Annotated in this window: 56 protein-coding genes, 1 tRNA gene and 1 other RNA gene (1 of these 58 running past the window's edge); 7 read left to right on the plus strand and 51 right to left on the minus strand. The window is 31.2% G+C overall.

Features of this window, described 5'->3' with window-relative positions:
- The 3 genes from DY123_RS06350 to murB form a co-directional block, all read right to left on the minus strand.
- Positions 1 to 1017: transposase (locus DY123_RS06350; protein ID WP_181401248.1), on the minus strand; the 1017-nt coding region annotated here is incomplete at its 3' end.
- Positions 1018 to 1238: 221 nt separating this feature from the next.
- A complete protein-coding gene (locus tag DY123_RS06355) occupies positions 1239 to 3209 on the minus strand; it encodes a cation:proton antiporter (RefSeq protein ID WP_140934569.1) in 1971 nt (656 codons plus the stop codon).
- Between the two features lie 14 nt (positions 3210 to 3223).
- Positions 3224 to 4102, minus strand: a complete 879-nt coding sequence (gene murB / locus DY123_RS06360; protein WP_140924388.1) for a UDP-N-acetylmuramate dehydrogenase — start codon at positions 4100 to 4102, stop codon at positions 3224 to 3226.
- 105 nt (positions 4103 to 4207) lie between these two features.
- Here murB and DY123_RS06365 point away from each other — a divergent pair, with 105 nt between their 5' ends.
- Positions 4208 to 4744, plus strand: a complete 537-nt coding sequence (locus DY123_RS06365; protein WP_140924390.1) for a 3'-5' exonuclease — start codon at positions 4208 to 4210, stop codon at positions 4742 to 4744.
- Between the two features lie 23 nt (positions 4745 to 4767).
- Here DY123_RS06365 and DY123_RS06370 read toward each other — a convergent pair whose 3' ends face one another.
- The 12 genes from DY123_RS06370 to gap form a co-directional block, all read right to left on the minus strand.
- Positions 4768 to 5277 (minus strand): GNAT family N-acetyltransferase, encoded by a 510-nt coding sequence (locus DY123_RS06370; RefSeq protein WP_140924392.1) that lies wholly within the window; start codon positions 5275 to 5277, stop codon positions 4768 to 4770.
- On the minus strand, positions 5277 to 5744 hold the full coding sequence (gene tsaE / locus DY123_RS06375; RefSeq protein WP_105964915.1) for a tRNA (adenosine(37)-N6)-threonylcarbamoyltransferase complex ATPase subunit type 1 TsaE: 468 nt from the start codon (positions 5742 to 5744) through the stop codon (positions 5277 to 5279). The genes DY123_RS06370 and tsaE overlap by 1 nt, the downstream gene beginning before the upstream one ends.
- Before the next feature lie 12 nt (positions 5745 to 5756).
- Positions 5757 to 6728 carry a phosphate acetyltransferase gene (pta, locus tag DY123_RS06380; RefSeq protein ID WP_140936464.1) on the minus strand — a complete coding sequence of 324 codons (972 nt, stop codon included), beginning with the start codon at positions 6726 to 6728 and terminating at the stop codon, positions 5757 to 5759.
- 19 nt (positions 6729 to 6747) lie between these two features.
- The gene (locus DY123_RS06385) at positions 6748 to 7437 is read right to left on the minus strand and encodes a uracil-DNA glycosylase (protein WP_105964917.1); all 690 of its coding nucleotides are present in this window, start codon (positions 7435 to 7437) and stop codon (positions 6748 to 6750) included.
- 93 nt (positions 7438 to 7530) lie between these two features.
- Positions 7531 to 8004, minus strand: a complete 474-nt coding sequence (gene smpB / locus DY123_RS06390) for an SsrA-binding protein SmpB (protein ID WP_105964918.1) — start codon at positions 8002 to 8004, stop codon at positions 7531 to 7533.
- 28 nt (positions 8005 to 8032) lie between these two features.
- Complete coding sequence (gene rnr, locus DY123_RS06395; RefSeq protein ID WP_140924396.1) at positions 8033 to 10360, minus strand: ribonuclease R; 2328 nt, start codon at positions 10358 to 10360, stop codon at positions 8033 to 8035.
- 141 nt (positions 10361 to 10501) lie between these two features.
- Positions 10502 to 10741, minus strand: coding sequence for a preprotein translocase subunit SecG (secG, locus tag DY123_RS06400; RefSeq protein WP_105957082.1), 240 nt, complete (start codon positions 10739 to 10741; stop codon positions 10502 to 10504).
- Between the two features lie 102 nt (positions 10742 to 10843).
- Positions 10844 to 12370: a ClC family H(+)/Cl(-) exchange transporter gene (locus DY123_RS06405; protein ID WP_225426768.1), complete on the minus strand. Its 1527-nt coding sequence runs from the start codon at positions 12368 to 12370 to the stop codon at positions 10844 to 10846.
- 106 nt (positions 12371 to 12476) lie between these two features.
- Positions 12477 to 13796, minus strand: a complete 1320-nt coding sequence (eno, locus tag DY123_RS06410) for a phosphopyruvate hydratase (RefSeq protein ID WP_105957080.1) — start codon at positions 13794 to 13796, stop codon at positions 12477 to 12479.
- A gap of 103 nt (positions 13797 to 13899) precedes the next feature.
- A complete protein-coding gene (tpiA, locus tag DY123_RS06415) occupies positions 13900 to 14655 on the minus strand; it encodes a triose-phosphate isomerase (protein ID WP_108983013.1) in 756 nt (251 codons plus the stop codon).
- A gap of 151 nt (positions 14656 to 14806) precedes the next feature.
- Positions 14807 to 16021: a phosphoglycerate kinase gene (locus DY123_RS06420; protein ID WP_140924398.1), complete on the minus strand. Its 1215-nt coding sequence runs from the start codon at positions 16019 to 16021 to the stop codon at positions 14807 to 14809.
- 158 nt (positions 16022 to 16179) lie between these two features.
- Positions 16180 to 17190 (minus strand): type I glyceraldehyde-3-phosphate dehydrogenase, encoded by a 1011-nt coding sequence (gap, locus tag DY123_RS06425; RefSeq protein ID WP_105964923.1) that lies wholly within the window; start codon positions 17188 to 17190, stop codon positions 16180 to 16182.
- A 254-nt stretch (positions 17191 to 17444) separates the two neighbouring features.
- On the opposite strand from gap, the gene DY123_RS06430 reads away from it, so the two are divergent.
- Positions 17445 to 17516 (plus strand) — tRNA-Arg (locus DY123_RS06430).
- 93 nt (positions 17517 to 17609) lie between these two features.
- Positions 17610 to 18203, plus strand: coding sequence for an ATP-dependent Clp endopeptidase proteolytic subunit ClpP (gene clpP / locus DY123_RS06435; RefSeq protein ID WP_105964924.1), 594 nt, complete (start codon positions 17610 to 17612; stop codon positions 18201 to 18203).
- Positions 18204 to 18257: 54 nt separating this feature from the next.
- On the opposite strand, the gene whiA is transcribed toward clpP, so the two are convergent.
- The 16 genes from whiA to DY123_RS06515 all read right to left on the minus strand — a co-directional run bounded on the left by whiA (position 18258) and on the right by DY123_RS06515 (position 37820).
- On the minus strand, positions 18258 to 19211 hold the full coding sequence (gene whiA / locus DY123_RS06440; protein WP_108982933.1) for a DNA-binding protein WhiA: 954 nt from the start codon (positions 19209 to 19211) through the stop codon (positions 18258 to 18260).
- 2 nt (positions 19212 to 19213) lie between these two features.
- Positions 19214 to 20212, minus strand: coding sequence for a gluconeogenesis morphogenetic factor MgfK (gene mgfK, locus DY123_RS06445; RefSeq protein ID WP_140924400.1), 999 nt, complete (start codon positions 20210 to 20212; stop codon positions 19214 to 19216).
- A 121-nt stretch (positions 20213 to 20333) separates the two neighbouring features.
- Positions 20334 to 23189, minus strand: coding sequence for an excinuclease ABC subunit UvrA (gene uvrA, locus DY123_RS06450; protein ID WP_140924402.1), 2856 nt, complete (start codon positions 23187 to 23189; stop codon positions 20334 to 20336).
- A 15-nt stretch (positions 23190 to 23204) separates the two neighbouring features.
- A complete protein-coding gene (uvrB, locus tag DY123_RS06455; RefSeq protein ID WP_140936466.1) occupies positions 23205 to 25214 on the minus strand; it encodes an excinuclease ABC subunit UvrB in 2010 nt (669 codons plus the stop codon).
- Between the two features lie 169 nt (positions 25215 to 25383).
- Entirely contained in the window at positions 25384 to 26310 is a 927-nt protein-coding gene (trxB, locus tag DY123_RS06460; RefSeq protein ID WP_181398812.1) for a thioredoxin-disulfide reductase, read from the minus strand.
- Between the two features lie 80 nt (positions 26311 to 26390).
- Entirely contained in the window at positions 26391 to 27266 is an 876-nt protein-coding gene (gene galU, locus DY123_RS06465) for a UTP--glucose-1-phosphate uridylyltransferase GalU (protein ID WP_108982937.1), read from the minus strand.
- Between the two features lie 23 nt (positions 27267 to 27289).
- The gene (locus DY123_RS06470; protein ID WP_140924406.1) at positions 27290 to 28306 is read right to left on the minus strand and encodes an NAD(P)H-dependent glycerol-3-phosphate dehydrogenase; all 1017 of its coding nucleotides are present in this window, start codon (positions 28304 to 28306) and stop codon (positions 27290 to 27292) included.
- 23 nt (positions 28307 to 28329) lie between these two features.
- On the minus strand, positions 28330 to 29175 hold the full coding sequence (gene lgt, locus DY123_RS06475) for a prolipoprotein diacylglyceryl transferase (protein WP_108982939.1): 846 nt from the start codon (positions 29173 to 29175) through the stop codon (positions 28330 to 28332).
- Between the two features lie 7 nt (positions 29176 to 29182).
- The gene (gene hprK, locus DY123_RS06480) at positions 29183 to 30121 is read right to left on the minus strand and encodes an HPr(Ser) kinase/phosphatase (protein ID WP_108982940.1); all 939 of its coding nucleotides are present in this window, start codon (positions 30119 to 30121) and stop codon (positions 29183 to 29185) included.
- Between the two features lie 117 nt (positions 30122 to 30238).
- Positions 30239 to 30586, minus strand: a complete 348-nt coding sequence (locus tag DY123_RS06485; protein WP_105964933.1) for a phage holin family protein — start codon at positions 30584 to 30586, stop codon at positions 30239 to 30241.
- Positions 30587 to 30598: 12 nt separating this feature from the next.
- Complete coding sequence (locus DY123_RS06490; protein WP_108982941.1) at positions 30599 to 30898, minus strand: PspC domain-containing protein; 300 nt, start codon at positions 30896 to 30898, stop codon at positions 30599 to 30601.
- A gap of 75 nt (positions 30899 to 30973) precedes the next feature.
- Positions 30974 to 32113: a PDZ domain-containing protein gene (locus DY123_RS06495; RefSeq protein WP_140924408.1), complete on the minus strand. Its 1140-nt coding sequence runs from the start codon at positions 32111 to 32113 to the stop codon at positions 30974 to 30976.
- 16 nt (positions 32114 to 32129) lie between these two features.
- Positions 32130 to 33246 (minus strand): peptide chain release factor 2 gene (prfB, locus tag DY123_RS06500; protein ID WP_108982943.1). Its coding sequence is split into 2 segments (ribosomal slippage): positions 32130 to 33173 and positions 33175 to 33246, totalling 1116 coding nucleotides; the frame shifts between segments, so codons are not numbered across the junction.
- Positions 33247 to 33311: 65 nt separating this feature from the next.
- Positions 33312 to 35675 carry a preprotein translocase subunit SecA gene (secA, locus tag DY123_RS06505; protein ID WP_105964937.1) on the minus strand — a complete coding sequence of 788 codons (2364 nt, stop codon included), beginning with the start codon at positions 35673 to 35675 and terminating at the stop codon, positions 33312 to 33314.
- Between the two features lie 139 nt (positions 35676 to 35814).
- Entirely contained in the window at positions 35815 to 36495 is a 681-nt protein-coding gene (locus DY123_RS06510) for a ComF family protein (protein WP_108982944.1), read from the minus strand.
- Entirely contained in the window at positions 36492 to 37820 is a 1329-nt protein-coding gene (locus DY123_RS06515; RefSeq protein WP_140924410.1) for an ATP-dependent helicase ComFA, read from the minus strand. The genes DY123_RS06510 and DY123_RS06515 overlap by 4 nt, the downstream gene beginning before the upstream one ends.
- A gap of 51 nt (positions 37821 to 37871) precedes the next feature.
- On the opposite strand from DY123_RS06515, the gene DY123_RS06520 reads away from it, so the two are divergent.
- Positions 37872 to 38531 carry a YigZ family protein gene (locus DY123_RS06520; protein ID WP_140924411.1) on the plus strand — a complete coding sequence of 220 codons (660 nt, stop codon included), beginning with the start codon at positions 37872 to 37874 and terminating at the stop codon, positions 38529 to 38531.
- A 23-nt stretch (positions 38532 to 38554) separates the two neighbouring features.
- On the opposite strand, the gene DY123_RS06525 is transcribed toward DY123_RS06520, so the two are convergent.
- The 4 genes from DY123_RS06525 to DY123_RS06540 all read right to left on the minus strand — a co-directional run bounded on the left by DY123_RS06525 (position 38555) and on the right by DY123_RS06540 (position 42521).
- The gene (locus DY123_RS06525; protein ID WP_108982947.1) at positions 38555 to 39652 is read right to left on the minus strand and encodes a glycosyltransferase family 4 protein; all 1098 of its coding nucleotides are present in this window, start codon (positions 39650 to 39652) and stop codon (positions 38555 to 38557) included.
- 127 nt (positions 39653 to 39779) lie between these two features.
- A complete protein-coding gene (gene groL / locus DY123_RS06530) occupies positions 39780 to 41402 on the minus strand; it encodes a chaperonin GroEL (RefSeq protein WP_140924413.1) in 1623 nt (540 codons plus the stop codon).
- 38 nt (positions 41403 to 41440) lie between these two features.
- A complete protein-coding gene (gene groES / locus DY123_RS06535; protein WP_108982949.1) occupies positions 41441 to 41725 on the minus strand; it encodes a co-chaperone GroES in 285 nt (94 codons plus the stop codon).
- Between the two features lie 166 nt (positions 41726 to 41891).
- Positions 41892 to 42521, minus strand: coding sequence for a redox-sensing transcriptional repressor Rex (locus tag DY123_RS06540; RefSeq protein ID WP_105964943.1), 630 nt, complete (start codon positions 42519 to 42521; stop codon positions 41892 to 41894).
- 168 nt (positions 42522 to 42689) lie between these two features.
- Between DY123_RS06540 and DY123_RS06545 the strand changes: the two genes are divergently transcribed.
- Positions 42690 to 44624, plus strand: a complete 1935-nt coding sequence (locus DY123_RS06545) for an ABC transporter ATP-binding protein (RefSeq protein ID WP_225426769.1) — start codon at positions 42690 to 42692, stop codon at positions 44622 to 44624.
- Between the two features lie 36 nt (positions 44625 to 44660).
- Here the strand turns inward: DY123_RS06545 and tsaD are convergent, their stop codons facing one another.
- The 16 genes from tsaD to DY123_RS06625 all read right to left on the minus strand — a co-directional run bounded on the left by tsaD (position 44661) and on the right by DY123_RS06625 (position 55622).
- Positions 44661 to 45668 (minus strand): tRNA (adenosine(37)-N6)-threonylcarbamoyltransferase complex transferase subunit TsaD, encoded by a 1008-nt coding sequence (gene tsaD / locus DY123_RS06550; RefSeq protein ID WP_105964998.1) that lies wholly within the window; start codon positions 45666 to 45668, stop codon positions 44661 to 44663.
- Positions 45669 to 45707: 39 nt separating this feature from the next.
- Positions 45708 to 46307 carry a ribosomal protein S18-alanine N-acetyltransferase gene (gene rimI / locus DY123_RS06555; RefSeq protein WP_105964944.1) on the minus strand — a complete coding sequence of 200 codons (600 nt, stop codon included), beginning with the start codon at positions 46305 to 46307 and terminating at the stop codon, positions 45708 to 45710.
- A complete protein-coding gene (gene tsaB, locus DY123_RS06560) occupies positions 46288 to 47013 on the minus strand; it encodes a tRNA (adenosine(37)-N6)-threonylcarbamoyltransferase complex dimerization subunit type 1 TsaB (protein ID WP_140924415.1) in 726 nt (241 codons plus the stop codon). The genes rimI and tsaB overlap by 20 nt, the downstream gene beginning before the upstream one ends.
- A gap of 106 nt (positions 47014 to 47119) precedes the next feature.
- The gene (locus DY123_RS06565) at positions 47120 to 47869 is read right to left on the minus strand and encodes an acyl-[acyl-carrier-protein] thioesterase (protein WP_140924417.1); all 750 of its coding nucleotides are present in this window, start codon (positions 47867 to 47869) and stop codon (positions 47120 to 47122) included.
- A gap of 9 nt (positions 47870 to 47878) precedes the next feature.
- Positions 47879 to 48763 (minus strand): 16S rRNA (cytidine(1402)-2'-O)-methyltransferase, encoded by an 885-nt coding sequence (gene rsmI, locus DY123_RS06570; RefSeq protein WP_404799060.1) that lies wholly within the window; start codon positions 48761 to 48763, stop codon positions 47879 to 47881.
- An 11-nt stretch (positions 48764 to 48774) separates the two neighbouring features.
- A complete protein-coding gene (locus DY123_RS06575) occupies positions 48775 to 49110 on the minus strand; it encodes a DNA replication initiation control protein YabA (RefSeq protein WP_105964947.1) in 336 nt (111 codons plus the stop codon).
- 28 nt (positions 49111 to 49138) lie between these two features.
- Positions 49139 to 50146, minus strand: coding sequence for a DNA polymerase III subunit delta' (gene holB, locus DY123_RS06580; protein WP_140924419.1), 1008 nt, complete (start codon positions 50144 to 50146; stop codon positions 49139 to 49141).
- 13 nt (positions 50147 to 50159) lie between these two features.
- Positions 50160 to 50486 (minus strand): cyclic-di-AMP receptor, encoded by a 327-nt coding sequence (locus DY123_RS06585; RefSeq protein WP_108982803.1) that lies wholly within the window; start codon positions 50484 to 50486, stop codon positions 50160 to 50162.
- A 25-nt stretch (positions 50487 to 50511) separates the two neighbouring features.
- Positions 50512 to 51153 carry a dTMP kinase gene (gene tmk, locus DY123_RS06590; RefSeq protein WP_108982804.1) on the minus strand — a complete coding sequence of 214 codons (642 nt, stop codon included), beginning with the start codon at positions 51151 to 51153 and terminating at the stop codon, positions 50512 to 50514.
- Between the two features lie 109 nt (positions 51154 to 51262).
- Positions 51263 to 51511 carry a YaaL family protein gene (locus DY123_RS06595; RefSeq protein ID WP_105988134.1) on the minus strand — a complete coding sequence of 83 codons (249 nt, stop codon included), beginning with the start codon at positions 51509 to 51511 and terminating at the stop codon, positions 51263 to 51265.
- An 11-nt stretch (positions 51512 to 51522) separates the two neighbouring features.
- A complete protein-coding gene (gene recR / locus DY123_RS06600; protein ID WP_105964951.1) occupies positions 51523 to 52122 on the minus strand; it encodes a recombination mediator RecR in 600 nt (199 codons plus the stop codon).
- A gap of 20 nt (positions 52123 to 52142) precedes the next feature.
- Entirely contained in the window at positions 52143 to 52454 is a 312-nt protein-coding gene (locus DY123_RS06605) for a YbaB/EbfC family nucleoid-associated protein (protein ID WP_105957047.1), read from the minus strand.
- Positions 52455 to 52469: 15 nt separating this feature from the next.
- On the minus strand, positions 52470 to 54260 hold the full coding sequence (dnaX, locus tag DY123_RS06610) for a DNA polymerase III subunit gamma/tau (RefSeq protein ID WP_140924421.1): 1791 nt from the start codon (positions 54258 to 54260) through the stop codon (positions 52470 to 52472).
- A 137-nt stretch (positions 54261 to 54397) separates the two neighbouring features.
- Positions 54398 to 54493, minus strand: an RNA gene (gene ffs / locus DY123_RS06615) — signal recognition particle sRNA small type.
- 28 nt (positions 54494 to 54521) lie between these two features.
- A complete protein-coding gene (gene tadA, locus DY123_RS06620) occupies positions 54522 to 55010 on the minus strand; it encodes a tRNA adenosine(34) deaminase TadA (RefSeq protein ID WP_140924422.1) in 489 nt (162 codons plus the stop codon).
- 6 nt (positions 55011 to 55016) lie between these two features.
- Positions 55017 to 55622, minus strand: a complete 606-nt coding sequence (locus DY123_RS06625) for a class I SAM-dependent methyltransferase (protein WP_181398811.1) — start codon at positions 55620 to 55622, stop codon at positions 55017 to 55019.
- A 198-nt stretch (positions 55623 to 55820) separates the two neighbouring features.
- Here DY123_RS06625 and DY123_RS06630 point away from each other — a divergent pair, with 198 nt between their 5' ends.
- Complete coding sequence (locus DY123_RS06630; protein ID WP_105964955.1) at positions 55821 to 56048, plus strand: redoxin NrdH; 228 nt, start codon at positions 55821 to 55823, stop codon at positions 56046 to 56048.
- Positions 56049 to 56154: 106 nt separating this feature from the next.
- A protein-coding gene (gene nrdE / locus DY123_RS06635; RefSeq protein WP_140936465.1) for a class 1b ribonucleoside-diphosphate reductase subunit alpha crosses the window boundary here: on the plus strand, positions 56155 to 57671 show its 5' portion. It continues 649 nt past the right edge of the window; only the first 1517 of its 2166 coding nucleotides appear in the window; it begins with the start codon at positions 56155 to 56157; its stop codon lies off the right edge, out of view.

Consider the following 57671-nt stretch of genomic DNA (forward strand, 5'->3'; position numbering starts at 1 on the left):
ACGGTCATCACTTTTCCATTTACGACTTTGTTCTTTTAACATTGTTCCATAGGGAATTAAAGGAATGTGATTAGTTAGTTTATCTTCCATAAAACGATAGTTACTTTCAGATCCATAACCAGCATCGGCAACAATATATTTACCCAAACTATTATTCTCAATTTGTTTATTTAAGAATGGAATTAAAGTACGAGTATCAGTGGGATTTTGATAAATATCAAAATTAGTTATGAATTGTCCACTAGTAGCAATTTGTAGATTATAAGCAGGTTTAAGTTTTCCATTTAACATAGGATCTTCCTTAATACGCATAAAGGTAACATCATGATCAGTCTTAGAATAACTATTACGATTAGCAAATATTTTATTACCTTTTTTGATATTCCATTTGTTTACATTTACGAAAACGAAGTTTCTTTTAATGGATTTTAACTTACGACGATTTTGTTTATTGGGATTAGGTGATACTTTTTTATTCTGTTTAATTTGATAATTTAAATCAGCTAAACAATTCTCTAAATGAATAATAATTTCATCTAACTCACTTGTTGAAATGTCAGAGTTATCTGGAAGTTTACCTAAATATTTAACATCATTCATGTCATGTAGTAATTTTATAATCGCTTCGCGATTTAATTTATCGAATCTGATTATATTTTTACGCCAAACAAAAGAGTACTTATTAGCATTAGCCAATATTTTAGTTCCATCAATAAACGTTATATCATCAATGTGCTTATTTTTTCTTAAAATATTAACTATACTCGACATACATTTACTAATTAAATCTTCTGCTTCATCGGAAACCCTAAAACGACAAACTGTTCGATATGATGGAAAAGAACTATGTGTTAACCAACGTGCAGGTAGATTTTCTTCAGCTAGTGCACTTATTTGTCTACTACTGAAAATGCCTTTAGAGTAGGCAAATAAGGTTAATTTCAAAAGGCGACCGCAGGTCGTACTTTCTTGGTCGACCAAATATATATTTTCCTTTAAAATCAATTGTTTCAACAATTTGATCTATAATTTTAACTTGATGATTATCTTGGGGTTGCCAATTATTAATATTTAAAATATAATTACTCATTGAGATTTCCTTTCGTTGGGGGAATTTATTGAAACGATATCGGTTGTGTCGATATCGTTTTTATTATACATAAATAATGCTCGTTGGAAAACTTACATTCCAACGAGCATTATTTTTTCAGAGACTTATGTCACAGCCCCTTTATATTTTATGAATCTAATTCAAGATTTTCAAGATAATTAATTTCTTGTCTTAAATCAGATGCTGTTTTCCAATCGATCTTTTCATCATTAAGTAATTCTTGAATAGCTATTCTTTGAGCACCTAATGCTCTAACTCTAATTTTACGATACCTTGCATCATAATTAATTGGGCTTGTTTTCAATGCTTCATTATAGTTTAAATATTCATCAATTATCGTTTCAACAACATCTTCATCATATTTATTATAAAGTTGTTTTAAGTTTTCAATTGTATAACTATTTATTTTAATTAGTATTTTACGCATTTGTTTATTAATCTCTTCATCATTATTTTGCTTGAAGAGCCATAGCTTTAAAGTTTGGTATGATGATACCAATTCTAATTTAGCATTAGATTGATTAGACTGATTCAAATTTTTAATTTCACGATGATTAATTTCATAATTAACTGCATTAATCATTTTTTTAGAAATTTGTCCTTGAGCCATTAATTTCTTAATTGCTACTTTTTCATATTTGATTGCTGCAAGACGAATATCTTTTTCCATTTTACTAATATGTGTCATGGAAAATTGCTTAATAATCATCTGATACTGATCAATAATTACATTACTAATATGCTTATCTTCTGCACTATGTTTTTTAATACTATCAATAGCAAAATTCAACATATAAATACGAGTTTTACCCTCATTCCAATAGTTATTGTTATTGTACTCAATAACTTGATTATTATCACTAGGAATCAAAGGTAATATTATAACTGCAGCAAGTAAACTTAAAATAATTACGATTGATGCAATAAATAAAATCAAAGCACGATCTGGAAATGGTATTCCTTGATTAGTTACAAATGGTATGGATAACACACCAGCCATTGTGATTGCACCTCTAACCCCTGATAGTCCTGCAATAACGGCAGTTTTAATATCAATTGGAGCAAATCTATGTTCAGAAATAAAAGTAGTAAAAGCTTCATATATCATAATCCAAGCAATTCTAATAATTAATAAAACTAACCAAGTTATAATTGCATATCCAATAGATATCCAAGTATTAAACTGCATGCTTTTAACTACAGTTCCCATTGCAAACGGAACTTCAATTCCTAATATTATAAACACGATTCCATTCAATAGATAAATAATAACATCCCAAGTATGTTCACTCATTATATCTAATTCAGCAGAAGAAGCATTGGACTTTGATGATTTTAAGTGATAAATAATTCCTGCAGTTACAACAGCAATTACTCCTGAAGCATGAAATACTTCTTCAGCTAACATATATATTAGAAATGGCGATGCTATTTGAGAAACAATGTTAAATGGAACATTCGTTAAACCTTTTTCGTATAAAAACTTACGAATAAATAAAATAAATAGCATTGTTATAATTCCAATAACACCACCAACAATGCTAATGTAAAAGAAATCAGTAACTGCACCTTTTAAAGAAAAAGAGCCATAGACGGTCGCAGCTACTGCATATTTAAATCCAATTAGTCCACTAGCATCATTAATTAAGCTTTCACCATTAACCAAGTGTAAAATATTTTTCGGTAATTTAGCCTTTTTAGCAATTGATTCAACTGCAATAGGATCAGTTGGTGACAAAATTGCAGCTAGAGCAAATGCAACTGGTAATGGCATTGATGGAATCATTTTATAAATAACTAATCCACCTAATATCATTGTTATAAACACTAACAATATAGAATTAGCAAAAATGGGCCATCTTAATTCCCATAAATCATCTTTTGGGAAACGCCGACCATCATTAAAAAGTAAGGGGGCAATAAACAACAATAAAAACCAGTCACTACTTAGATGAATGTTAAAGCCAAATATAACGGCTAATAGACATCCCAAAGTCACTTGAATAAGGCTATCTGGAATTACTGGAACATAATGATGAATTATATTAGACGATAGCAGAATAATTGTTAGTAGCAAAATAATTTCAATAAGTTCCATATAAAATTAACTCCTTATTTATCTTCTCCAATAATTCTAACTTCAGTTTCTAACTTAACTCCTTGCTTATCATAAACAATTTTTTGAACATGATGAATTACATTAAGATAATCAGTAGCACTTGCGTTACCAACATTTACAATAAAGCCTGCATGTTTAATAGATACTTGAGCACCACCAGATTGATAACCTTGTAATCCAGAATCATGTATTAGTTTACCAGCAAAATACCCTTTAGGTCTTTTAAAAACACTCCCACAAGAAGGTAATTCTAGTGGTTGTTTTGAAGATCTCAAAGAATTAAAGTGATCCATTTTAAGTTGAATATCATTTTTATTGGCATGCGTTAATTTAAAAGTTGCTTGTAAAACAATGTCATTATTATCTTGAATGGAACTATGACGATATCCAAAGTCTAATTCATCATGTTTGATTATCTTTATTTCATTATTTGGTGTTAAGGCAACTATACTATCAGCAATTTGATCAGTTTCACCACCGTATGCTCCAGCATTCATAAATATTGCCCCACCTACACTACCGGGAATTCCTGCTGCAAACTCAGCACCTGATAAGCTGCTCTTCTGTGCAGCTATCGTAACATCAATATATGCTGCACCAGCATCAGCAATAACCAAATTATCAGTAGTTTCAATACTATTCATATCAGTTAACATAATTACTAGGCCGCGAATACCACCATCTTTGATAATTAAATTACTTGCGTTCCCGAGAACTGTAATTGGCAAATTTTCATAATTAGCCAATTGCAATAATTCTTGAACTTCATCAATAGATTTTGGAAAAGCTAAGAAATCAGCTGGACCACCAGTTTTTGTAAATGTATATTTTGATAATGATTCATTCTTTAATATTTTTACTTTTTCTTTCATAAATATCAATTTCCTTAATATATTTTATATTTTAATTTTAACACGATAAAAGACTTTGTTACCATGTTATACTTAAGTATAAATTTTATATTAAGGAGTTTATAAATGAATTTTACTGCAATTGATTTTGAAACAGCTAATAATAAACGTGCAAGTGCATGTTCATTAGCAATAACAGTAGTAAGAAATAATAAAATTGTTGATGAATTTTATACGCTGATAAATCCAGAAGTCGAATTTAATTGGCGAAATATCAAAGTTCATGGGTTACATGCAGAAGATGTTGCTGATGCACCTACTTTTCCAGAAATATGGCCAATTATTAATCATTTCTTTAGTCATGAAAAACTGGTAATTGCACATAATAATTCATTTGATAATAGTGTTTTAAAGAATACCCTATTAAGATATGATTTAATTGTCCCTAAATATCTGACTTTAGATACTGTAAAAACTTCAAAATACTTTTTCCCAGAATTTGAAAACCATAAATTAAATACTGTATGTGAAAATATGAATATTGATTTGCATCATCATCATAATGCGTTAGATGATAGTTTAGCATGTGCCAATATATTGATTAAACAACAAAAAGAATTTGGCAATGATGCAATCAAACAATTCATTAAAGTAAAAAAATAATCTGCTTAATTAATTTAAGCAGATTATTTTTTTACTTTTATATTCATTTCATAAGTAGAATGATAATTTTCATGAATATTAATTAAACGTTTTTTAGAAAATATAAAGCCACATTTCTGATATAGATGAACAGCCGCATGATTCCTTTTCTCTACAATTAATGCAATTGTAGACAAATTACTATAACTGGATCCCCAATGAATAGCTTCTTTAACTAAATCAGTGCCCAATCCATAGTTCCAATATTTTTTAATGATTGCTATGCCCAATTCGCCTAAATCTGAATCATCTAGATTTTGGACAGTTACTAAACCGATAATTTTATCTAAATACTTAGCTAATAAGATGACATTCCCACAAGTTTGATTAACTAACATGATTTGTTGTGCCTGTTGTTGCACACTCATTTCACCAAGTTCTGGATCAATCGTGAAAGTATCAGATTCAGTTTTTAATTGTTCCAATAAATTAATTAAATTTTCAGCATCTTCAGGCATTGCCAAAGTAATATTTACATCAATTTTATTTTCCATTATTTTTCAAGATAACTTTCTTTAATAATATTATTAAAGTGTTCACCTTTAGGCTGAAAATCAATTGTACGATAATTATCACCCTTAGAATCATCACGTTTAAAAATGATTTTAAGATAATCACTAGGTAATTCATTTTCAATAAAATTAGACCATTCGATGACGTTAATACCATCACCATTAAAATATTCTTCTAAGCCTAATTCATCCCCACTGCCATCGTCTAAACGATATGCATCCATGTGATACAAAGGTAAGCGTCCATCTTGATATTCTCTAATAATTGTAAATGTAGGACTTTTAATATTTCTTTTAATCCCAAGTCCTTCAGCAAGTCCCTTAGTAAAAGTAGTCTTACCAGCACCTAAATCACCGTCTAATAAAATGACATCTTTAGGTTTTAAATAATCAGCGATTTTTTTACCATAACTCATGGTTTCTTCTGGAGTATTAACGTTAAACTTCATATATTAACCTCCTTATTTTAGAGATTGTGCAGCAGTAATAATTGAAACATTGTAAACGTCTTCAGCATTACAACCTCTTGATAAATCTGAAACTGGTTTAGCCATTCCTTGTAAAATTGGACCAAATGCTTCAAATCCACCTAAGCGTTGAGCAATTTTGTAGCCAATATTTCCTGATTGTAATTCTGGAAATACAAATACATTGGCGTTTCCTGCAACTTCAGATGTAGGTGCTTTCTTCTTTGCCACTTCTGGAATAAGCGCAGCATCAAATTGTAGTTCACCATCAGATGGACAATCTAATTCATCTTGAGCCATCTTAGCAGCTTCTTGCACTTTAGTAACCATTTCACCCTTAGCTGAACCCTTTGTAGAAAAGCTTAAAAATGCAACTTTAGGATTGATTCCAAACATTTTAGCAGTCTCCGCACTTTGTTTAGCTACCTCAACCATGCCAGCTGCATCTAATTCCAAGTTAATCGCACAGTCAGCAAATACATAACGAGTATCTCCTTTTTGCATTAAGAAAGAACCAGAAATTCTACGCATCCCTTTTTTAGTTTTAATAATTTGTAATGCTGGTCTAACTGTATCTCCAGTAGCATGTGCTGCTCCAAAAACCATACCATCAGCCTTACCCATATAAACTAGCATTGTTCCAAAATAATTTTCATTATTTAACCATTCTGATAATTGTTCACGGGTGTTTTTACCATTGCGACGTTCTTCTAAAGCATCTAACATTGCTTCATATTCATCTTTAGGATAATCATTGATATCAATGATTTGTACTTTACTTAAATCAGCACCATTAGCATGCTTTGAAATATCAGTGTTATTTCCTAATAAAATAGGTGTAATTAAATCTTCAAAAGCTAAACGTGCAGCTGCTTCAATAATTCTTTCATCAGATCCTTCGGGAAAAACAATTTTTTTATTTTTTCCCTTAATATCATTTCTTAATCCATCAAATAAATTGCTCATATAAAAGCCTCCTAATAAATTATTTCATTGATACATGTTCTGGTAATTGCCAATCAATTGGCTGTTCTCCCAATGCTTTTAAAGCATCATTAGTCTTAGAAAACGGCTTAGAGCCAAAAAATCCGCGATATGCAGACAATGGACTAGGATGAGCAGATTGAATGACAATATTAGTATCAGTATTAATTAGTTTAATTTTAGAACGAGCTGCTCCACCCCACAATATAAAGATAACGGGTTCTGGACGTGCTGATAACTTTTTAATTGCAGCATCTGTCAACTGTTCCCAGCCTTTACCTTTATGGGAAAAAGCTTGGCCATTTCTAACTGTCAAAACAGAGTTTAATAACAAAACTCCTTGTTTAGCCCATTTTTCTAAATAGCCATGATTAACTGGCTTGATTCCTAAGTCATCTTGTAATTCTTTATAAATATTACGTAATGAAGGTGGTAACTTAACACCTGGCATAACTGAAAAGCTTAATCCATGAGCTTGATTAGGTTCGTGATAAGGATCTTGACCTAAAATAACCACTTTCACTTTACTAAATGGTGTCCATTCAAAAGCTTCATAAATTTTACCAGCTGCTGGATGAATATCATAGTGATTGTATTCATTAACTAAAAATTTTCTTAAATCTTGGTAATAACTTTTTTCAAATTCTGGTTGTAAAACTTCCCACCAATCATTATGAATAAAAGGTTTCATGTCTAAACACCTCGCATTAATTTTATCACAATTAATATCCAAATTACATTTACAAAAAAGCACTTCCAAAATAGGAAGTGCTTTTATTTATAGTTAATAATGTTTCATTACACGAGAAATTTCACGTTGTTGATCACGTTTTTTAATTGTATTTCGCTTATCATACTCATGTTTTCCTTCAGCAACACCAATTAAAACTTTAGCAAAGCCACGCTTAATATACATTTTTAGAGGAATTAGAGTGATTCCTTTTTTATCAGTTTCACGTGCTAATCGTTTAATTTCTTGTTTATGCAAAAGTAGCTTACGATTACGTAACGGATCATGATTAAATTGATTACCTTGTGTATATTCACTAATGTGAACATTCATCAAAGTAGCTTGTCCATTACGAATCTGAGCAAACCCATCTTTTAAATTTACTCGATGTGCTCTAACAGACTTAATTTCAGTTCCTGTTAAAGCAATTCCTGCTTCGTAAGTTTGCAAAACACGGTAATCATGTCTGGCCTTTCTATTTTGAGCCATTAGATTAGCGTTTTTTGCATTTTGTTTCTTCTTAGCCATTTAAAATCACCTCTAAGATCTAGGATAATTAACGTTTATGGTTAGATCTTCTATGATTGTTTTTATGATTATCGTTTCTGTTAGAACGTTTACCGTTGAATTTGCCGCGACCCTTTTTATCGCCGTTACGACGATTACGTCTATTGCCACCGCGAGAACCATTATTCTTATGTTCAGGTCTTAATTTAGACATTGGTGTATCCTGTGGATTTACAATGTCGAAATCTACCGCACTTTGGTCAACATCAACATTAACAACTTTAACACGAACTGGTTGTCCAATACGGTAAGTACGATGTGTATTACGTCCAACTAACGCTAAGAATTTTTCAATATATTCATAGTAATCATCTTTCATACGACTAATATGAACTAATCCTTCTACCGTATTTGGCAATTCAATAAACATTCCAAATTTCAAGACTGAACTAACCGTTGCATCAAATTCTTCACCAACATGATCAGCCATGTATTCAGCTTTCTTCATTGCATCAGTATCACGTTCAGCATCTACTTCACGACGTTCACATTTAGATGAATGTACTGAAATTTCTTCCAGTAAGTTACCATATTTTTCTTTAGCTGCCTTACCCATTCCATTATCTTCGTAATGATGAATCAAACGGTGAACCATAGTATCAGGATATCTTCTAATTGGTGATGTAAAGTGAGTATAGTATTCAGCACCTAATCCAAAATGACCTAATGGTTGGTCAGTATATCTAGCTTGTTTCAAACTACGCAACATCATAACTGATACTGCAGCTTCTTCAGGCTTACCAGCAACTTTCTTTAGAACATTTTGTAACATCTTAGGTTTTAAGTGATCTGGATCACCCTTAATATCAATACCAAATGCACTCAAGAATTCAAAGAAGTTTTTAACTCTTTCACCATCAGGAGTTTCGTGGACACGATAAATAAATGGTACATGCTTTTGACAATAGTTCTTTGCAACAGTTTCATTAGCAGCTAACATAAATGATTCAATCATTTTTTCTGCTAAACCACGGACACGAACTTGAATATCAATTGGGTGTCCATTATCATCAACGATAATTTCTGCTTCATTATCATCAAAATCAATAGCACCACGACGGCGACGTTGTTTATATAATATTTTGTGTAGTTCACCCATAGTTTTAAACATTGGAACTAAACGGGAGTACTTTTCTTTAGTTTTTTCGTCGTCTGATTCCAAAATGTCATTAACAGCTTTATATGTCATTCTAGCAGTTGATTTCATAACACTAGGATGAATACGATGTTTAACAACATGTCCTTCAGGATTAATTTCCATGTCACAACTCATACATAGTCTTAATTGTCCTTCATTCAATGAACAAATACCATTAGATAAGCGACGAGGTAACATTGGGATAACTCGGTCAGTTAAATAAACTGAAGTTCCACGTTTATATGCTTCTTCATCTAATAAACTACCTGGTTTAACATAGTGTGATACATCGGCAATGTGAACACCTAAATGATAGTTACCATTTGGTAATTTCCATGCAGTAACAGCATCATCCAAGTCTTTAGAAGATTCACCATCAATAGTAACTAAATCTTGATCAGTGATATCTTCGCGACCCTTCATTTCTTCTTCACTAATTTCCTCTGGAATCGCATCCGCTTCTTGTAAAACATCTTCTGGAAATTGTGATGGAATATTATGAGCATACACAATTTGTAAAATATCGATACCTGGATCGTCAACACTACCGATTACTTCTTTAGCAATTCCTACCATGTAATCAGGATGATCTTCATTTGGGTATTCAGTGATTTCAGCGGTAACAACTTCTCCTGGTGTTGGTTTCAAACCTACACCAACAACATAGAATTTATAGTTAATTAATTTCTTTTCTTTTAACTTAACTTGACCAATATATCCTTGATCATCATCAGTACGAGTAAATTCACCAACTACTTGTTCATAATTTCTTTCAATAATGTCTACAATTTTACCTTCAGGACCCTTACCTGAATTTTGGTCACCTTTTCTTACAATTTTGATTTCAACAGTATCACCATTCATTGCATTCATAGTATTTCCAGGAGCAATAAAGGCATCATCTAAATCATCATCATAATTAACAAAACCAAAACCTTTGGGGTTTGAATGAAAAATACCTTCTAGTTTTTCATTTTCTTCATTAAATTTGAAGTTACCTTCTTCGGTAACAATTACAGTTTTTTCTCTTTCCAAGACAGCAAGTGTTTGCACGATGAGAGTAAATGCATTAGCACCGTGATAGCCTAGTTCATCAGCAATTTCTTCAACCGCAAATGTTTGACTAGGAAACTTGTTTAAAACCGCTTGGACTTCATTTTTTAAATTATTATCTTCCAATATCGATTCCTCATTAATTTATTATTTTTGAACTTAATCAAATTCCGTCATACTTCTATAAGTCATTTTAACATTTTTATACTATCTTTTATTAAATAAATATAAAAAAAGACCCTGTAAATTTTACAGGAGTCATTCCTTTTAATGCGATGATAGCCATACTAAGGCTAATGCAGACGCAAAAAAGATAATTAATAAAACAACAGTAACCTTTTGCATAAAGGCTTCAAATCCACGAGGCTTTGAGCCAGCAAATAAGTCATCAGCTCCACCACTCAATGATGACATTGCATCATTATTGGTTTTAGCTGGTTGCATTAATACGGCAATGATTATTAAAACACTGTCAATCCAAATTATATCCATTAATAAATTATACAATTCGTTGCCTCCTACCTAAAATAGGTTTTAAATCAATAATTGATAGCTTTACATTTTAGTTTATCATATAAAACAATTCTTTCCAATTAGTAATAAATTTTATTAACTATTAGTTACCAGTTTATCCATAAAATAATGTACGTAACCGCGATTATTATAATTGGTCGATATTTTCAAATTATCCCCTGCTTTAATGACTGTAGATCCATTAGGAATAATTTTTTCATCATTACGACCAATTGAACTTAAAATCGTGTCTTTAGGCCAAGTAATTTCTTTAACCATTTTACCATCAATTTTACATCCTACAAATACCGAATAATTAATTGTAAATAATCCACCAAGATTACTTTGCTTTTGTGGACTTAATAAATTATCTAGCATCTCATCATAAATTGGCTTGCTATTCATTAAATCAGAAACCACGTATGCAACTAATGTAACAAACGATAAAGCCATTAAGTTCTGCAAAGAACCAACCATTTCAGTAATCAATAATATGGCAGTAAAAGGTGATTTACTAATACAAGCAAAATAAGCACTCATTGAAACAATAATAAAATTAACAAATAAATATGATGGCATTAAATTAAAATTAATTAATGCTTTTGCATATAAAGCACCTAAAATAGCACCTAAAGAAAGCATTGGTAAAAATATCCCCCCAGGGGTGCCAGTACCATACGAAATGGTTGAAAAAATAAAGCGTAATACAAAATAAAATAGCAAAATTGATATTAATGGTGATTGCTTAGCAATCATTAAAACTAATGTACTTCCACCACCAGAAACTTTAGGAACAAACATTTCAATTGGTATTACTAATAGGAAAGGAAGTATCGAAAAAATCCATTGTGGCAGAAATTTACTTTTAGCATACCATTTACTAATGTTAATAGTAAAAAATTCATACATTTTACCAAAAATGCCTAAAAACATTCCTAAACCAATCAAATAAGGATATATGTGTAATGGAATAACATGAAAATATTGCATATGTAAAACTGGTGTTTTTCCAAAAATAGCTGTTGAAACAAAATTAGATGCAACTGCTGCTGACAATGCAACAGTCCAAACTAAAGTAGAAAAATTATGATAAATTTCTTCTAAAACAAATAAAGTACTAGCAATAGGCGCATTAAACGCTGCAGATAATCCAGCTGCTGCACCACCAGAAATCATTAGCTTTCTATCAACACCAATTTTGTGAGTGATTTTAGCTATTCCTTGCGCTAAGGTAGCACCTAGCTGAATTGATGGCCCTTCCCTTCCAAGAAATAAACCACTGGAAATAGATAAAACACCACCAATAAATTTTTTTATAAATACAGGTAGCCATTTATAATCAATTTCTCCGGCGAGTTGACCCTCGACTTGTGGAATCCCTGATCCTTTAATATCAGAATTAGATAATATTAGTTGATAAGTAATAATTGCAAACATTAAATTAATAGCTATTAATAATATTAAAGATAAAAAATTATGATTAGCATACATAGCTATTTTTAATAATATTCCAGATAAGGATTCAATTAATATTCTAAAAATGCTAATAAAGAATCCTACTAAAGTTCCAATTAAAGCTCCATATAAAACTGATTTGAAGCGTTTAATATTATCATTTTTCAAGTCAATTACCCCTTAAAGTATAATAATTTAATCATACCATAATTAAAATAAAAAAAGCATTAAACATAAACATGCCTAATGCTTTTTATTATTATGAATAACAAAATTATTTGTTAATAATATTGTTACGTGCTTCTTCACTTAGGTTGTAGAATGAGTGTACACCTTTGTATTGAGCAACTGAACCTAATTGGTCTTCAATTCTCATTAATTGGTTGTACTTAGCGATACGTTCGCCACGACTCATTGAACCAGTCTTAATTTGACCAGCATTCATAGCAACAACTAAGTCAGAAATTGTAGTATCTTCAGTTTCACCAGAACGGTGTGAAATGATAGCTGTGTATCCAGCTTCCTTAGCCATTTGTACAGCATTAACAGTTTCAGTTAAAGTACCGATTTGGTTAAGTTTAATTAAGATTGAGTTTGAAACGCCCATCTTAATACCCTTACGTAAGTAATCAGTGTTAGTTACGAATAAGTCATCACCAACGATTTGAACTTTCTTACCTAAGCGCTTAGTAGCCATTTGCCAATCTTCCCATTCGTTTTCATCCAATGGATCTTCGATGGAAATAATTGGGTATTTGTCTACTAATTGTTCTAGTAATGTAACAAATTCATCAGCAGAGTATGATTTACCATCACCTACTAAGTTGTACTTTTTAGTATCAGCATCATAAAATTCTGATGCAGCACAGTCAAATGCAATTGATACATCTTTACCTGGCTTGTAACCAGCACGTTGGATTGCTTCTACTAAGATTTCAAATGGTTCTTCATTGTTCTTCAAATCAGGAGCAAAACCACCTTCGTCACCTACAGCAGTTGAGTAACCCTTTTCGTTTAAGATAGCCTTTAAGTTATGGAATGTTTCAGAACCCATACGGATAGCTTCTTTAACAGTTTCAGCACCAACAGGCATAATCATAAATTCTTGGAAGTCAACCTTGTTATTAGCATGTTCACCACCATTGATAACGTTCATCATTGGAGTAGGTAATACGTGAGCATTAAAACCACCAAGATAGTTATATAATGGAACACCTAATTCATCAGCAGCAGCACGTGCAGCAGCTAATGAAACACCTAAAATAGCGTTAGCACCTAACTTACCTTTAGTAGGTGTACCATCTAATTTGATCATAGCTTGGTCAATAGCTAATTGATCAGTTACGTCATAACCAACAATTTCTTTAGCAATAATGTTATTAACGTTGTTAACAGCCTTAGTAACACCCTTACCCATGTAACGGTTCTTATCACCATCACGTAATTCAACGGCTTCGTGTTCACCAGTAGATGCACCTGAAGGTACGATTCCACGACCCATTGCACCTGCTTCAGTATATAGTTCTACTTCAACTGTAGGATTTCCACGAGAATCTAATACTTCTCGAGCATAAATATCTGAAATAATTGACATTTTATTCTCTCCTTAATGAAAGTTGTTACCTCAGAATCAAGGCTACTTTCATTTTATTATTTTAAAGACAAACTTTCAACACAAACTCCTTATAAAAAGCGAATTATTTTGAATAATTAACAATTTTTAGAAATTCTTTTGGCTTTAAACTAGCAGTTCCTGCTAAAACACCATCAACATCTTTTTGTTGCATCAATTCTTGTACGTTTTTGTCATTAACGCTACCACCATACAATATTCTAACTTTACTGGCCACTTTTTCGTCATACAGTTCGGCAATCGTTTTTCTAATTAAACAACAAGCTTCTTGTGTTTCTGAAACACTAGCAGATTTACCAGTTCCAATTGCCCAGCTAGGTTCATATCCAATTACTACATTTTGTGCATCCTTAGATGAAACCCCATTCAATGATTCTGCAACTGGATTAACTACCCAGTCCATATGATCATCAGTTTTTTGTTTGGTCATCGTTTCATCACAACAAATAATTGGAATCATATGGTTTTGTAGTACAGCTTTTACTTTTTTATTTACGGTTTTATTGGTCTCATTAAAATATTTACGCCTTTCTGAGTGGCCAAGCATAACATAATTAACCCCCATCTCAGATAAAGCATAAGGACTAACTTCACCGGTATAAGCTCCTTTATCTTTATAGAAGCAATTTTCAGCAGATGATTTTAAAGGACTATTTTTACAATATTTAGTTAAAGTCTCTAAAAATATTGGTGATGCTGCAATTGCACACTCAACTTGGTTACTATCAGGTAATTTGTTAGTAATTTGATCTAAAAAGCTATCAGCTTCTTCAAGAGTTAAATTCATTTTCCAATTACCCACTATGAAAGGAGTCCTCATTATTATTTCCCCCTCAATATTTAATAAAATTAAATATTAATCTTTATAATCAATAATACCACTCAGGTAAAATAAATTAAGTAATTCAATTTTATCATAAATAAAAAAAAGAGTTCGATATAAAATATCGAGCTCTTTTAGAAAAAATTCTTTATTTATCAGTAATTGCAGCAATACCTGGTAAAGTTTTACCTTCCATGTATTCTAGTGAAGCTCCACCACCAGTTGAAACGTGTGATAATTTATCAGCAACGCCTAATTGGTTAACAGCAGCAGTTGAATCACCACCACCAACAACAGTAGTAGCATCTTTTAATTCACCTAAGAATTTACCAATAGCTAGAGTACCTTTAGCAAAGTTACTCATTTCGAATACACCCATAGGTCCATTCCAAACTACTGTTTTAGCATCTCTTAATACATCTTCGAATAGTTTGATACTCTTAGGACCAATGTCTAAAGCCATTTGACCATCAGGAATATTATCAGTAACAATTTCAGTAGGTGCGTCATTCTTGAATTCAGGAGCAACTACAGAATCAATAGGTAGGACAATTTTGTCGCCACCCTTTTGTAAGATTTCTTTAGCAGTATCAATCTTGTCTTTTTCAACAAGTGAGTTACCAATTGAGTAACCTTTGGCAGCATAGAATGTATAAGTCATTCCACCACCGATAATAATCTTATCAGCTTTACCTAGTAAGTTATCAATAACACCAATCTTATCAGAAACCTTTGCACCACCAAGAATGGCAACAAATGGACGTTTAGGATCGTTAACAGCACCACCAATAAACTTAATTTCTTTTTCAATTAAGAAACCAGCAGCTACTGGTTTATTATTAGCTTCCATTGCACGTGCAATACCAACATTTGAAGCATGTTCACGATGAGCAGTACCAAATGCATCATTTACGAAGCAATCACCTAATGAAGCCCAGTATTGGCCTAGCTTAGGATCATTTTTGGATTCACGTTTTACGTTTTCACCGTCAACAACATCTTCATAACGAGTGTTTTGAACTAAAACAATATCGCCATCGTTCATATTGTTAACAGTATCTTCTAGCTTTTTACCTTCTGTTTCAGGAACAAAAGTTACAGGTTTATTAATTAATTCAGATAACTTTTCAGCAACTGGACGTAATGATAATGCTTCTTTGTCATCTTCACTCTTAATACGACCTAAGTGAGAAAATAACACAGCTTTACCACCATGTTCAATTACATATTTGATTGTTGGAATAGCACCAACAATACGACTAGTATCACCAACAACGCCATCCTTAACAGGAACGTTGAAGTCGACACGCATTAAAACTTTTTTGCCATTTAAATCTAAATCAGAAACAACTGTCTTAGCCAATTTAGACTACCCCCTCAAAAAAATTGTTATTATAAATCACATATTAAATATAATTCATTTAGCTTCTTTTTTAAAGAATAATGAAAAATATTTTATAAAAAATGGAGGAGGCAAATGCCTCCTCCACCTTTTTTTGCTATAAAAGCATTAATTTAATATTAAAGTTCAGCAAAGTGTAGTAAAGTACGAACCATGTTGCAAGTAAAGCCCCATTCATTATCGTACCAAGCAACAGTCTTAACTAATTGAGTGTCACCATTTGCTGTGATTTCAGTTTGACCTGGATCAAATACTGAACCATGTGAATCATCAATAATATCAGTTGAAACAATTGGGTCTTCAGTGTAACCGAAGGCATCATTGTCTTTAGCATATTTCTTCATTGATTCATTGATTTCATCAGCAGTAACATTCTTGTCTAATACAGAAACTAATTCTGTTAATGAACCATCAACAACACCAACACGTTGTGCGTGACCTTGTAAATGACCATTTAATTCAGGAATTACTAAACCAATAGCTTTAGCAGCACCACTTGAATGAGGAATAGTGTTTACTGAAGCAGTACGGTTGTTTCTGAACTTCTTACCACGAGGGCCATCTAAGATAGCTTGAGTAGAAGTAAAGGCATGAATAGTTGTCATAGTACCGGCTTTAAGACCAAAGTCTTTGTTTAAGAAGTAAGCCATAGGTGCTAAACAACTTGTAGTACATGAACCAGCTGAAACAATCTTGTCATCTGAGTTCAATGTATCTAAGTTAACACCAGGAACAACAGTCTTAATTTGACCAGCAGGAGCTGAAATCAAGACACGTTTTGCACCAGCGTCTAAGTGAGCTTGTGATTTTTCTTCTGAAGTGTAGAAACCTGTACATTCTAGTACGAAGTCAACACCATCATTTTTAACCCATGGAAGGTCAGCGGCATTCTTTTCAGCGTAAACTGGAATTTCCTTACCGTCAACAACAATTCCTTTATCAGTTGATGAAACTTCACCAGGGAATTTACCATGTGTTGAATCATATTTTAATAAGTAAGCTAACATTGAAGGAGTTGTTAAATCATTGATAGCAGCAACTTCAATTTCATCTGAGTTTAGTTCGTTGATACGTTTGAAAGCCAAACGACCAATACGACCAAAACCGTTAATACCAATTTTTACAGTCATAACTGTTTTCCTCCTAGAGAAATAAATTTAAGTACTACGTACAGAGGTAATGTTACTACTTTTTCAAGTGATAGTCTATAAAATAGGCTAACTAATTTAAAATAATTTTCATTATTAATTTATAATAATTATTTGTAAATAAAATAGCATTAATCTCTACAAATTCAGTATATCAATCGTGTTTTTACTTTGCAAATCAACAGTTAAAATAGTTATCTTGAATTTTATAGCTTATTCATTTATAGTAATTTTATGCACTTGTAGTGTAATGGATAGCACGTAAGATTCCGGTTCTTAAGTTAAGGGTTCGATTCCCTTCAAGTGCATTATATTAAACAAATCGTTTGACCTTGATTGACCAATAATATAGAATTGGTTACAGCTTTTTAAAATGAAATTAATTATGGGGAGGAAACAATATGAATTTAGTCCCAACAGTCATTGAACAATCATCTAATGGTGAACGTGCATATGACATTTACTCAAGATTATTAAAAGATCGTATTATTATGTTATCAGGTCCTATCGAAGATAATATGGCAAATACAGTAATTGCCCAATTATTATTCCTTGATGCCCAAGACTCTGATAAAGATATCTACTTATATATAAATTCTCCTGGTGGTGTTGTAACTGCCGGAATGGCAATTTATGATACTATGAAATTTATTAAAGCAGATGTTCAAACCATTGTAATGGGTATGGCTGCATCAATGGCCAGTGTTTTAGCTTCTTCTGGTACTAAGGGTAAACGTTTTGCTTTGCCACATTCAGAAGTATTAATTCACCAACCATCTGGTGGTGCTCAAGGTCAACAAACCGAAATTGAAATTGCTGCTGAATCAATTCTAAAGACTCGTCATATGATTAATGAAATTTTGGCTGAAAATTCTGGTCAATCAATTGAAAAAATTAATCATGACACTGAACGTGATCATTACTTAAGTGCTCAAGAATCAGTTGATTATGGTTTAATTGATGCAATTATGAAAAATAGTTCAGAAAAGAAATAAATAATATAAATTATTGTTAATAAAAAAGCATCTGGAATTATTCCAGATGCTTTTTTATGTTTCAGCTGCTTCCTCTGCAGCCTCTTTCTTAATTCTATCAGCAAACTCATTTATTTTTCTTAAACGATGATTAATCCCTGATTTAGAAATACTGCCATCAGGTAAAGAATCACTTAATTCTTTTAAACTAACTTCTGGTTTTTGAATCCTAGTAACCGCCACATCATAAAGTTTTTTGGGTAATTGTTTCAAACCAACTGTATTAGCTATATATTGAATGCTTGTTAATTGTCTTGTGGATGCATTGGCAACCTTATTCATATTAGCATTTTCACAATTAACTAAACGATTAACCGAATTACGCATATCACGCATAATTCTTACATCTTCAAATTTTAACATTGCGTTAGTGGCACCAATTAATTGTAAGAAATTAGCAATTTTTTCGGCTTCCTTTAAATAAGTTATATAGCCACTTCTACGTTCAGTAGTTCTAGAATTAAGACCATAATTATTCATCATTTCAGAAATCATATCATTATGTTCTTCATATAATGAATATATTTCTAAATGGTAACGAGAAGTTTCAGGATTGTTAACAGATCCACTAGCTAAAAAAGCTCCTCTTAAATATGATCTTACTTGAGAATCACTTTTTAAGAGTTCAGTTGGAACTGTTTCAACAATTTGATAATTATCGAATATTTTTAAATCATCAAGAATCTCCTTAACTTGATACATAATTCTTACTATATAAATGTTATTTTTATTTAACTTCATCTTCTTACGAACAACTAGTTTACTTTCCACATCGTAGAATTTCAAAATCAAACTATAAATTCTACGCGCAATTGCAGGATTTTCAGTTTGAATATTTAATAACACTCTATTTGAAGATAGAGAAATTGAACCATTCATTCGAATTAAGGCCATTAATTCGGCCTTAGCATTTTTCTTATGAACTTCTAAAGTGGTTAACTCTTTTTTTACTTCACTTGCATATGACATTATTAATCACTCCAATCTTTATTGTTTATTAGTTTAATTAAAGTATCAGATACTAATTTTCCATTATGAAAGGCACAATCATCAGATAATTTTAAAAAGTTATCTTGAATGACTTTACAATGTTGTTGTTCAAGGCCAACTTTATCATGGGTAACTTGTTTAGATATTTCATTCCATTTTATTTTATCAATATAGTTATTAGGAATTGATGCATTGTTTACTAAAACAACATCAATAAAATTACATCCCAAATGACGATTTAAAACTTTTACATGATCAGCATCGGTAAAGTGATCAGTTTCACCCTTTTGTGTCATGATATTACATATATAAACTACCTTAGCTGGTGAATTAATAACAGCATATCCCAAATTTTCAATCATTAAATTCGGTAAAATACTAGTAAATAAACTGCCAGGTCCTAAAACAATTTGATCAGCATTCATAATCGCATCAATTACTTTTTGATTAGTTTTAGGATGCTCATCGCTATTAATATTTTCTACCCACACATGTTTAATATTTTTATCAGCATAAGTAATCTCATATTCACCAGCCATTTTGGTACCATCATCAAACTCAGCACATAATTGTAAATCTTGACTAGAGGCCGGATAAACGTGTCCATTAACTTTCATCATCTTACTAATAATTTCAACTGCATTATCAACTCCATTTTTCATTTCTGTTAGAGCTGCAATAATTAAATTACCAATTGAATGGCCGGATAAAAATTCATCACCGTTATTAAAACGGTATTGAAATAAATCTAAGTCTAACTTAGGTAAGTCTGACAAAGAAACTAATACATTACGAATATCACCTGGAGGTACCACATCCATATAATTGCGAATTTTACCAGAAGAACCTCCATCATCGGCAACTGTCACGATAGCTGTAATATCAACATTTTTTTCTTTTAAACTTTTTAGTATAACTGGTAGTCCGGTTCCACCACCGATAACTACAATTTTAGGACGGTTATTTAAATCATTACTCATTAAATATTCCCGCCTTTCTTTAATAATTTATTCGTTCAATATAATAACTCATGATATTTTAACACACATACCCGGGTGTGTCATTTATAAATAAAATAAAAAAAGAGTCCGAGACTCCTTTTTATTTTTTATTCATTTTAGTTCTTTTGGTATCACGTTTTAAAACAGGAGCTAAATATTGCCCAGTATAACTATCCTTTTGTTTAATAATTTCTTCAGGAGTTCCAGTAGCAATAATATTACCGCCACCTTCACCACCATCTGGTCCTAAATCAATTATATTATCAGCAGTCTTAATAACATCCAAATTATGTTCAATAATTAAAACTGTATTACCTTGATCGACTAATTCATGTAGAACCACTAATAAACGCTTAATATCATCGGTGTGTAACCCAATAGTTGGTTCATCTAAAATATATAAGTTATTACCAGCTGATTTTTTGTATAATTCAGCAGCTAATTTCATTCGTTGTGCCTCACCACCAGATAAAGTTGTGGCTGATTGACCTAATTTAACATAACCTAAACCAACTTCATCAATGGTTTTAAGTTTTCTTGTAATTTTAGGCATTGCTTCAAAGAATAATAAAGCTTCTTTAACTGTCATATCCAAAACATCAGCAATATTTTTCCCTTTATATTCAACTTCAAGTGTTTCATTATTATAACGTTTACCATGGCAAACTTCACAAGGTACATAAACATCAGGTAAGAAATTCATTTCAATTTTTAAAATTCCATCACCATGACAAGTTTCACAACGACCACCTTTAACATTAAAACTAAAACGGCCCTTTTGATATCCCCTTAATTTAGCTTCGTTAGTTTCCGCAAATAATTCACGGATATCATCAAAAACACCCGTATAAGTAGCAGGATTACTACGTGGTGTTCTACCAATTGGGCTTTGATCAATATTAATTAACTTATCAATATTCTTATAACCTGAAATAGATTTATATTTACCAGGCTTTTCTGAATTATTGTTTAGTTTTTGCGCTAAGGCTCGTTTCAAAACACGATTAATTAAAGTTGATTTACCAGAACCAGAAACTCCAGTAACAACATTAAACTCACCTAATGGAATATCAACATCAACATTCTTTAAATTATTCTCTGCAGCACCCTTTACTTTAATGTGCTTTTTATTCCCTTTTCTACGTTTCAATGGTACTGGAATAAATTTCTTTCCAGATAAATATTGACCAGTCAAAGAATTATCATTGTTGGCAATTTCTTTTGGGGTTCCAACAGCCATTACTTTACCACCATTAGCACCAGCACCTGGCCCAATATCTACAATATAATCAGCAGCTTCCATTGTATCTTCACCATGTTCAACTACCACTAAAGTATTGCCTAAATCACGCATTGATTTTAATGAGCTAATTAAACGATCATTATCACGTTGATGCAATCCAATGGATGGTTCATCTAATACATATAAAACACCCGATAAGTTAGAACCAATCTGAGTAGCTAAGCGAATTCTTTGTGATTCACCACCAGACAAAGTTCCTGCATTTCTAGACAATGTTAGATAATCTAAACCAACATTTTTTAAGAAAGACAAACGATCAATAATTTCTTTTAAAATTGGTTTTGCAATTACGGTATCTTTTTTGCCAAATGTTAAAGATTTAAAGAATTCTAATTCTTTATTGATGTCTAGATTAGTAACTTCACTAATATTTTCGCCATTAATTTTAACGCTTAAAGCTTCACGATTTAAACGTAAGCCATGACAAGTTTGACATGTTAATTCTGTCATATATTTACGCATTTGTTCACGGGTGAAATCACTATTAGTACTATGATATCGACGATCGATATTATTTAAGACACCCTCAAATGGTGCATCAGTATCACGTACACCACCGAAATTACTATCAAAGTGAAAATGAAATTCTTTTCCTTTAGAGCCTTTTAAAATAATATCACGTTGCTTCTTAGGTAATTTTTTGAAAGGCGTATCCATATCAATTTTAAAAGCATGGCAAGCTTGATCCAACAAGCTTGGATAAAACTTAGAACTAATTGGGTTCCATGGTTCAATTGCGCCTTCCTTTAGAGTTTTATTCTGATCAGGAATAACTAGACTTTCGTCTACTTCTAATTTCATTCCTAATCCATCACAATCAGGACAGGCACCAATTGGAGAATTAAATGAAAATAAACGAGGTTCTAATTCGCTAATGGTAAAACCGCATAAAGGACATGCATAATGTTCTGAAAAAATAAGATTATCTCCATGTCCCATTAAATCAGCGACTGCATACCCACCACTTAATCTTAGCGCAGTTTCTAGAGAATCAGATAGTCTTGACTTAATGCCATCTTTTACAATAATTCGATCAATAACAATATCAATATTATGACGTTTATTTTTCTCTAATTCTACTCCATCACCTAATTCATGGACTTCACCATCAACACGATAACGAACAAAGCCTTCCCTTTGAATCTTTTCAAAAGTCTTTTTGTGTTGACCGCGTTCTTCACGTACGACTGGTGAAAGAATTTGTAATTTAGTACGTTCTGGTAATGCAATAATTTCATCGATCATTTGATCAATGGATTGACGAGTAATCTTAGTTCCATCGTTAGGACAAATAGGAGTTCCAACACGAGCCCATAGAAGTCTAAAATAATCATTAATTTCAGTAACGGTTCCTACAGTAGAACGAGGATTATGAGAAGTTGTTTTTTGATCAATCGCAATTGCTGGACTTAATCCCTCAATAGAATCCACATCTGGCTTATCCATTTGGCCTAAAAATTGTCTAGCATACGATGATAAACTTTCAACGTAACGACGTTGTCCTTCAGCATACAAAGTATCAAAAGCTAAAGAACTTTTACCAGATCCAGATAGTCCTGTCATTACCGTTAATTTATTTTTAGGAATTGAAACATTAATATTTTTTAAATTATGGGCACGAGCACCCTTAATAATAATTTTATCGTTTGGCAAGAAATCACTCCTTACTTATTTCATTTGACTCTTAAGTTCCATAACTGTATCACGAATAGAAGCAGCTTGTTCAAAATCTAATTTCGTTGCAGCATGTCGCATTTCTTTATTTAGAGTTTCAAGCATTGATTGTTGTTCTTTTTTAGTCATCTTTTGGAAATCAGATTCAACAAATGAATGACTTTCTTTTGGTTCATCATCATCGTTATTATCATATTTAATAAGATCACGAACTGGTTTCTTAATAGTATGTGGGGTAATCCCATGTTCTTTATTATATGCTTTTTGAATTTTTCTTCTTCTAGCAGTCTCATCCATTGCTTTTTGCATTGAATCAGTTACTGTATCGGCATACATAATAACAGCCCCATTTTCGTTCCTGGCTGCACGACCAATCGTTTGAATTAATGAACGTTCATTTCTTAGAAAGCCTTCTTTGTCAGCATCCAAAATTGCAACTAAAGAAACTTCCGGAACATCGATACCTTCTCTTAAAAGATTAATTCCCACTAAAACATCATATTTGCCTAATCTTAAGTCACGTATAATTTTAGTTCGTTCAAGAGTTTTAACATCTGAGTGCAAATATGCTACTTTAATTCCTAAATCTTTTAAATAATCTGTTAAATCTTCAGCCATTTTTTTAGTTAAGGTAGTAACAAATGTTCTTTCGTCTCGATCAATTCTTTTATTAATTTCACCAACTAAGTTATCCATTTGTCCCATGATTGGACGAACTTCAACTGTAGGATCTAAAAGACCAGTTGGACGAATAATTTGTTGCACAATATTCTTTTCATCAGTCATTTCTAGTTCACGAGGACCAGGCGTAGCTGACATGTAAACAGCTTGATTAATATGTTTCTTAAACTCAGGCATCTTCAAAGGACGATTATCTAAAGCACTAGGTAATCTAAATCCATACTTAATAAGTTGTTCTTTTCTAGCTTTATCACCCTTATACATACCACCAATTTGAGGCAAAGTTTGATGAGATTCATCAACAACTAATAAATAATCATCGGGAAAGAAATCAAGTAATGTATATGGTGGTTCACCTGGTTTACGATGATCCACATGCCTAGAATAATTTTCAATCCCATTGGTATATCCCATTTCTGCCATCATTTCAACATCATAAGTAGTTCGTTGTTTTAGGCGTTGGGCTTCAACCAGTTTACCTTCACTTTTGAATTTAGCAACTTGTTCATCCATTTCTTTTCTAATATTGGCTAAAGCACTATCCAAATTTTGATCATCGGTTAAAAAGTGAGTCGCAGGGAAAATAATAACGTTATTCTTTTTACCTAAAAATTCACCTGTTAATGTATCAATTTCCCTAATGGAATCAATTTCATCACCAAAAAATTCAACTCTAAGTGCATGTTTATCACCTGAAGCTGGAAAAATATCTACCACATCACCATGAACTCTAAAGCGACCACGTTGAAAATCAATATCATTCCGATCAAATTGAATATCTACAAGCTGACGTAAAACATCATCACGTTCTATTTGTTGCCCTACATGTAAAGATACCGTATGTTTATAGTATTCTTCCGGACTCCCTAAACCAAAAATAGATGATACTGAAGCCACAATAATAACATCATTTCTAGTTAGGAGTGCATTAGTAGCAGCATGCCGTAACTTATCAATTTCGTCATTTACAGAAGAGTCTTTTTCAATATAAGTGTCACTTGAAGGTACATAAGCTTCCGGCTGATAATAATCATAATAACTAACAAAATATTCAACTGCATTATTAGGAAAAAATTCTTTGAATTCACCGTATAATTGGCCAGCTAAAGTTTTATTATGAGATAAAATTAATGTAGGTTTATTTACATTTTTGATAACATTTGAAATCGTAAATGTCTTCCCAGTACCAGTAGCACCCAATAATATTTGCGATTTTTGGCCATTTTCAATACCATCGGTTAATTTTTTAATTGCCTCTGGTTGATCTCCAGTTGGCTTATATTTAGAAACTAAATCAAAATGGTTATTTTTTTCTCGTTTAATTTGCAATAAAAGCCCTCACTTTCTCATTAAAATAAGAGCTTAAATTATAAGCCCTTAAACATCCCTATAATTTTGTATACATTTTAACACACGAACATACATTCTAAAATTAATACGTATCCGCCAAGATAATAAAAAGGAATGCTATTTAAGCATTCCTTTTTATTAATTATTTTTCTAATGATGATAAATATTCAAAAGCATTTTGACCAGCAATTCCACCGTCGCCCACGGCAGTTGCAACTTGTCTTAATTCTTTTGAACGAACATCTCCAATTGCAAAAACTCCAGGTACTGAAGTTTCCATACGTTCATTGGTCTTAATCCAACCTTTATCATCAGTAATATTTAAATTATTGAATGGTTCGGTCATTGGATTATTTCCAACATAAATAAATACTCCATTGGCATCAACAACATCAGTTTCATTGGTCTGATTGTTCAATGTTTTAACCCCTGTAACCTTCATATTATCACCAATAATTTCAGTTACATTAGTATTCCAAATAAAATTAATTTTGTCGTTTGCAAATGCACGATCTTGAAGTACCTTTTGTGCTCTTAATTGATCACGACGATGGATAACAGTAACTTTTGAAGTTATACCAGCAAGGTATAAAGCTTCTGAAATTGCTGAATCACCACCACCAATTACGACAACTTCTCTGTTTTTAAAGAAAGCTCCATCACATACAGCACAGTAAGAAACACCTTTGCCACCGTATTCATCTTCACCTTCAACACCTAATTTACGGTATTGAGAACCAGTCCCAATAATCACGGAACCTGTTTCATAACTATCTTGATCGGTTTTAACAATCTTATTTTTACCTGATTGTTCAATTGATTCAACAGTCCCATATGCATATTTTGCACCAAAGTTAATTGAACCTTCATACATTTTTTTAGCTAAATCTGGGCCTAAAATTGATTTAAAGCCAGGATAATTCTCAATTTCAGCAGTATTATTCATTTGGCCACCGTAAATGCCTCGATCAATCATCAAAACAGATAAATTTGCACGAGAAGCATATAATGCTGCAGTCATTCCACCAGGACCTGCACCAATTACGATTACATCATATTTTTCCATAATTTCAGCTCCTCTCTTTTTCAATAAGCACTACTTTACTAGCAAAAGAAAAGTTTGTCTATTATTTTGCACACAAAGTAATATTAGTCTAACTTATTAGCTAAATCCTTAATATATTGTTTCAATTGATCTGATACTTCTGGATGTTGTAAACCAAATTCAATATTAGTTTCTAACCAACCAAATTTATTCCCGGTATCATAACGAGAACCTTTGAATTCATGAGCATAGACTTTACCATTTTTGTTCAAAGTATCAATAGCATCAGTTAATTGAATTTCGTTACCCTTACCTGGTTTAGTATTTTCCAATATTTCAAATATTTCTGGAGTCAATAAGTAACGACCAATGATTGCTAAATCACTAGGAGCATCTTCTGGATTAGGTTTTTCAACGAAGCTAGTAACATCATATAATCCATCTTGTACTTCCTTAGCGGGATTAATAACTCCATATTTAGAAGTATCTTCATGTGGAACCTTCATAACAGCTAAGGTGGAAGAATTAGTTTTTTCATAACTATCAATTAATTGCTTAGTTAATGGAGTCTTGTCTTGCATCAAATCGTCACCTAGCATAATAACGAATGGATCATCCCCAACAAAACTCTTGGCAGTATGAACCGCATCCCCTAAACCATTAGGGTGTTCTTGACGTTTAAAATAGATGTTTAAACCATTAGTTTTCTTAACAGCTTCCAACATTTTCATCTTATTTTTCTTTTCAAGATTTAATTCTAATTCAGTATTAGAATCAAAATGGTCTTCAATTGCACGTTTACCTTTTCCAATAATAATTAAAATATCAGTAATTCCAGAAGCAACTGCTTCTTCAACAATTAATTGAATAGCAGGTTTATCAACTACTGGAAGCATTTCCTTAGGCATCGCTTTAGTTTCTGGTAAAAATCTTGTTCCCAAACCTGCAGCTGGGATGATTGCTTTTCTAATTTTTTTCATAAAACATTCTCCTTAAACCATATTTAGTCCAATTCTGCTCGGCCTTCACGATGCATTAGATTATTAATTGCATCTTTCACAGTTAATTCATCATTTATAACATGATAAATAGCTGATGTAATTGGCATATCGATACCACGTTGTTTTGCTAATTCATAGGCAGCTTTAGTGGTAGCAATTCCTTCAATTACCATTCCCATATGTTCAATAACTTCGTCTAATGACTTACCTTGTCCTAATTGATATCCAGCACGCCAGTTTCTAGAATCACTACTTGTTGCTGTAACAATTAGGTCACCAACCCCAGACAATCCAGTAAATGTTAATGGATTAGCACCAAATGAAGTTCCTAATCGAGAAATTTCTGCTAAGCCACGAGTCATTAGAGCTGCTTTAGTATTATCACCATAACCTAAACTATAAAGTGCTCCCGCTCCTAATGCAATAATATTTTTCAAAGCTGCACCAATTTCAACACCTATAATATCATCATTGGTATAAACTCTAAAATATTCATTAATAAACAAAGACTGAACATGTTCAGCATCTTTAATGTTTTCTGAAGCAGTAGTAACCAAAGTAATATCATGTTTTGCTACCGATTCAGCTTGACTAGGACCGGATATTACAGCAATCGATTTACGATATTTGGGATCAATTTCTTCAGCAAGGACTTCAGACATACGTTTGTAGGTCTTTTGCTCAATTCCTTTACTACCATGAATAATATTTACTTTCATATTCAATTCTGCCAAAATATTATTTACTTTTTGAGCGATTGATCTAGTAACTTGAGCTGGTACCACAAATAAGATGTCGTCAACCCCATTAATAGCTTCCTTCATATCAGAATAAGCTACCAAATCCTTAGAATATGTAAAATTCTCAATGTATTTAGTATTAGTGTGTTTGTTATTTAATTCTTCAACTTGAGCTGGTTTGTAAGACCATAAGTGAACTTCGTTACCATTTTCAGATAAGATGTTGGCTAACATGCTACCCCATGATCCTGCACCTAAAACTGCTACTTTTTCTACCATTATAAAATCTCCTTGTAATTATATTACTTATTAATTATTGATCTACCGTCAAGATAATATGGTAAATCTGGATTTTTCTTTCTACGATAAATAATAATACCCATAGAACCGAAAAATAAAACAATTGATAATAATTGTGAAACTCTTATATCACCAAAGGCCATTAAGCTATCAGTACGCATTCCCTCAACAAAGAATCTTCCAAATGAATACCAAATTACATAACCTAAAAAGACTTCACCACGTTTAAAGAATTTATTAATATGCCTTAAATTCATTAGTAATATAAAACCAAATATATCCCAAATAGACTCATACAAAAAAGTTGGTTGACGATATGAACCTTGAATAAACATTTGATTAATTATAAATGATGGTAAATGCAAGTGTTGTAAGAAAGATAAACTTGTAATTTTACCAAAAGCTTCTTGGTTCATAAAGTTACCCCATCTACCAATTCCTTGTCCCATTATTACAGTTGGAGCAATAACATCTAGCATCAACCAAACCGGTATAAATTTACTACGGCAATAATAAAATACAACTAAGCCAGCACCAATTAAAGCTCCATAAATGGCAATTCCACCATCCCAAACTTTAATTATTTCATCTAGATGTTGACTGTAGTATGGCCACTGAAATGCTACATAATAGATACGAGCGCAAATAATTGCAACAGGCAATGCCCATAAAATCATGTCATAAATATTATCTGCAATAATTCCACGTTTTGAACCTTCTTTAACAGAAAGATAAACCGCAATCATCACTGCACTGGCAATAAAGATTCCATACCAATGAACTTGAATCGATCCCAAATTAAATGCAATCGGATTTAAAGCTAACGAAATAAGATCTCCTCCATTCAATATTTAATTAACCATTAGGTTTTGAATTTTCTTTAATTAAACTATTTAGATTATCATTGAATACTTTAGTTGCATCGTATCCCATTGTTCTAGCTCTAAAGTTCATTGCAGCTGCTTCAACAATAATTGCTAAATTGCGTCCAGTTTTAACTGGAATGTTAATTCTTTCAACATCAACATCAAAGATCCGTCTAGTTTCATTAGAATTCCCTAATCGATCATAATCTTTATTATCAGACCAGTTTTCTAAATGGACAATTAAATCGACTTTGGTTTTTGAACGTACAGCTCCTGCACCAAATAAATTCATTACGTCAATAATCCCAATTCCACGGATTTCTAATAAATGACGTAAAATACGTGGAGCTTGTCCAACTAATGTTTGTTCATCCTGTTGGTATACTTCCACTCGATCATCAGCTATTAATCGATGGCCACGTTTTACTAATTCCAAAGCGGTTTCACTTTTACCGACTCCTGAATCACCAGTCATCAGAACACCTAATCCATAAACATCAACTAAAACTCCATGCATAGATTTTCTTTCGGCTAAATTACTTTCTAAATAATTAGTCATATTACTTAAAACTCTAGAAGTTGTTAATTTTGATCCTAAAATAGGAATATGTTTATTTTTAGCAGCTCTAATTAACTCATCTGGCGGATCTAATTGAGTCGAGATCACAAAAGCTGGGGTTTCTGGGTGACACATTTCTTTCATAACTTCATAAAGATCAGCACTATTCATGCCTTTTGCATATGAGGTCTCAGTAATTCCAAGTAATTGAATTCTTTTAGCCGGATAATAATTAAAATATCCAGTTAATTCTAAACCAGGTCTTGAAATATCACTAGTAGTAATAGGTCTGTCTAAATACTCTTTACCATAAAAAATATCTAGATGTGTGTTTTCAACTAAGTCAGCAACACTAACATTATAAGTCATACGTTTACCTCCTATGTTATTATTATTTTACCATTTTAATTATTATCTTTTAATCTTAAAAGCACATTAAAAATAAAAAAATAAGTAGATATTATTAAATACCTACTTATTTTAACATTATTCAGTTGATTGATTATTAGATAATACCGCATTACAAATTGACATTATTATAGATACTAGCATTGCCATCCCAAAAGAAGTAAATTGGAAATCACTACCAACAATATATGAGGTTGCTTCTAACATAAATGCATTTAAGACAATACTAAACAATCCCAATGTCAAAATATTAATTGGTAATGAAAGAATAAACAATACCGGTTTTACCAAAGTATTCAAAATCGCCAATACAAAAGCAGCAATAATTGCCGTTGTTAAACTAGCGACATAAAAACTTCCTTGAAAGAAACCTGCAATAGCTATAAATAATAAGGTATTAACTAATAAACGACCCCAAAATCCCATTGTAAGTCTCCTTTATTTATGATCAAATTCTTGAACATCTTTTAAATTTTTTCTTTTATCGTTATTCTTAGTTGTTGATTGTTCTTTAGACTTGTATTGATTAAACATCCCATCAAAAGGACCAGTTGTTTCTTGAGTATTGGGCATTAAAACAAGCAAAATCAAGTATGCAAGTAATCCAATGCCATGAAAGAAAGCAAGAATAATAAAAATTATTCTTATAATTCTAGAATCAATTCCTAGATATTCTGAAACTCCACCGGCAACTCCAGTTAGCATTCTGTCTGTTTTTGATCTAGTTAATTTTTTCATTTTATTAACAACTCCTTTGAGTTAAACATTTAAACACTTTTCATGCTTAAATACAATCCTTTTAATAAAAATAATTTATTTAAACAAAACAACCCCTAATTCATTTGGTGAGTCGTTATAAATAGCTGATTCAGTAATTTTAATTCGGTCATTTCTATTTATTAATTTTAATCGACAAAATGTAGGTGAAGATAAAATTGCCTCATAAAATTCATTTTTATTATGAACCGTTTTGTTATTAACTTCAACAATACGATCCCCAATTTCAACCCCCATTTTATCAGCTGGAGTAGATGGCCTAACACCAATTACACTAACGCCTTCAACTGCATCAGAAAACCATTTTTCAGATTTAAGGTCTTGTAATTTGATTCTAATTAAAATCAACAAATAAACAATAATAAGGATTCCGATTGAATATAAAGTAACAATTGGGAAGAAATAGCTGCCAATTGTTAATATAAATCCCAAAATACCTAATTTAACAATTGAATTACCAATCTTTTTTGCAATCTTTAAAGGAACATTCTTGAATATTTTCATTTTTGCACTTAAAAGTACTGGTAATAAAAATAAACTAAATGATTGATGTCCTACCATGAAAGTAGGCCAAAATGAAATTGCTTTTTGCAATTGATCGCCAGGAATTAAAACGAGTAATGGAAAAACTGTCATTTCATTTAAAAGGTATCCAGCTACACGGTTTCCACGTTTATTTTTCGATATTTCAGGGGTATTATAACGGCCAACAAAGTATCTCCAAAATAAACCGGACATTAAAATGATTAAACTAATTAGAAATAATATGTTTTGATTGGCAGTCATTGATAAATCAATTGAAGAATCAAAGCTGTCATTAATATAATCAAATATACTAGGAATCATTGTAATTAAAGTTGTTATTCCAGCTATTATAATCGGAAATAATCTATAGGGAATCAACACAATATTTAATAATAGTAGTACTTCATACAAAATAATCCATGGGACAGAAATAAATGTACCAACTAAAATTGATAAAATAGATCCAAAAATACCGAAAAGTAAAAATCCTAGTAAAAAATGTTTTAACTCAAAATTATTTTGATAAATAGCAGTATTAAAAGAATTTCTTTCACGTGAAAGTCTTTTTTTATTGTTTAAAAGAACTTTAATTATGCCCAGCCAAAGAACTGGTTGAATAAAAATTATAGATAATGTTAATAAATAATCCATTTGCTTGTCTCCTAAGTTAATCTGGGTTCTGCTTGCTTAATTTCCATTGTAAATACGAATTAATAAATTTGTCTAATTTTCCATCCATAACATCTTGTACTTTAGCAGTTTCATAGCCTGTACGATGGTCTTTTACCATCGAATATGGATGAAAAACATAAGAACGAATTTGTGAACCCCATCCAATTTCTTTTTGTTCACCTTCTAGTTGAGCTTTTTGCTCAGCCTTCTTTTCTTCTTCTAATTCATATAACTTGGACTTTAACATATTCATTGCAGTTTCCCTATTTTGTAGCTGTGAACGTTGAGCTTGACTAGCAACTACAATTCCAGTAGGTTCATGGGTAATTCGAACCGCAGATGAAGTTTTGTTAACATGTTGACCACCAGCTCCACTGGCTCTAAAAACATCTACCCTTAAGTCAGCAGGATTAATATCAATGTTTACTGAATCATCTAATTCTGGCATTACATCCACTGAGGCAAATGATGTGTGACGACGACCTGCTGAGTCAAATGGAGAAATTCTAACCAATCGATGCACACCTTTTTCTGATTTCAAATATCCATATGCATTTTCACCAGAAATTAATAACGTCGCACTATCAATTCCAGCTACTTCACCAACTTGATAATTCAAAGTCTCTAATTTAAATTCATGTTGTTCAGCCCATCTGGTGTACATGCGAAGTAACATCATTCCCCAATCATGAGATTCAGTTCCACCAGCACCTGGATGAATTTCTAAGATAGCATTATTGCCATCATATTTACCATTTAACAGCATGCCTAAGCGATAATTTTCTAAATGCTTTTTAGTCTTACTTAAATTATTTTCAAATTCTTCCATTATTGAAGGGTCATTATCTTCTTCAAGTAATTCCAAGTTTATTTCTAAGTCATCACTTTCTTCAGCAATTACCTTAAAATTATCATACTTTTTCTTAAGTTTATTGTTTTCTTCAATAAAGCTTTTAGCTTTATTAGGATCATCCCAAAAATTAGGATCTGCCATTTTAGACTCATTAATCTCAATATTTTCAGATAATGAATCTAAGTCAAAGCGACCCCCTAAAACCAGCAATGGCTTTTTTTATTTTGTTAATTTCATCTTTTGCATCTTTTAATTCCATAAATTATTTACTCCTTATGTAAAAAACGGCAATGGAACTATACAAGTCCATCCCCGTTTTTAAAATTATCTTTCAATGTTTTGTCTAATTTCAGCCTTCATAAATAGTCTAGTTGTATCATAGTTGATATCTGAAATCATTTCTTCAAACATTTGATAACCTTCACGTTGATATTCAACCAATGGATTCAATTGACCATAACCTCTTAAACCAACTGATTGTCTCAATTGATCCATTTCATCAATATGATCAGTCCAGTGTGAATCAACAACTCTTAAAATAACAACCTTTTCAAATTCAAGCATTTGATTAGGATCATATAATTGATCTTGTTTTTCTTTATATACTTGTTTAGCAAGATTCATTAGAGTATCTTTAATTTCATCAGCAGATTTATTTTCTAAATCATCTAAACTGATGCGATCAGGACTTACTAAAGCACTAATAGCAAAATCTAAAATAGTATCTAAATCCCAATCTTTCTTATCTCCTTGAGTATGCAAGTTAACAATTCTATTAACGGTTCTTTGAATCATTGGCATTAATACCCATTTAAGAGATTTATTTTCTTCGATAATTTGATATCTTTCACCATAGATAACATTACGTTGTTGTCTCATAACATCATCATATTGAAGAACCTGTTTTCTAGAGTCATAATTATTACCTTCAACACGCTTTTGAGCTGATTCAACTTGTTTAGTAATTAATCTACTCTTAATAACAGCAGATTCGCCATCAACTTTCATATTTTCTAAGAAGCTCTTAATACGGTCAGAACCAAAACGACGCATTAAATCATCTTCTAATGAAAGATAGAATTGTGAAAGACCTGGGTCTCCTTGACGACCTGAACGACCACGTAATTGATTATCAATACGTCTTGATTCATGACGTTCAGTTCCAATAACTGCTAATCCACCTAGTTCAACAACACCCGGTCCAAGTTTAATATCAGTACCACGACCAGCCATGTTAGTAGCAATAGTAACTGCATTCTTTTGTCCAGCGTTGGAAATAATGTCAGCTTCTTTAGCATGATTCTTAGCATTTAAGACGTTATGTGGAATTCCTTCTTGAGTTAATCTATTATCTAGATATTCTGATGTTTCAACAGCAACGGTACCAATCAACATTGGTTGTCCCTTACTGTGTAATTCCTTGATTTTACTGATAACTGCATCGAATTTAGATTGAAGAGTTGGATATAGTAAATCAGGTTCATCAACTCTGGCTACAGGTTTATTAGTAGGGATTGAAATAACATCCATATTATAGATTTCTCTAAATTCATCAGCTTCTGTTTTAGCAGTACCAGTCATACCAGCTAACTTATGGTACATTCTGAATAAGTTTTGGTATGTGATATTAGCCATAGTTTTACTTTCTTCTTGAATGTCAACGCCTTCTTTGGCTTCAATTGCTTGATGTAACCCATCAGAAAAGCGACGACCTTCCATAATACGACCAGTAAATGAATCAACGATTAATACTTCACCATTAGAAACCACATAATCCTTATCTTTAAGCATAATGTAGTTAGCACGTAATGCTTCATCCAAATGATGAGTTAGAGCTGTATTATCAGTATCATATAAGTTCTTTAGGTTAAAGTACTTTTCAGCCTTTTCAATACCTTGATCTTTTAAAGCAACAGTTTTTGATTCCAAATCAATCTTAAAATCATCTTTGTCTTTTAAAGTTTTAGCAAAACGATCAGCTTGAATATACAATTCTTGTGAACCTTTAGCTTGACCAGAAATGATTAATGGGGTTCTAGCTTCATCAATTAAAATAGAGTCTACTTCATCGACAATAGCAAAGTTCAATGGACGTTGTACCATATCTTCTTTGTAAACAACCATATTATCACGTAAATAATCAAATCCGATTTCACTATTAGTAGAATAGGTAATATCGTCATTGTATGCTTCACGTTTTTCTTCAGCACTCATTTCAGTTAAGTTAACACCAACTGTTAAGCCTAACCAGTTATATAGTTCACCCATTTGTTCAGCATCACGCTTGGATAAGTATTCGTTAACCGTAATAACATGAACACCCTTACCAGCCAATGCATTTAAATATACAGGCATAGTAGCAGTTAATGTTTTACCTTCACCAGTTTTCATTTCAGAAATGCTTCCTTCATGAAGCACAATTCCACCCATAACTTGAACATGGAATGGAGTTAGACCTAAAACACGAGTAGCTCCTTCTCTTGCAACAGCGAATGCTTCAGGAAGAAGATCATCTAGCGTTTCACCATCTTGATAACGTTTTTTAAATTCTGGAGTTTTAGCTTTTAAATCTTCATCGCTTAATTTACGATATTCATCAGCATAATTATCAACTTTATCCGCTAACTTACTTAAACGTTTGATATCATGCTTATCGCTTTCAACCCATTTTTTTAAAATATTAGGCATTAATAAATTCCCTTTCGTTTTTAATTTTGTTTAATTTAATCCGATTTTAATTAATATATACTATATTATCTTAACATTTTATTACCACTTTTAAAAATAGTTTTATGTTTTATAACCTAAAAGTAACATAACAAATAAATCATCTTGCTAAGGTTAATCCTTGAACGTTTTTAGCCCCGTTATCAATCAATAATTTACCTGCATGTCGCATTGTAGTTCCTGTAGTATAAATATCATCAACTATAATAATATTTCTATTAAAAATATTATTTTTCATTGAATGCTTTAACTTAAATGGTTGCTTTGTACTAATTCTGTCTTTACGATTTAAATGCGATTGTGTTTGCTTATCTTCATTAACCAATAAAGCATTTAAATATTCAACATTTTCTAAGAATCCTTCTACTTGATTAAAACCTCTCTGATTAAATGTTTTATCACTAACAGGAACTGGAATAATTATCATATCAGAATTTAAATATTGTTCAAAATATTTACAAAACATTTTTCTTAATCGATAATCACCATTAAATTTATATTTTTGCATATAATCTTTCATTACATCATTGTATTGAAAAAAAGAATGGTTAACTAAAGAATCTCCTATTTTTTGCCATCTTAAACAATCAGAACATTTATTGAACTTAAAAGTTCCACTTCTTCCACACATATGACAACATAAATCATTATTAATGACTTTAAATAAATTCAAACATTCATTACATAAAGATTGTTCTTGATAGCTTTTAAAACTAAGAATGAAAGATAATGTTAATTCATTGTTTATAGATTTGTTACACCACAAGCACTTATTTTTCATAATAACTTCTGTCCTAGTTTATTCATATATTTGATTTGTTTAACTGCCTTTTTTATAGTTTTTGTATAATAGTTTATTAAAAATGTAACTTCACCAAAAGGACGATCCTTTTTTCTCCCTACTCTTCCTGCAATTTGAACTAAAGCAGAAGTTGAAAAAATATTATCTTCAGCGCCCAAAACAATTACATCAATTCCAGGAAAGGTAACCCCTCGCTCTAAAATCGTGGTAGTAATCAAAAATAATACTTTTTCATCACGCATCTTTTGTACTTTTTCTATTCGTTTATCATCAGTTGAATGGACAGTTTCCCATAGTTGAGGATTAAATTTCATTTTTAGCAAATCAGACAAAGGCTTTAAATCCTTAACTCGTGGCACAAATAATAAAAATCTCTGGTTACTGTTTATTTTATTATTAATTAAACTGAAAAGTTTAAATGGTAGTTTTTGTTTATTAATCCTTAAACGCCAATTTCCTATTAATTTATTATTAATCTCGGGTAATAGATGTTGGTGAAAACGTAATGGTAAGTAACTAATATTTAGTTCATTATATTTAACTAATTTGATTAAATCTTCGGATGGAGTTGCAGTTAGATATAATAAACTAGAATTAATTTTACATGCATTTTGAGCTGCAAAATGTAACCCTGCATCTGATACATATGGAAATGAATCCACTTCATCAATAATTAGCACATCAAAAGCACGATAGAATCTCAATAATTGATGGGTTGTACATACCGTAATTTGAGTATATCGGTATTCTTCATCTTGACGTCCATGTAATAAAATCATATCAGTATTTTTAAAAGCAGCCTTAATTCTCGGAAATAACTCGTTACAAACATCAACTCTTGGTGAAGCGATACAAATACGTTTATTTTGTTTAATCGCTTCTTCAATCCCTTTAAATAACATTTCAGTTTTTCCAGCACCAGTGACTGCCCATAATAAGTGTTTCTTGTTTTGGTTAAAAACTTCAATAATATCTCTAGAACAATCGTTTTGTAAATTGGTTAATTGACCTTCCCATGTTAATATCGGATTTGATTTTTTAAAATTATTAGGTTCATCTAGATAACATAATCGTTTTTTGAAAGTTACTCTACCTAGATTTATACAAATTGGACAATAATAATTATCATTGGGTAATTCAGCATTTATTTTATTTCTATCTTGTCCACATCGTTTACAATGAATATGGTTATTATGTACTTCAATTGGAAAATATCTTTTTATTAAACTAGATTTCAATAATTTAGAATCAATCATTGTTTCATCAATTTGTCTTCCATATAATTCCACTAAATTTTTAATCATACTTAATAAATACGCAAAAATAAAAAAATTAATATAAGAGGTTCTTTAAAAATGCAAAAAAATTATTTAACAATAAAAACAAAAGGATCAAATGAAATTGATATAAAAAAATCAAGATTTATTTGCAATATTGCAAGAGTTCAAAATGAAGAAGAAGCAAATAATTTTATTGAAAGCATCAAGTTAGAAAATAAAAAAGCCACCCATAATTGTTATGCATACGTAATTGGACAAGACGATCATATTCAACGTGCTAGTGATAATGGAGAACCTTCTGGAACCGCTGGAGTACCTATTTTAGATGCAATTAAAATGATTGGTATTCATAATACGGTTGCTGTTGTTACAAGATATTTTGGTGGAATTAAACTAGGTGCGGGTGGATTGATTCGCGCTTATAGTAATGCAACCACTAAGGCAATTGAAAGCGTTGGGGTAATTGAAAAAGTTTTACAAACTGAAATTACAATTAATGTGGATTATAAATTATTTGATCAATTGCAATATCACTTAAATGAAAATGATATTAATATTATTGATACTCAATATACTGATAAAGTTTCAGTCATTGTAGCTATTGACAATCATTATATTGAAAATTTCAAACAAGATATTGTTAATTTATTAAATAATCGCGTTAATATGGTTGATGGTGATGAAAAATATTTTGAAGTCGATTTTAATCCGTATAAAGATAACAAAAAAGATTGATTCTTAAACAGAATCAATCTTTTTTAGTGATTACTTTTACTAGTATTTTCTTTGACGATTTTCTTAATTGCGTTTAACAATGGTTGCCTACCTTTACCAGCTAAATCAATAGATTCCACAAATAATTCAAGTCCTAATAGTGTAGCAATTGTAAGTAGAATAGAACCCCACATTGTTGAAATTGGATATAGTAATGAAATAAATGAAAAGATTAAAGCAATTCCATAAATAACTAAAACCGTTTGACGATGAGTTAAACCAATTTGCATTAAACGATGGTGTAAATGCTTTTTATCGGCATGTGAAATAGCTTGTTTATTTAATAACCTTCTTAAAATAGCATAAATAGTATCAGTAATTGGCACCCCTAAAATAATAACTGGGATGATTACAGTAATAAAGGTAGCATTTTTTAAACCATTTAAAGAGAATATAGAAATCATAAATCCAATAAATAGTGATCCCGTATCTCCCAAATAAATTCTTGCAGGAAAAAAGTTATATGGTAAAAATCCTAAACAAGATGCAACTAGTGCAAATATCATAATAGATACATATGTATTACCTACATTTAAGAAAAACATCCCTGTAATTCCCATGGTAGTCAGTGCAATTGCCGATACTCCAGTGGCTAATCCATCAAGCCCATCAATTAAATTAACAGCATTCGTAATGGCTAAAATCCAAATCCAAGTAATTGGTAAACTAAACCAACCTAGACCAAAAGTTCCGATAAATGGTAATGTTACTGTGTTCATCTGAACGCTACCTAAAAAGAAAACCACTATTGATGCCAAACTTATGCCCAAAACTTTTTGACGAGGTTTAAGGACCCATATATCATCAATAACACCAGTTAATATTATTATCACTTCACCAGCAAGCATTCCATATAGCTGATGTGTGGGCATCTGTTTTCTTAACAAAATAGTAGTCGAGAATGTATATGATGCAAAGATTGCTAAGCCACCCAAAGTGGGCATAGGAATTTTATTCATCCTTCGTTTATTTGGATCATCAAGAGCGCCCCATCTAAAAGCTAGTTTCCTAATAAATGGAGTTATAACAGCTGAAATTATTAAAGTCGCAAATAAGCAAACGATTATTTCAAGTTTTAACATTAATCGTTTTCCTTTCAATTAAATTTATATTAACTAAATTATACAAATATGCACAATCAAAAACAAGTTTGATAAATAAAAAAGGATTCCAAAAGGAATCCTTTTTTGTTTATATTATATTAAATGACTACATCATGCCGCCCATACCTGGTTGTGGTGTATTATTACCACTATCATTTTCGCTAGGCATATCAGCAACTACTGCTTCTGTAGTTAACAACAATGCAGAAACCGAGGCTGCATTTTGTAATGCTGATCTAGATACTTTGGTTGGATCAACAACCCCAGCCTTAATCATATCCTCATATTTACCAGTTGATGCGTTATATCCTACACCCTTATCTTTATCTTTTAGGTGTTCAACAACAACTGAACCATCAACACCAGCATTATGAGCAATTTGTCTTACTGGAGCTTCCAATGCACTCAAAACAATATTAACACCAGTTTGTTCATCACCGTCAGCTTCAATAGAACTGATATCTCTTAGAACGTTGATAAATGCAGTTCCACCACCAGGGACAAAACCTTCTTCAACCGCAGCTCTAGTGGAATTTAGAGCATCTTCAATTCTGTATTTACGTTCTTTTAGTTCAGTTTCAGTAGCAGCTCCTACACGGATTACTGCAACTCCACCAGCCAACTTAGCTAGACGTTCTCTTAATTTATCACGATCAAAATCAGATGTAGTAGCATCCATTTGGTTTTTAATTTCAGTTACACGTTTAGAAATTTGATCTTTGTCACCAGAACCTTGGACAATGGTTGTATTGTCCTTAGTGACGTTCACCTTATTTGATTGACCTAATTGATCAATTTTCACATCTTTTAAATTAATCCCTAAGTCATCAGTTAGAAGTGTTGCACCAGTTAAAGTAGCAATATCTTGTAGTTGATCTTTTCTACGATCACCAAAACCAGGAGCTTTAACGGCAACAACGTTAAATGTTCCACGCATCTTGTTTAATACAAGTGTTGGCAAAGCTTCACCGCCAATATCATCAGCAATAATCAATAATGAACGACCTTGTTCAACAACTGCTTGTAATACCGGTAAGATTTCTTGGATGTTATTAATCTTTTTATCTGTTACCAAAATATATGGATTATCTAAATCAGCTTCCATTTTTTCGTTATCAGTAACCATATATTGAGACATGTATCCGCGATCAAATTGCATTCCTTCAACAACATCCATAGTAGTGTTAACACCACGAGAATCTTCAACAGTAATAACCCCATCATTACCTACTTTTTCCATAGCATCTGCAATTAAGTTACCTACTTCAGGATTATCTGCAGAAATTGAAGCAATTTGAGCAATATCATTTTTATTTTTAACTTCATGTGACATGCTATGTAACTTATCTACAGCAACCTTAGTAGCTTTTTCAATTCCACGACGAATACCAACTGGATTAGCACCAGCAGTAACGTTTTTCATTCCTTCATTGACGATAGCTTGGGTTAAAACAGTAGCAGTAGTAGTACCATCACCAGCAATATCATCAGTCTTTGAAGCAACTTCAGAAACTAATTTAGCTCCCATGTTTTCAAAATGATTTTGTAAATCAATTGATTTAGCAATGGTTACACCATCATTAGTAATGTTAGGATTACCAGCTGATTCTTCCAAAACAACATTACGACCCTTTGGTCCTAAAGTTGTTTTTACAGTATTGGCTAATTTATCAACACCTCTTAGCATTGAATTTCTAGCATCTTCAGAAAATTTTACTTCTTTAGCCATAAATACTTCACCTCATTAAATTTTTAATAATTAATTTATTAATCAATAATCGCAACAATGTCCTTATCATGCAAAATTAAGTAAGATTTTCCATCATAGTCAACTGAAGTTCCAGCATATTTATCAAACAGTACTTTATCCCCAGCTTTAACAGATGGTTCTAATGTTTTGCCATTATCTAGAATACGTCCAGATCCAACAGCAATAACTTTTCCAGTTTGTGGTTTTTCTTTAGCATTATTAGCTAAAACAATGCCACCAACCGTCTTTTCTTCTTCATTTTGTGTTTCAATAACAACACGATCACCTAATGGTTTTAACATTGTTACTATCCCTCCAATTAACATTTAATAATCGTTAGCACTTAATATAAAAGAGTGCTAATTACAATTATTAATATATTATGTTTTATGATTAAATGCAAGAAAGATGCTTAATAAAAAAGTACCTTCATAATTTATGAAAGTACTTGGAAATTAGTATTTATTTTTAATTATCATAATGTTCAATAAAGTAAATAAGTGTTTGTAATTCATTTGTTAAATCTACATTTTGTACTCTGACATTTTTAGGAGCTGACAATCTTTTAGAAGTGAAATTCATAATTCCCTTAGCTCCACCAGCAATCGCTTGATCACAAATTTTTTGAGCTACTCCTGTTGGAACTGTTAAAATAACAACTTCAATTTGTTGTTCACTTAATTGTTTTTCAAGATCATTAACATCATATACTGGTACACCACTTTGAACAGTATTAATCATATTATCATGAATATCAAATGCTGCAGAAATTCTCACATTACTATCTTTGTGAAAATTAAAATGCAATAATGCTTGGCCTAAGTTACCTAATCCTACCAATGCTGCATTTGTTAAATGATCTTGATTTAAAATCTTTTTAAAGAAATCTAATAAGTCATCAACATCGTATCCATAGCCACGTTTACCAAGGGCACCGAAATAAGAAAGATCTCTTCTAATTGTTGCTGAATCAACTTGAACTGCATCGGCAAAAGTACTTGAAGAAATACGCTTAACTTTCGCACCATGCAATCCACTAAGATATCGATAATACATAGGCAATCTTTTTGCTGTTGCCCTAGGAATTTTCATGTCCATTGCCTCCTCTTGAGTTTTACACATAACGAACTATAATTTTAACACAAAAATATTGATTGTGAAATGCTTTTCAATCTTTTATAGTTGTATAATTTTAATAATATATACGTTATGTGCTAAAATGACTAGTATTGTTATATTTATAATCACTTACAGGAGGTGAATAGTTTGATTATTTTACAAGCTAATAAGTTAACAAAACGTTTTGGTGGAGAAGATCTTTTCACAAATGTAAATATGAGCATTCCAGAAAATGGTAAAGTTGGCTTAGTGGGTCGTAACGGTGCTGGTAAATCAACATTAGTAAAGATGATTTTAGGTAAAGAATCGATTGATGAAGGAAACGTTACAACTAAAAATGGCTTAACAATTGGGTATTTGGCCCAAAATACTGGCTTAAGGTCAAAAAGAACTATTATAGAAGAAATGGAATCTGTTTTTAAAGAGCTACGTGAATTAGAAACAAAAATACACGAATATGAACAAAAAATGGCTGATCCTAAAGTCATTGATAACCCTGAAAAGCTAGCAGAGATTAGTAAAATATATGATAAATTACAGGCAACATTTTTAGCCAAAAATGGCTTTGGATATGAAGCAGAGATTAGGTCAGTACTTGCGGGATTTGGTTTTAAAAAAGACTCATATAATAAAAAGATTAATGAATTATCTGGTGGTCAACAAACTCAATTAGCTATGGCTAAATTATTATTGGAAAAAAGAGACTTATTAATTCTTGATGAACCTACTAATCATATTGACGTTAAAACTATATCTTGGTTAGAAAATTACATTAAGGGATATCCAGGAGCATTATTAATCATTTCACATGATCGCTACTTTATGGATAAAATTGTAAACGAAGTTTATGATTTAAATCATGGACATTTAGATGCATATAAAGGTGATTATTCTTCTTTCGTCAAACAAAAACAGGAAAATTATCAAATTCAACTTAAAAATTTTGAAAAACAACAAAAGAAAATTAATAAAATGGAAGATTTTGTTAAGAAAAATATTGTAAGAGCATCTACAACCAAACGAGCACAAGCTCGTCGTAAACAATTAGAAAAAATGGAGCGTATTGATGCCCCTGAAAATGAAGAAAAAGCCGCTAAATTTTCATTTTCACCTTACAAGCAAAGTGGAAATGTAGTTTTAAAAGTTAGTGATCTTACAATTGGATATAATAATCAAAAAATAAGCAATAATATAAATTTGGATATAAAAAAACATCAGGCAGTTGCATTAATTGGACCTAATGGTGTTGGAAAATCCACTTTATTAAAAACTATAATTAAACAAATACCAAAAATAACTGGAAAAATTAATATTGGTACTGGTGTACAAATTGGTTATTATGATCAGCACCAAGAAAAACTACATTACAAAAAAACTGTTTTAGATGAAATATGGGACGATTACCCTACCCAAACTGAACAACATATTAGATCAATTTTAGGTAGCTTCTTATTTTCAGGTAATGACGTTGATAAAGTTGTAAGTACCCTTTCTGGTGGAGAAAAGGCTCGCTTGTTATTAACTAAACTAGCAATGCACCACGATAATTTTCTTATTTTGGATGAACCTACTAATCATCTAGATATTGATAGCCGAGAGGTTTTAGAAAATGCTTTGAATTTATTTGACGGTACTATTTTATTTGTTTCTCATGACCGTTACTTTATTAATAAAATTGCAACTTCAATTATTGAACTAACAAATAATGGTTCTGAAGAATATTTAGGTAACTATGATTATTATGTAGAGAAAAAAGAAGAACAATTAGCCATTAAACAGCGTGAAGAAGCAAAAGAAGATAATAAAGAAGCTAATGTTCAATCTGATAATCAAAAACAATTCATAATCAACAAAAATCAACAAAAAGAAGAGCGTAAAATTAAAAGAATCATTGAAAAGATAGAAACCGATTTAGATAATTTAAATCAAAATAAAATAGATCTTGAGCAATCAATGGTTAAACCAGAAAACTTGAAAAATATTGATAAATTAAATGATTTACAAGCAAAATTAGATGATATCAATAAACAAATTACAGAAAAAGAAAATAAATGGGAAGAATATAGTCTTAAGATTGAATAAAAAAAGGCATTTATCGAATTTACGATAATGCCTTTTTTATTTATCTTCTAACAAATCAAAGTCCAAGCTAGGATCTGCGTTTAAGTTAACACCTGCAAAAATATTCTTTTTAGCTAAAACATAACCTGCTGCACCAATCATCGCAGCATTATCACCACATAATTTTAATGGCACTTTTACCAATTGGGTGTTTGGAACATCATTAATTGCTTTATCTAAAGCAGATCTTAGTCCATGATTAGCAGCCACTCCACCTGCTAATATAAGTTGATGAACCGGATATTTCGCTAATGCTCGCTTAGTTTTATATACTAATACATCAACAACTGCATCTTGAAAACTAGTTGCTAAATCATCCTTATTTAATTTTTCTTTTATCTGATCAGCATGATGTGTTGTATTTAAAAATGCACTTTTTAATCCACTAAAACTAAAGTCAAAGTTATCGTCTTTTTCCATAGCGCGTGGAAAATCAAAAGTATCTTTTCCCTTTGATGCCATTTCATCAACTTTAGGTCCAGCAGGATAATTGATTCCTAAAACTCGGCCAACCTTATCATAAGCCTCACCAGCGGCATCATCTCTAGTTTCACCAATAATTTTAAATTCACCTTCTTCAGGCATTAAAACTAATTCTGTATGTCCACCAGAAACAACTAATGCTAATGCAGGATATTCAATTTTTTCTACATAACGACCAGCTAAAATATGACCCGCAATATGATTGACTGGGATTAATGGAATATCATGAGCCCAAGCAATTGTTTTAGCAGCAGTAACCCCAATTAATAAGGCCCCTACTAATCCAGGACCATAAGTAACTGCAATTGCATCAATATCATCATAAGTTACATTTGCTTCTCTCATTGCATCATCAACACAAATAGTAATTTCTTCAATATGATGACGACTAGCCACTTCTGGTACCACTCCGCCAAAACGTTGATGACTTTTTATTTGTGTAGCAACAATATTTGATAAAATTTTATGGCCATCTTCAATAATAGCCACACTAGTTTCATCACAACTAGATTCAAAAGACATTACTATATGTGGTTCCAAAAAAATACCTTCATTTCTATATTAAATTCCAAAATTATTAGGAATGGTTTCATACAAATTTAAGTCTAAAACCATATCCAATGCATCTTCGTTATCATCGTCATAATAATTTTTCTTTAAACCATTTTTCTTAAATCCCAAATCAGAATATAATCTTTGCGCTCTAACATTACTTAAACGTACTTCTAAAGAAACAGTTTCATATTCTAATTGACGTGCTTTTTGGATAACCTTAGCGATTAAAAAGTACCCTAATCCACGATCTTGAAATTCAGATAAAACAGCAACATTAGATATATGGCAATCTTTTGCTTTATCATTCAAGGAACTACCGATAAAAGCAACAAGTTGATCGCGATATCTTACTAATAAATAGAATCGATCATCACGTGGACGTAATTCTGTCTCAAATACATCTGCTGTCCAAGGCGTTGCTCCATTATAAACTGATTTCTCTACTTTTATGATATCAGGAATGTCTGTAACCATTGCTTTTGCAACATAATATTTATGATCATTGATCTCAACATTATGATTTTTAACTTTTAAACATTCCCTTTTAAAGGATTTATTAGTGTTAAGAAAAGTTTTTCGATACCAATTAATCAAATTTTTCAACATATGATGTTTCTTCTTCCTCAGGATTATTTTTCTTCCAATCTGCTTCTGCTTTAGTCAATCGTAAGTAATTAGGTACAAAACTATGGATATCTTTAATTGGAGCTTGTTTTTGTCCATAAATACCTAATTTTGCTGCTTGAGGTAAATTATCAAATTGATCTAACAATTTGAGATTATCACCATAATTTTCGCTAAGTTTATCTAAAAAGTTTTCGGTCTCCCCAACCGCGTAAATATTGGAATCAACACTGCCAACCAATGATAACCACTTATCAAAATCAGTATGTTGATCATTAATAATTGCTTTAGGCATCCCATTTTCAATTTTATATAGTCCTGTAAAGACATTGTTATTTCTGGCATCGAAGATTGGCATAACTAAGCTACCTTCTAGTTGTACATTAAGAGCTAAAGTCAACAAACTAGAAACGCTTACTAAATCAATTCCTAAAGTATATGCTAAAGTTTTAGCAGTTGCTGTTGCGATACGAATTCCTGTATAAGAACCAGGACCATTAGCAACAACCACTCTCTGTAAATCTTTAGGTTTCATTCCAACTTTTTGAAACAATTCGTCAATAATTGGTAATAAATATTCAGCATGTTTTTGATGAACTGTAGTTGATTCTGTTGCTAAAACACGATCATCATCTAAAATAGCAACCGTTAATGGTCGATTAGATGTGTCCAAAGCCAATACTTTCATTTAATCTTCGATCCCCTTGATTTTATATTATTTTAAAATTACAAACTAAATTATAACAAAAAAAATAGACATCTCCATAAAAAAATGAAAACGTCTATTAATTTAATCAGTCATTTTGCCAAATGATATCGGCAACTGTACAGTGCTTATCCCCACTCATAATTTCATGTTTAGTTAAAATATTACCACTTTCTAACTTTTCCATATTGTAATGACTTTCAATATCAGTACCATATTTAACTTCATTTTCATATCTTAAGTCAAAATGAATGGGTGAATGGGTAGTTAAAAACTCTGAAGGTAATACATTAATCATCCAGTCCATATAATGAGCATTATTGACATGCTTATTTGAATCAATATCAGTATATCTGACACTAAATCGACGATGATTAGACTTATCTAAGTCCACTTTAAGTGGTTTCATTAATTTTGGCACTTTGTTCACTTTTTCAGCACCAAATGGAGTAACTATTTCACTAGGAATTGAGGAAATTCTTCTAGCTTCATAATTCATAACTGCCCATAGTCCTGTCATGTGAACCAAAAGATCACCATTTTCATCTTTAATTTTGAATTCACGATAGGCAAAATATTTATTATATGATTTGGATTTAGTAGTTACAGTGATTTCTTCGTCCACAGTTGGCATCCGATTAATATCAACATTGTATTGAATAACAATCCAAGTAACACCGAATTTTCTAACAAAATCAGCACCAACTCCAAGATAATCACTGTGATCTTCAGAAGCTAATATAATAACGTCTAACATCATTGCTAAAGTCATTCTTTTAGTAAAATCAGCTTCATAATAAGTAACTCGATGTTTTTCACTATATTCTGTAGGCTCCATAGTTAAACCTCAATTCTTAATTTCATGATATATATTATAAACTTCTTGCTTTCTAACTTCGTGGATTTTAGCAACTTTTTTAATTGCAGCATTAGGTTTCATATCCTGATTAATAAAATGGTCAACTTGTTCCGAAATAGATAATCCTGATAAAACATCTTCTTCAACATTATCAGGATTATTATTACCATCAATAATAATAACAAATTCACCACGTATTTGATTATTACTTGCCCAATTAATTAATTCTTCAATACTTCCACGATTAAATTCCTCAAATCTTTTAGTTAATTCACGGCAAAGAACTACTTTTCTATCAACACCCATAACCTTTTTAATATTTTTTAGCGTTTTAAGTAAACGATGAGGTGCCTCATAAATTATTAACGATTCTTTATGATTATTTAAATTTTCTAATTCACTAATTTGATCACTATTTTTTCGTTTTAAAAATCCATAAAAATAAAATGGTTGTGGGTTTAATCCAGAAGCTATTAATGCAGTAATTCCAGCATTAGCACCAGGCAATGGTACAACACTAATATCATTTTCCACACAAGCAGAAACTAATTCATGTCCTGGATCACTAATTGATGGCATTCCAGCATCGCTAACTTGAGCAATTGAAATACCAGAATTTAGTTTTTCAATTAATTCAGGAATACGACGTTCTTTGTTATCTTCTCTAAAGCTAATTTTTTTGCTTTCAATTTCAAAATGATTTAATAACTGTTGTGTATGACTAGGATTTTCAGCTGCAATAATATCAACTGATTTCAATATCTTAATCGCCCTAAATGTCATATCATCCAAGTTTCCAATTGGTGTCGGAACTAAATAAAGTTTACCTTTATCATTGTTTCCAGTAAAACTATGTTGAATATTCAATTTAATCCTCCATAAAACTATCTATTTAAAATTTCGTTGCAGAAGATACAGCTTTCATTATCTTCACGATGAGTCCCATAAAATTGATTACATACATGAAAACCTTCATTGTAAAGTTTTTCTAAATTTTTACGTGATTTAGACAAGCGAGGTTCTTTAATACTTTCAACGTTTTTATCATCAATTTTTTGTTCTTCTATAAATTCATGGAGATGTTGATTTTCAATTTTTAATTCCGCGTTTTCTTCTAACACTTCAGCTAAACCCTCTCTTAATTCAGAAAATTTAGTTAGCATTAATTGAGTTTGTGCTTCCATATTTTTGAATCCATCATATAATTCACGTTTGTCCAATTAAAATCCACTCCATTTTTTAAATTAATTATTGGTTTAAAATGTTCATAATCTTTAGTGTTATCGATTCTAATATATTTTGAAAACTAACATTAATTGATATTTGTTTATTACACCCTAAAATGATTTCTAAAATTTGAACTAAGGTTTTAGATGAAATTTTATTAGCAAGTAATTCTATATTTTTTTCGTTATTTGGAAAGCTAAATTGACCCAGTTTTAAATATTTATAGTTTAATACATCTTCAAAAATGGCAATCATCATATTAATAACCGGTGCTCTATGATCTTTGTCAATTACTAATGGCATGAAATTAGATTGAATAGTAACAAATGCTTCTGCATCATTATTTACGATTAAATCAAACCAATTTCCAACTGAATTTTGCATTTTACTTAACCAATCATCCTCTTGCCAAACTTTTACCATTTCAGTACTGTTGGTTAATTTATTAACTAAATGCAATTGGCTTTTAAGAATACCCATCTTACTTAACTTGTCTTCAAAAGAATCGGTATCCAAATGTTGTAATTCAATAACCTGAGTTCTAGAAATAATTGTAGGTAAAATCAAATTCATATTAGTAGTTAGTAGAAATGAAAAAATATTGTTACCAGGTTCTTCAATAAACTTCAAAAGACTATTAGCAGCTCCACTAGTCATTTTTTCTGCATCTTGAATAATGAATACCTTTTTGTTTCCTTCAAGACCACTTTTAGAAAATTCGTCTTTTAAATATCTAACCTGATCAACTTTTATACTTTGACCATCAGGCTTTATAATAACAACGTCTGGATGTTGCTGTTCAGTAATACGCCGACATTCATTACATTGTCCACAAGGATAGCCATTTTTACGATTGGGGCAAAAAATTCCCATCGTAATAAACAAAGCAAGAGCTAACTTACCAACTCCAGATTCGCCATTAAATAGATATGAATGAGATAATTCATTTCTTGCAATAACTTTAATAAAGTTTTCAGATAGATGAGGTTGTTTATTAGTTACTTCATTAATTACGTTGTTTTCATTCATTAAATTACCTCAATTAGAAATGATAAAGATTATCCATTGGCATTTCCATAACAATAGATCCACCAACTTCAATTTTAACGGGGTAAGAAGCATCAGATACTCCACCATCTAAATTAACTGGAGGGGTCATATATTGTTCGCGTTTTCTAGAAACTTTCTTAATCAAATCCAGAACTTCTTGTACTCTTTCATCTTTGATTCCAATCATAAAAGTAGTATTACCAGACTTTAAAAAACCACCAGTGGTTGATAACTTAGTTTGTTGAATACTATTTTTTACGAATTGAGATTGAAGTTTATTAGCATCTTTATTTTGAATAATTACAATTAATAATTTCATTATAATTCACTCCTTAAAATTATTGTTACATAAATTCATTAACATGCTTTTTCATAATACTTAAAACATCACTATAAACATCTGCTATTGGCTTAGTAGCATCAACAACTTTCACCCGATCAGGATTATCATGAACAATGTCTTGATAAGCTTTATGAACACGCTTATGAAAATCGACTGTCTCAACATCCAATCGATCAATATCATTAGCATTGCGATTCTTAGCAATTCTTTTTAATCCAACTTCAACTGGAATATCAAAATAAATTGTTAAGTCCGGTAAGAATCCTTCAGTAGCAAATTGATTCATATCATAAACTAGTTGTTCACCAATTTTACGACCACCGCCTTGATAAGCAATCGAACTATCTAAAAAACGATCACATATTACTAACTTATTTTCGTTCAAAGCAGGTTTGACTGTTTGGACAATATTTTGTCTTCTAGAGGCTGCATATAATAATGCTTCAGTTCTAGAGTCCATTTTAGTATTTTCACGATCTAAAATCACATTTCTGATACTTTCAGCAATGTGATTACCACCAGGTTCACGACTGGTAACTAATTTAGATCCCAATTTAAGTTGTAAATTATCTAATAATTTATTTAGTACAGTCGTTTTACCTGCACCATCAGGGCCCTCAAAAGTAACAAATTTACCTGCCATATTAATTCACTCACTTTTTTTATTTATGTAACAATTGTACTTTAATTTTTACTTTTCAACAAATGAAAAAAAGTGTCAAAATCTGAAAAAGACTTTAACACTTTTTTATTTAATAATCTATTACTGAAGATTGAATTCTATTGTTATGAACATTACGTTCTCTTGCTTCTCGGTATAAAAATAAATACTTGGCTTTAGATAATTGAGTTTGAGCGATAATTTCTTCATCAATTTCTGAAACTGCTCTTTCAGTTTCTTGAGCCTTATCCCATTTATCTTTTGCTCGGTCAATAGAATCTAATAGAAATTCATCATATTGTGCACCCACATTTTTAAAATTTTTTCTAAAACCTAACATTTTTAACACCTCTATATTTCAGTTCTACCAGAAACCGCTCTAGACAAAGTCATTTCATCAGCATACTCAATATCACTGCCAACTGATAGTCCATGTGCTAATCTAGTAACTTTAATTCCAGCTGGCTTGATTAACCTGGAAAGATACATAGCTGTAGCTTCACCCTCAGGCGTAGCATTAGTTGCAATGATTACTTCTTTAATATTGGAATTAGTCTGCAATCGTTTAATTAAAGATTTAATGTTCAAATCTTCTGGCCCAGTGCCTTCAATTGGAGAAAGAACTCCACCAAGTACATGGTATAAGCCATGATAACTTTTCATTTTTTCCATAACCATAATATCTTTAGGCTGTTCCACAACCAATACAATATTTTGGTCACGACTTTTATCCTTACAAATAACACATGGATCTTCTTCAGTTAGATTTCCACATATAGAACAATATCTTAATTTATCTTTAGTTTCTTTCAAAGCAGATGAAAACTTGGAAACATCATCAGCATTCATATCTACTACAAAATAAGCTAATCTAATCGCTGTTTTATGCCCAATTCCAGGTAAGCGCATAAAACTATCGATTAGCTTAGCAACTGGTTCAGGATATTGCATAATATACCTTCTTTATAAAATTACATCCCAGGAATTCCCTTAGTGTATTTACCTAATGAATCTTGAGTTTCTTTATCAATTTGTGATAGTGCATCATTAACCGCACTAATTACTAAATCAGACATCATGTCTGGATCATCTGGATCAATAGCTTCTGGCTTAATTTGCATATCTTTCATTTTACGATCACCAGAAAAAACTACCTTAACCATATCTTCAGGAGCCTTACCAGTAAATTCTTTACTATTGATTTGTTCTTGTTCAGCACCCATTTGTTTTTGCATTTGTTTAACTTGTTTCATCATCTTTCCCATGTTCATACCATTCATCATAAGTCTTATATCTCCTTAATCATTTTTTAAATTGATAATATCCTCACCAAACATATCTTTGGCTTTTTTCACAATCTCTGAATCATCTGGATTGTTCTCAACATTATTATCATGTTTTTCTTCATTTTTTTCAATAGTAGAATGTTCTGAATCGTTATTATTTTCGGATTCTTCGTGATTATTTTTTCGATTAACTAAATAATCTTTTCTAATTTCTGGCCATCTATCACTTGGCACAAATACAATTTTAGGAACATAACCTAAAATACGATCCATTCCATTTTCTAATGCATCACTAAGTTCAGTGTCTGAATTAGCTTTTTGGAATAAGAAAGGATATTCAAAAGAAACAATTACACCATTATTACTTGCAGCAACTGGCTTAGAAACATGCATCATCGCACGTTGCGTAACATCCAATGATTGTAATAATTCATCCCAAATATTTTGCAAATTATTTAAGTTTTCACGAGTAGCATTATCCAACACTGGATAAACTTTACTTAAGTTGACTCTTGCTCCCTTATTAGAAGTTTTTGCTTTAGGTTTATTAATTGTTTCAGCACTTTGATTAGATACCGTTTGTTGCCCACTTATTGGTTGCTTACTTTTTCCACTATTTAATTGATTAATCTGATCATTCAATGAAGAAACTTGCTCATTTAAATGTTGAATTTGTTGCTTTAATTTTGAATTATCATCATTAGGTTCATTTTTAACATCATAATTGTTAGATAATTTAACAGTTAGGACATCTAAATATACATCTGGATGCATTGTATAACGCATTTGAGATTGAACATCATTTAACTGGTTAATCATTTTATAAACTACTTGATCATTAATTTGTTTAGATAAACTTTTAAAATCATCATCAATAATTCCTAACTCAGCGGATTCAACCATTTCAGGAGATTGTTGATACAATAGAATATCTTGACAATAATTGATTAAGTCTTCGATAAATCTGCTAGCATCTTTTCCCTCTTTTAAAATGTCTTGAACATTCATTAATGCTGATTTGACATCATGTTGAATAACACAATACAAATATTTAGTCATGACTGTTTTAGTCACACTTCCAGTAACCTGTAATGCATTTTCATAAGTTACATGATCAGAACCAAATGATAAAACCTGGTCTAAAATACTTAAAGCATCACGCATACCACCCTCAGCTGACTTAGCAATTACCTTTAAAGCTTTATCATCATAGTCCATATTTTTTTGTTTTAAAATAAATTCCATTCTATCCAAAATATCTTTAGAAGTAATCCTTCTAAAATCAAATCTTTGAACTCTTGAAATAATGGTAGCTGGAATCTTTTGTGGTTCAGTTGTAGCTAAAATAAAGATAACATGTGCAGGTGGTTCTTCTAATGTTTTCAGTAAAGCATTGAAAGCACCTGTTGATAGCATATGAACTTCATCAATAATATAAACTTTATATTCAGCTTCTGTTGGTGCATATTTAGCCTTATCACGTACTTCTCTAATCTCTTCAACCCCATTATTTGAGGCAGCATCAATTTCAATTACATCGTTTAAAGTTCCATTAGTAATGCTTTTACAAATATCACATTCATTGCAAGGCTCACCATTTTGTTTATTGGGACAATTAATAGCTTTAGCTAAAATTTTAGCAGCCGAAGTTTTTCCAGTTCCACGAGGTCCCGCAAATAAATAAGCATGACTTAATTGATTAGTAATGATTGCATTTTTTAAAGTAGTAGTAATAACATCCTGACCAATTACGTCATCAAAACGTTGCGGACGCCAAACACGGTATAAAGCTTGATAGCTCATGAAAAACTCCCTTTCAAATGTTAAATATTAATTATATTATATATGCTATTTAACAATTATGCTATTGCATACATAAACTAAAAAATTATTTGGAGTAAAAAAAAGCTCCTAGCCATCAATTGACTAAGAGTTTAATTACATAAAAAACAAGAAGCACAAGCGTAGAATACTTAGTGCTGCTTCCTCTCGGATCTGACACGGTTCGTAAACACAACTTTGCTTCAAGGTCTTTCGACATAAATAATACTAACTGATTTATTATTATTTATCAAGACTATTGTTTAATTTTTTTAATAACTTTTTACGCTTTCTAGCTTTCTTAAAAAAAGTTTTCATTGCACAACTAGCTTGATCAGCTAAAATACCTTTTTCTACATTCACATGATGATTAAATCTTTGATCATTAAATATATGATATAAACTTTCAGATACTCCAGCCTTGTAATCAGGTGCTCCATAGTATAAATTTTTAATTCTGGAATTTATTATCGCTCCTGCGCACATTAAACATGGTTCAATTGTTACATATAAATCACAATTTTCTAATCGCCAACTTTTTAAATAACGACAAGCTTCATCAATTGCAATAATTTCAGCATGATCAAGAGCATTATTGCTATGTTCCCTTAAATTATGACCACGACCAATAATATTACTATCTTTAACGACCACTGCACCTATGGGCACTTCATTAATCAAGCTAGCTTTTTTAGCTTCATATAAAGCTTCTTTCATAAAATATTCATTCATAATAAATTAACCTTCAAAAGTACTTTCTAAAATGTAATACCCCTTATCCTTACGAATGATTTTACAATTTCCAAACAATGAATTCATTAATTTTTTAGCCGATGGTGCCCCTTGCTTTTTTTGCAGAACCACTGTTAGCGTACCATTTTGAACTAAATGCTCTAAAGAACCTGAGATCATATTATTTACAACCTTTTTACCGGCTCTAACGGGCGGATTAGTTAAAATAGCAGCAAATCTGTCTTTAACATTTTCATAAATATCTGAATTATGAATTTTAACATTTTTAACTGAATTTTGTTCGGCATTTTTTTGGGCTAAAGATAAAGCTAAATTATTCACATCTACCATTTCAAAAACACGATTTGGATACTTTTTAGCTAACGCAATCCCCATCGGTCCATATCCGCAACCTAAATCTAGGATATTACCAGCTGGTATTTTATACATATTTATATTTTTAACTAAAGTTGATGATCCATAATCAACTGTTCTTTTTGAAAAAACGCCATTATCAGTAGTAAATTTCAAATCATTTCCTAACAATTCATATTTCCATGTATGGAGTTCATGGACAACATCTGGGTTAGGTGTATAATAGTACTCGTTCATTTTTATATCACTCGCTTCTAAAAAAATATTTATAAATTTTTTAAAATCAACAAAACACTATACTTGGTATGTTTAGAAATCTTTCAATACTAAATATGGTGTTTTTATGTTTGATTTTTTAATTTTCTGGTGTAGAATTTATATATAAATTAATCCGATGGACGGAATAAATTAACAACTAGAAAGGATCATTATATCATGGAAAAAGTTACCGTATATTCAAAAAATAACTGTATGCAATGCAAAATGACTAAACGTTTCTTAGGAGAACATAATATTGAATTTGTTGAAAAAAATATTAATGAACAACCAGAATATGTTGACTACCTAAAAGAAAAAGGTTTTATGTCATTACCTGTAGTTGAAGCTGAAGGTATGAATGCTATTTCAGGCTTTAGACCAGATCAATTAAGTCAATTAGCATAGTTGTTAATAAATACATTATATTATAAAATTTAATTTTTGGCGAAACCGCTAATGGTCTCGCCATATTTTATCTAATAATCAAAAAATTATGAAAGAGTGGTTGTAAATGTCATTAAAGGACCTAAAAGATGTTACTTATTATGGTTTAAATAACGAAATTAACATCCCTAAAGATGGTAAGATCCAATTGAATAAAGATAAAGAAGCCTTGGATGCTTTTCTTAAAGAAAATGTAGAACCTAACTTAAAAAAGTTTTCTTCATTAAAAGAACGTTTTGATTATTTAATTAAAAAACAATATATTGAAAAAGATTTCGTAGATAAATATGATTTCAAATTTATTGAAAAAATATATCAATACTTAAAAGAACAAAACTTCCACTTTAAATCTTTTATGGCTGCATATAAATTTTACGCTCAATATGCTTTAAAAACTAATGATGGTGAATATTATCTTGAACAATTTATTGATCGTGTAGCAATGAATGCACTCCTATTTGCTGATGGGAATGAAGAATTAGCTTTAGATTTAGCAAATGAAATTGTCCATCAAAGATACCAACCAGCCACTCCTTCATTTTTAAATGCTGGTAGAAAACGTCGTGGTGAATTTGTATCATGTTTCTTAATTCAACCTACTGATAACATGAACACAATAGGAAGAACTATTAACTCTGCCCTACAATTATCTAGAATTGGTGGTGGAGTTGGAATTAATCTTTCAAATCTACGTGCAGCTGGTGATCCAATTAAACATATCGAAGGCGCTGCTTCTGGTGTAGTACCTGTTATGAAACTATTAGAAGATAGTTTTTCATATTCCAATCAATTGGGACAAAGACAAGGTGCTGGTGCTGTTTATCTAAGTGTATTTCATCCCGATATCATTTCTTTCTTATCTGCTAAGAAAGAAAATGCTGATGAAAAAATTCGTGTTAAAACTTTATCATTAGGAATTACAGTTCCAGATAAATTTTATGAATTGGCTAAAAATGATGAAGATATGTACCTATTTAGCCCATATGATGTGGAAAGAATATATGGCGAACCTTTCTCATATGTCGATATTACAAAAGAATATGACAATATGGTCGCAAATGATGAAATCAAAAAGACAAAAGTTGAAGCTCGTGACATTGAAACCGAAATTAGTAAATTACAACAAGAATCAGGTTACCCTTACATCATGAATATTGATACCGCTAATCGAGCTAATCCAATCGATGGAAAAATTGTGATGAGTAATTTATGTTCAGAAATTATGCAAGTGCAACAACCATCAACTGTTGATAATAAGCAAGATTATATTGAAAAAGGTACCGATGTTTCATGTAATTTAGGATCAACAAATATTGTTAATTTAATGGATAGTCCTGATTTTGGTAAATCAGTTGATTCTATGGTTAGAGCATTAACATTTGTAACTGATCATTCAGATATTGATGTTGTACCTTCTATTCAACGTGGAAATGAATTATCACACAGTATTGGTCTAGGTGGTATGGGACTACACAGTTTCTTAGCTAAAAATAAAATTGAATATGGTTCAGATGAATCTGTTGAATTTACTAGTGTTTACTTTATGTTACTTAACTATTGGACTTTAGTTGCTTCTAATAAAAT

The organism is Apilactobacillus micheneri (assembly GCF_006493595.1).
Classification (GTDB): domain Bacteria; phylum Bacillota; class Bacilli; order Lactobacillales; family Lactobacillaceae; genus Apilactobacillus; species Apilactobacillus micheneri.

What these genes read in the sequence shown, in the direction of transcription:
- galU (WP_108982937.1), bottom strand. Translation starts at nt 27,266, where the DNA reads ATGAAAAAAATTAGAAAAGCAATCATCCCAGCTGCAGGTTTGGGAACA.
- eno (WP_105957080.1), bottom strand. Translation starts at nt 13,796, where the DNA reads ATGTCAATTATTTCAGATATTTATGCTCGAGAAGTATTAGATTCTCGT.
- groES (WP_108982949.1), bottom strand. Translation starts at nt 41,725, where the DNA reads ATGTTAAAACCATTAGGTGATCGTGTTGTTATTGAAACACAAAATGAA.
- DY123_RS06495 (WP_140924408.1), bottom strand. Translation starts at nt 32,113, where the DNA reads ATGGATTATTTATTAACATTATCTATAATTTTTATTCAACCAGTTCTT.
- DY123_RS06355 (WP_140934569.1), bottom strand. Translation starts at nt 3,209, where the DNA reads ATGGAACTTATTGAAATTATTTTGCTACTAACAATTATTCTGCTATCG.
- gap (WP_105964923.1), bottom strand. Translation starts at nt 17,190, where the DNA reads ATGACTGTAAAAATTGGTATTAACGGTTTTGGTCGTATTGGTCGTTTG.
- DY123_RS06490 (WP_108982941.1), bottom strand. Translation starts at nt 30,898, where the DNA reads ATGAAAAAATTAACTAGATCAAAAACAGACAGAATGCTAACTGGAGTT.
- DY123_RS06595 (WP_105988134.1), bottom strand. Translation starts at nt 51,511, where the DNA reads ATGTTAGGTTTTAGAAAAAATTTTAAAAATGTGGGTGCACAATATGAT.
- secA (WP_105964937.1), bottom strand. Translation starts at nt 35,675, where the DNA reads ATGCCTAATATTTTAAAAAAATGGGTTGAAAGCGATAAGCATGATATC.
- mgfK (WP_140924400.1), bottom strand. Translation starts at nt 20,212, where the DNA reads ATGAGTAATGATTTAAATAACCGTCCTAAAATTGTAGTTATCGGTGGT.
- recR (WP_105964951.1), bottom strand. Translation starts at nt 52,122, where the DNA reads ATGCAATATCCTGAACCAGTTGCTAAGCTAATCGATAGTTTTATGCGC.
- tsaD (WP_105964998.1), bottom strand. Translation starts at nt 45,668, where the DNA reads ATGTCTTTTGAATCTAGTTGTGATGAAACTAGTGTGGCTATTATTGAA.
- tmk (WP_108982804.1), bottom strand. Translation starts at nt 51,153, where the DNA reads ATGGCAGGTAAATTTGTTACTTTTGAGGGCCCTGATGGTGCAGGTAAA.
- DY123_RS06510 (WP_108982944.1), bottom strand. Translation starts at nt 36,495, where the DNA reads ATGAAAAATAAGTGCTTGTGGTGTAACAAATCTATAAACAATGAATTA.
- DY123_RS06540 (WP_105964943.1), bottom strand. Translation starts at nt 42,521, where the DNA reads ATGGACATGAAAATTCCTAGGGCAACAGCAAAAAGATTGCCTATGTAT.
- DY123_RS06525 (WP_108982947.1), bottom strand. Translation starts at nt 39,652, where the DNA reads ATGTTAAAACTTGAAATAATCGTTTGCTTATTTGCGACTTTAATAATT.
- DY123_RS06470 (WP_140924406.1), bottom strand. Translation starts at nt 28,306, where the DNA reads ATGGTAGAAAAAGTAGCAGTTTTAGGTGCAGGATCATGGGGTAGCATG.
- groL (WP_140924413.1), bottom strand. Translation starts at nt 41,402, where the DNA reads ATGGCTAAAGAAGTAAAATTTTCTGAAGATGCTAGAAATTCAATGCTA.
- DY123_RS06585 (WP_108982803.1), bottom strand. Translation starts at nt 50,486, where the DNA reads ATGAAATTATTAATTGTAATTATTCAAAATAAAGATGCTAATAAACTT.
- DY123_RS06520 (WP_140924411.1), top strand. Translation starts at nt 37,872, where the DNA reads ATGCAAAAAAATTATTTAACAATAAAAACAAAAGGATCAAATGAAATT.
- DY123_RS06515 (WP_140924410.1), bottom strand. Translation starts at nt 37,820, where the DNA reads ATGATTAAAAATTTAGTGGAATTATATGGAAGACAAATTGATGAAACA.
- clpP (WP_105964924.1), top strand. Translation starts at nt 17,610, where the DNA reads ATGAATTTAGTCCCAACAGTCATTGAACAATCATCTAATGGTGAACGT.
- tsaB (WP_140924415.1), bottom strand. Translation starts at nt 47,013, where the DNA reads ATGAAAGTATTGGCTTTGGACACATCTAATCGACCATTAACGGTTGCT.
- DY123_RS06625 (WP_181398811.1), bottom strand. Translation starts at nt 55,622, where the DNA reads ATGAACGAGTACTATTATACACCTAACCCAGATGTTGTCCATGAACTC.
- holB (WP_140924419.1), bottom strand. Translation starts at nt 50,146, where the DNA reads ATGAATGAAAACAACGTAATTAATGAAGTAACTAATAAACAACCTCAT.
- DY123_RS06565 (WP_140924417.1), bottom strand. Translation starts at nt 47,869, where the DNA reads ATGGAGCCTACAGAATATAGTGAAAAACATCGAGTTACTTATTATGAA.
- hprK (WP_108982940.1), bottom strand. Translation starts at nt 30,121, where the DNA reads ATGACTTATAATGTTAGTGTTGCTGACTTAGTTGAAAACACACATCTA.
- tpiA (WP_108983013.1), bottom strand. Translation starts at nt 14,655, where the DNA reads ATGAGGACTCCTTTCATAGTGGGTAATTGGAAAATGAATTTAACTCTT.
- whiA (WP_108982933.1), bottom strand. Translation starts at nt 19,211, where the DNA reads ATGTCATATGCAAGTGAAGTAAAAAAAGAGTTAACCACTTTAGAAGTT.
- tadA (WP_140924422.1), bottom strand. Translation starts at nt 55,010, where the DNA reads ATGAATGAATATTTTATGAAAGAAGCTTTATATGAAGCTAAAAAAGCT.
- pta (WP_140936464.1), bottom strand. Translation starts at nt 6,728, where the DNA reads ATGAGCAATTTATTTGATGGATTAAGAAATGATATTAAGGGAAAAAAT.
- smpB (WP_105964918.1), bottom strand. Translation starts at nt 8,004, where the DNA reads ATGGCTAAGAAGAAACAAAATGCAAAAAACGCTAATCTAATGGCTCAA.
- murB (WP_140924388.1), bottom strand. Translation starts at nt 4,102, where the DNA reads ATGAAAGAAAAAGTAAAAATATTAAAGAATGAATCATTATCAAAATAT.
- dnaX (WP_140924421.1), bottom strand. Translation starts at nt 54,260, where the DNA reads ATGAGCTATCAAGCTTTATACCGTGTTTGGCGTCCGCAACGTTTTGAT.
- DY123_RS06630 (WP_105964955.1), top strand. Translation starts at nt 55,821, where the DNA reads ATGGAAAAAGTTACCGTATATTCAAAAAATAACTGTATGCAATGCAAA.
- DY123_RS06365 (WP_140924390.1), top strand. Translation starts at nt 4,208, where the DNA reads ATGAATTTTACTGCAATTGATTTTGAAACAGCTAATAATAAACGTGCA.
- rimI (WP_105964944.1), bottom strand. Translation starts at nt 46,307, where the DNA reads ATGTTGAAAAATTTGATTAATTGGTATCGAAAAACTTTTCTTAACACT.
- DY123_RS06485 (WP_105964933.1), bottom strand. Translation starts at nt 30,586, where the DNA reads ATGGGATTTTGGGGTCGTTTATTAGTTAATACCTTATTATTTATAGCT.
- DY123_RS06385 (WP_105964917.1), bottom strand. Translation starts at nt 7,437, where the DNA reads ATGAAACCTTTTATTCATAATGATTGGTGGGAAGTTTTACAACCAGAA.
- tsaE (WP_105964915.1), bottom strand. Translation starts at nt 5,744, where the DNA reads ATGAAGTTTAACGTTAATACTCCAGAAGAAACCATGAGTTATGGTAAA.
- DY123_RS06605 (WP_105957047.1), bottom strand. Translation starts at nt 52,454, where the DNA reads ATGATGAATGGTATGAACATGGGAAAGATGATGAAACAAGTTAAACAA.
- DY123_RS06370 (WP_140924392.1), bottom strand. Translation starts at nt 5,277, where the DNA reads ATGGAAAATAAAATTGATGTAAATATTACTTTGGCAATGCCTGAAGAT.